This window comes from Branchiibius sp. NY16-3462-2, from assembly GCF_001594145.1.
In the GTDB taxonomy this organism is placed as follows: Bacteria; Actinomycetota; Actinomycetes; order Actinomycetales; family Dermatophilaceae; genus Branchiibius.
The window spans coordinates 346,030-401,452 of sequence record NZ_LVCF01000001.1 but is presented as its reverse complement, the minus strand read 5'-3'; the positions used below and the strand labels follow the sequence as shown (position 1 = coordinate 401,452).

The 55,423-nt window shown below is 67.2% G+C and carries 57 protein-coding genes (2 of these 57 running past the window's edge); 31 read left to right on the top strand and 26 right to left on the bottom strand.

What is annotated here, in order from left to right:
• Positions 1–1,141, bottom strand: partial view of a cytochrome P450 gene (locus AZH51_RS01905; protein WP_291520721.1) — the 5' portion only. 194 nt of this gene lie to the left of the window's left edge; the window shows 1,141 of its 1,335 coding nt (coding positions 1–1,141); it begins with the start codon at positions 1,139–1,141; the stop codon falls past the left edge of the window.
• Between the two features lie 356 nt (positions 1,142–1,497).
• On the opposite strand from AZH51_RS01905, the gene infA reads away from it, so the two are divergent.
• The 7 genes from infA (at position 1,498) to rplQ (ending at position 5,460) form a co-directional block, all read left to right on the top strand.
• On the top strand, positions 1,498–1,719 hold the full coding sequence (gene infA, locus AZH51_RS01900; RefSeq protein ID WP_006946284.1) for a translation initiation factor IF-1: 222 nt from the start codon (positions 1,498–1,500) through the stop codon (positions 1,717–1,719).
• A 104-nt stretch (positions 1,720–1,823) separates the two neighbouring features.
• Positions 1,824–1,937 (top strand): 50S ribosomal protein L36, encoded by a 114-nt coding sequence (rpmJ, locus tag AZH51_RS01895; RefSeq protein WP_020575560.1) that lies wholly within the window; start codon positions 1,824–1,826, stop codon positions 1,935–1,937.
• 246 nt (positions 1,938–2,183) lie between these two features.
• Entirely contained in the window at positions 2,184–2,558 is a 375-nt protein-coding gene (gene rpsM, locus AZH51_RS01890; protein ID WP_291520670.1) for a 30S ribosomal protein S13, read from the top strand.
• A 55-nt stretch (positions 2,559–2,613) separates the two neighbouring features.
• The gene (gene rpsK, locus AZH51_RS01885) at positions 2,614–3,015 is read left to right on the top strand and encodes a 30S ribosomal protein S11 (protein ID WP_291520668.1); all 402 of its coding nucleotides are present in this window, start codon (positions 2,614–2,616) and stop codon (positions 3,013–3,015) included.
• 28 nt (positions 3,016–3,043) lie between these two features.
• Positions 3,044–3,652, top strand: coding sequence for a 30S ribosomal protein S4 (gene rpsD / locus AZH51_RS01880; RefSeq protein WP_109683767.1), 609 nt, complete (start codon positions 3,044–3,046; stop codon positions 3,650–3,652).
• 145 nt (positions 3,653–3,797) lie between these two features.
• Positions 3,798–4,823 carry a DNA-directed RNA polymerase subunit alpha gene (locus tag AZH51_RS01875; protein ID WP_291520665.1) on the top strand — a complete coding sequence of 342 codons (1,026 nt, stop codon included), beginning with the start codon at positions 3,798–3,800 and terminating at the stop codon, positions 4,821–4,823.
• 49 nt (positions 4,824–4,872) lie between these two features.
• The gene (gene rplQ, locus AZH51_RS01870; protein ID WP_291520663.1) at positions 4,873–5,460 is read left to right on the top strand and encodes a 50S ribosomal protein L17; all 588 of its coding nucleotides are present in this window, start codon (positions 4,873–4,875) and stop codon (positions 5,458–5,460) included.
• Between the two features lie 184 nt (positions 5,461–5,644).
• On the opposite strand, the gene AZH51_RS01865 is transcribed toward rplQ, so the two are convergent.
• The gene (locus tag AZH51_RS01865; RefSeq protein ID WP_291520661.1) at positions 5,645–5,998 is read right to left on the bottom strand and encodes a hypothetical protein; all 354 of its coding nucleotides are present in this window, start codon (positions 5,996–5,998) and stop codon (positions 5,645–5,647) included.
• Positions 5,999–6,033: 35 nt separating this feature from the next.
• On the opposite strand from AZH51_RS01865, the gene truA reads away from it, so the two are divergent.
• Positions 6,034–6,861 (top strand): tRNA pseudouridine(38-40) synthase TruA, encoded by an 828-nt coding sequence (truA, locus tag AZH51_RS01860; RefSeq protein WP_291520659.1) that lies wholly within the window; start codon positions 6,034–6,036, stop codon positions 6,859–6,861.
• Here the strand turns inward: truA and AZH51_RS01855 are convergent.
• A complete protein-coding gene (locus AZH51_RS01855; protein WP_291520657.1) occupies positions 6,807–8,366 on the bottom strand; it encodes an MFS transporter in 1,560 nt (519 codons plus the stop codon). The two genes, truA and AZH51_RS01855, sit on opposite strands and share 55 nt — an antisense overlap.
• A gap of 85 nt (positions 8,367–8,451) precedes the next feature.
• Between AZH51_RS01855 and AZH51_RS01850 the strand changes: the two genes are divergently transcribed.
• Together AZH51_RS01850 and AZH51_RS01845 are read left to right on the top strand one after the other, a co-directional pair.
• Positions 8,452–9,057, top strand: coding sequence for a TetR/AcrR family transcriptional regulator (locus tag AZH51_RS01850; protein WP_291520655.1), 606 nt, complete (start codon positions 8,452–8,454; stop codon positions 9,055–9,057).
• Positions 9,058–9,075: 18 nt separating this feature from the next.
• Entirely contained in the window at positions 9,076–9,288 is a 213-nt protein-coding gene (locus AZH51_RS01845) for a PLDc N-terminal domain-containing protein (protein WP_291520653.1), read from the top strand.
• On the opposite strand, the gene AZH51_RS01840 is transcribed toward AZH51_RS01845, so the two are convergent.
• The 5 genes from AZH51_RS01840 to AZH51_RS01820 are packed head-to-tail and all read right to left on the bottom strand — an operon-like array spanning position 9,285 to position 13,798.
• A complete protein-coding gene (locus AZH51_RS01840; protein ID WP_291520651.1) occupies positions 9,285–10,148 on the bottom strand; it encodes a biotin-dependent carboxyltransferase family protein in 864 nt (287 codons plus the stop codon). The genes AZH51_RS01845 and AZH51_RS01840 overlap by 4 nt on opposite strands.
• Positions 10,145–10,741, bottom strand: coding sequence for a carboxyltransferase domain-containing protein (locus AZH51_RS01835; RefSeq protein WP_291520649.1), 597 nt, complete (start codon positions 10,739–10,741; stop codon positions 10,145–10,147). Before AZH51_RS01835 ends, AZH51_RS01840 begins: the two co-directional genes overlap by 4 nt.
• The gene (locus AZH51_RS01830) at positions 10,738–11,529 is read right to left on the bottom strand and encodes a LamB/YcsF family protein (RefSeq protein ID WP_291520647.1); all 792 of its coding nucleotides are present in this window, start codon (positions 11,527–11,529) and stop codon (positions 10,738–10,740) included. The genes AZH51_RS01835 and AZH51_RS01830 overlap by 4 nt, the downstream gene beginning before the upstream one ends.
• Positions 11,486–12,589 carry a crosslink repair DNA glycosylase YcaQ family protein gene (locus AZH51_RS01825; RefSeq protein WP_291520645.1) on the bottom strand — a complete coding sequence of 368 codons (1,104 nt, stop codon included), beginning with the start codon at positions 12,587–12,589 and terminating at the stop codon, positions 11,486–11,488. Before AZH51_RS01825 ends, AZH51_RS01830 begins: the two co-directional genes overlap by 44 nt.
• A gap of 9 nt (positions 12,590–12,598) precedes the next feature.
• Positions 12,599–13,798 (bottom strand): thiolase family protein, encoded by a 1,200-nt coding sequence (locus AZH51_RS01820; protein WP_291520623.1) that lies wholly within the window; start codon positions 13,796–13,798, stop codon positions 12,599–12,601.
• 34 nt (positions 13,799–13,832) lie between these two features.
• On the opposite strand from AZH51_RS01820, the gene mshB reads away from it, so the two are divergent.
• Genes mshB through AZH51_RS01800 form a run of 4 tightly spaced genes read left to right on the top strand, consistent with a single transcriptional unit; the run spans position 13,833 to position 18,317 of the window.
• Positions 13,833–14,780 (top strand): N-acetyl-1-D-myo-inositol-2-amino-2-deoxy-alpha-D-glucopyranoside deacetylase, encoded by a 948-nt coding sequence (gene mshB, locus AZH51_RS01815; protein ID WP_291520622.1) that lies wholly within the window; start codon positions 13,833–13,835, stop codon positions 14,778–14,780.
• Positions 14,781–14,820: 40 nt separating this feature from the next.
• A complete protein-coding gene (locus AZH51_RS01810) occupies positions 14,821–15,585 on the top strand; it encodes a DinB family protein (RefSeq protein WP_291520621.1) in 765 nt (254 codons plus the stop codon).
• Between the two features lie 39 nt (positions 15,586–15,624).
• Complete coding sequence (locus AZH51_RS01805; protein WP_291520619.1) at positions 15,625–17,307, top strand: ABC-F family ATP-binding cassette domain-containing protein; 1,683 nt, start codon at positions 15,625–15,627, stop codon at positions 17,305–17,307.
• A 23-nt stretch (positions 17,308–17,330) separates the two neighbouring features.
• Entirely contained in the window at positions 17,331–18,317 is a 987-nt protein-coding gene (locus tag AZH51_RS01800) for a hypothetical protein (RefSeq protein WP_291520617.1), read from the top strand.
• A gap of 4 nt (positions 18,318–18,321) precedes the next feature.
• On the opposite strand, the gene AZH51_RS01795 is transcribed toward AZH51_RS01800, so the two are convergent.
• Positions 18,322–18,867, bottom strand: coding sequence for a helix-turn-helix domain-containing protein (locus tag AZH51_RS01795; protein WP_291520615.1), 546 nt, complete (start codon positions 18,865–18,867; stop codon positions 18,322–18,324).
• A 219-nt stretch (positions 18,868–19,086) separates the two neighbouring features.
• On the opposite strand from AZH51_RS01795, the gene rplM reads away from it, so the two are divergent.
• From rplM to glmM, 3 genes are all read left to right on the top strand, one after another.
• Complete coding sequence (gene rplM / locus AZH51_RS01790; protein WP_291520613.1) at positions 19,087–19,536, top strand: 50S ribosomal protein L13; 450 nt, start codon at positions 19,087–19,089, stop codon at positions 19,534–19,536.
• Between the two features lie 39 nt (positions 19,537–19,575).
• Positions 19,576–20,079, top strand: a complete 504-nt coding sequence (gene rpsI / locus AZH51_RS01785) for a 30S ribosomal protein S9 (protein WP_291520611.1) — start codon at positions 19,576–19,578, stop codon at positions 20,077–20,079.
• A 211-nt stretch (positions 20,080–20,290) separates the two neighbouring features.
• Positions 20,291–21,637, top strand: a complete 1,347-nt coding sequence (glmM, locus tag AZH51_RS01780; protein WP_291520610.1) for a phosphoglucosamine mutase — start codon at positions 20,291–20,293, stop codon at positions 21,635–21,637.
• Positions 21,638–21,656: 19 nt separating this feature from the next.
• On the opposite strand, the gene AZH51_RS01775 is transcribed toward glmM, so the two are convergent.
• The 4 genes from AZH51_RS01775 to AZH51_RS01760 are packed head-to-tail and all read right to left on the bottom strand — an operon-like array spanning position 21,657 to position 25,973.
• Positions 21,657–22,502, bottom strand: a complete 846-nt coding sequence (locus AZH51_RS01775; RefSeq protein ID WP_291521307.1) for a carbohydrate ABC transporter permease — start codon at positions 22,500–22,502, stop codon at positions 21,657–21,659.
• Positions 22,503–22,510: 8 nt separating this feature from the next.
• Positions 22,511–23,608 carry a carbohydrate ABC transporter permease gene (locus tag AZH51_RS01770; protein WP_291520609.1) on the bottom strand — a complete coding sequence of 366 codons (1,098 nt, stop codon included), beginning with the start codon at positions 23,606–23,608 and terminating at the stop codon, positions 22,511–22,513.
• 44 nt (positions 23,609–23,652) lie between these two features.
• Entirely contained in the window at positions 23,653–24,888 is a 1,236-nt protein-coding gene (locus tag AZH51_RS01765; RefSeq protein ID WP_291520608.1) for an extracellular solute-binding protein, read from the bottom strand.
• 47 nt (positions 24,889–24,935) lie between these two features.
• Entirely contained in the window at positions 24,936–25,973 is a 1,038-nt protein-coding gene (locus tag AZH51_RS01760; RefSeq protein WP_291520606.1) for a LacI family DNA-binding transcriptional regulator, read from the bottom strand.
• A 133-nt stretch (positions 25,974–26,106) separates the two neighbouring features.
• Here AZH51_RS01760 and AZH51_RS01755 point away from each other — a divergent pair, with 133 nt between their 5' ends.
• Positions 26,107–28,203, top strand: a complete 2,097-nt coding sequence (locus AZH51_RS01755) for a glycogen debranching N-terminal domain-containing protein (protein ID WP_291520604.1) — start codon at positions 26,107–26,109, stop codon at positions 28,201–28,203.
• A gap of 17 nt (positions 28,204–28,220) precedes the next feature.
• Here the strand turns inward: AZH51_RS01755 and AZH51_RS01750 are convergent, their stop codons facing one another.
• The 4 genes from AZH51_RS01750 to AZH51_RS01735 form a co-directional block, all read right to left on the bottom strand.
• Complete coding sequence (locus tag AZH51_RS01750; protein ID WP_291520602.1) at positions 28,221–29,024, bottom strand: MOSC domain-containing protein; 804 nt, start codon at positions 29,022–29,024, stop codon at positions 28,221–28,223.
• Between the two features lie 10 nt (positions 29,025–29,034).
• Complete coding sequence (locus AZH51_RS01745; RefSeq protein ID WP_291520600.1) at positions 29,035–30,750, bottom strand: APC family permease; 1,716 nt, start codon at positions 30,748–30,750, stop codon at positions 29,035–29,037.
• Between the two features lie 71 nt (positions 30,751–30,821).
• Complete coding sequence (locus AZH51_RS01740; protein ID WP_291520598.1) at positions 30,822–31,445, bottom strand: carbonic anhydrase; 624 nt, start codon at positions 31,443–31,445, stop codon at positions 30,822–30,824.
• The gene (locus AZH51_RS01735; protein WP_291520596.1) at positions 31,442–33,121 is read right to left on the bottom strand and encodes a fumarate hydratase; all 1,680 of its coding nucleotides are present in this window, start codon (positions 33,119–33,121) and stop codon (positions 31,442–31,444) included. The genes AZH51_RS01740 and AZH51_RS01735 overlap by 4 nt, the downstream gene beginning before the upstream one ends.
• A gap of 75 nt (positions 33,122–33,196) precedes the next feature.
• Between AZH51_RS01735 and AZH51_RS01730 the strand changes: the two genes are divergently transcribed.
• The 5 genes from AZH51_RS01730 to AZH51_RS01710 are packed head-to-tail and all read left to right on the top strand — an operon-like array spanning position 33,197 to position 38,288.
• The gene (locus AZH51_RS01730; protein WP_291520594.1) at positions 33,197–34,498 is read left to right on the top strand and encodes an extracellular solute-binding protein; all 1,302 of its coding nucleotides are present in this window, start codon (positions 33,197–33,199) and stop codon (positions 34,496–34,498) included.
• Between the two features lie 5 nt (positions 34,499–34,503).
• Positions 34,504–35,448 carry a carbohydrate ABC transporter permease gene (locus AZH51_RS01725; protein WP_291521305.1) on the top strand — a complete coding sequence of 315 codons (945 nt, stop codon included), beginning with the start codon at positions 34,504–34,506 and terminating at the stop codon, positions 35,446–35,448.
• Positions 35,449–35,451: 3 nt separating this feature from the next.
• The gene (locus AZH51_RS01720) at positions 35,452–36,312 is read left to right on the top strand and encodes a carbohydrate ABC transporter permease (RefSeq protein WP_291520592.1); all 861 of its coding nucleotides are present in this window, start codon (positions 35,452–35,454) and stop codon (positions 36,310–36,312) included.
• Positions 36,313–36,341: 29 nt separating this feature from the next.
• Complete coding sequence (locus AZH51_RS01715; protein WP_291520590.1) at positions 36,342–37,592, top strand: ABC transporter ATP-binding protein; 1,251 nt, start codon at positions 36,342–36,344, stop codon at positions 37,590–37,592.
• Positions 37,593–37,601: 9 nt separating this feature from the next.
• On the top strand, positions 37,602–38,288 hold the full coding sequence (locus AZH51_RS01710) for an SDR family oxidoreductase (protein WP_291520588.1): 687 nt from the start codon (positions 37,602–37,604) through the stop codon (positions 38,286–38,288).
• A 3-nt stretch (positions 38,289–38,291) separates the two neighbouring features.
• Here AZH51_RS01710 and AZH51_RS01705 read toward each other — a convergent pair whose 3' ends face one another.
• The 3 genes from AZH51_RS01705 to glpX are packed head-to-tail and all read right to left on the bottom strand — an operon-like array spanning position 38,292 to position 42,402.
• Positions 38,292–40,487: a glycoside hydrolase family 3 C-terminal domain-containing protein gene (locus tag AZH51_RS01705; protein WP_291520587.1), complete on the bottom strand. Its 2,196-nt coding sequence runs from the start codon at positions 40,485–40,487 to the stop codon at positions 38,292–38,294.
• On the bottom strand, positions 40,484–41,404 hold the full coding sequence (locus AZH51_RS01700) for a carbohydrate kinase (protein ID WP_291520585.1): 921 nt from the start codon (positions 41,402–41,404) through the stop codon (positions 40,484–40,486). The genes AZH51_RS01705 and AZH51_RS01700 overlap by 4 nt, the downstream gene beginning before the upstream one ends.
• A gap of 5 nt (positions 41,405–41,409) precedes the next feature.
• Positions 41,410–42,402 (bottom strand): class II fructose-bisphosphatase, encoded by a 993-nt coding sequence (glpX, locus tag AZH51_RS01695; RefSeq protein ID WP_291520583.1) that lies wholly within the window; start codon positions 42,400–42,402, stop codon positions 41,410–41,412.
• A 77-nt stretch (positions 42,403–42,479) separates the two neighbouring features.
• Here glpX and AZH51_RS01690 point away from each other — a divergent pair, with 77 nt between their 5' ends.
• Positions 42,480–43,076, top strand: coding sequence for a DUF4245 family protein (locus tag AZH51_RS01690; protein ID WP_291520581.1), 597 nt, complete (start codon positions 42,480–42,482; stop codon positions 43,074–43,076).
• Here AZH51_RS01690 and AZH51_RS01685 read toward each other — a convergent pair.
• Both AZH51_RS01685 and AZH51_RS01680 read right to left on the bottom strand, forming a co-directional pair.
• A complete protein-coding gene (locus AZH51_RS01685) occupies positions 43,046–44,209 on the bottom strand; it encodes a cytochrome P450 (protein ID WP_291520579.1) in 1,164 nt (387 codons plus the stop codon). The two genes, AZH51_RS01690 and AZH51_RS01685, sit on opposite strands and share 31 nt — an antisense overlap.
• Before the next feature lie 2 nt (positions 44,210–44,211).
• On the bottom strand, positions 44,212–44,436 hold the full coding sequence (locus AZH51_RS01680; RefSeq protein WP_291520576.1) for an exodeoxyribonuclease VII small subunit: 225 nt from the start codon (positions 44,434–44,436) through the stop codon (positions 44,212–44,214).
• Positions 44,437–44,583: 147 nt separating this feature from the next.
• On the opposite strand from AZH51_RS01680, the gene AZH51_RS01675 reads away from it, so the two are divergent.
• The 3 genes from AZH51_RS01675 to AZH51_RS01665 all read left to right on the top strand — a co-directional run bounded on the left by AZH51_RS01675 (position 44,584) and on the right by AZH51_RS01665 (position 47,571).
• Positions 44,584–45,657 carry a glycosyl hydrolase family 18 protein gene (locus AZH51_RS01675; protein WP_291520574.1) on the top strand — a complete coding sequence of 358 codons (1,074 nt, stop codon included), beginning with the start codon at positions 44,584–44,586 and terminating at the stop codon, positions 45,655–45,657.
• Positions 45,658–45,730: 73 nt separating this feature from the next.
• A complete protein-coding gene (locus tag AZH51_RS01670; protein ID WP_291520572.1) occupies positions 45,731–46,330 on the top strand; it encodes a helix-turn-helix domain-containing protein in 600 nt (199 codons plus the stop codon).
• Positions 46,330–47,571: an MFS transporter gene (locus AZH51_RS01665; protein WP_291520570.1), complete on the top strand. Its 1,242-nt coding sequence runs from the start codon at positions 46,330–46,332 to the stop codon at positions 47,569–47,571. Before AZH51_RS01670 ends, AZH51_RS01665 begins: the two co-directional genes overlap by 1 nt.
• 5 nt (positions 47,572–47,576) lie before the next feature.
• Here AZH51_RS01665 and xseA read toward each other — a convergent pair whose 3' ends face one another.
• A complete protein-coding gene (gene xseA / locus AZH51_RS01660) occupies positions 47,577–48,803 on the bottom strand; it encodes an exodeoxyribonuclease VII large subunit (RefSeq protein ID WP_291520568.1) in 1,227 nt (408 codons plus the stop codon).
• Between the two features lie 5 nt (positions 48,804–48,808).
• On the bottom strand, positions 48,809–50,416 hold the full coding sequence (locus tag AZH51_RS01655; RefSeq protein ID WP_291520566.1) for an ABC-F family ATP-binding cassette domain-containing protein: 1,608 nt from the start codon (positions 50,414–50,416) through the stop codon (positions 48,809–48,811).
• A 145-nt stretch (positions 50,417–50,561) separates the two neighbouring features.
• On the opposite strand from AZH51_RS01655, the gene AZH51_RS01650 reads away from it, so the two are divergent.
• The gene (locus AZH51_RS01650; RefSeq protein WP_291520564.1) at positions 50,562–51,560 is read left to right on the top strand and encodes a 4-hydroxy-3-methylbut-2-enyl diphosphate reductase; all 999 of its coding nucleotides are present in this window, start codon (positions 50,562–50,564) and stop codon (positions 51,558–51,560) included.
• A gap of 5 nt (positions 51,561–51,565) precedes the next feature.
• Entirely contained in the window at positions 51,566–52,207 is a 642-nt protein-coding gene (locus tag AZH51_RS01645) for a pentapeptide repeat-containing protein (protein WP_291520562.1), read from the top strand.
• Between the two features lie 94 nt (positions 52,208–52,301).
• On the opposite strand, the gene AZH51_RS01640 is transcribed toward AZH51_RS01645, so the two are convergent.
• Positions 52,302–53,210, bottom strand: a complete 909-nt coding sequence (locus AZH51_RS01640) for an AraC family transcriptional regulator (RefSeq protein WP_291520560.1) — start codon at positions 53,208–53,210, stop codon at positions 52,302–52,304.
• A gap of 129 nt (positions 53,211–53,339) precedes the next feature.
• Here AZH51_RS01640 and AZH51_RS01635 point away from each other — a divergent pair, with 129 nt between their 5' ends.
• Together AZH51_RS01635 and AZH51_RS01630 are read left to right on the top strand one after the other, a co-directional pair.
• On the top strand, positions 53,340–54,266 hold the full coding sequence (locus AZH51_RS01635; protein WP_291520558.1) for an NADP-dependent oxidoreductase: 927 nt from the start codon (positions 53,340–53,342) through the stop codon (positions 54,264–54,266).
• Between the two features lie 33 nt (positions 54,267–54,299).
• Entirely contained in the window at positions 54,300–55,055 is a 756-nt protein-coding gene (locus tag AZH51_RS01630; RefSeq protein ID WP_291520556.1) for a hypothetical protein, read from the top strand.
• Here AZH51_RS01630 and AZH51_RS01625 read toward each other — a convergent pair whose 3' ends face one another.
• On the bottom strand, positions 55,056–55,423 hold the 3' end of the coding sequence (locus AZH51_RS01625; protein ID WP_291520554.1) for a DNA recombination protein RmuC. Its footprint extends 820 nt past the window's final position; 368 of the gene's 1,188 nt are visible here — the last part of the coding sequence; its start codon lies beyond the right edge, outside the window; it ends in the stop codon at positions 55,056–55,058. It abuts the gene before it with no gap.

Genomic DNA, 55,423 nt, shown 5'->3' with positions numbered 1-55,423 from the left:
TGGCCCGGGTGACGTCGAAGCGGGTCGGGTCCTCGAACACCTTGGGGTCGCGGTTGGCGCCGGCGAGGAGTACGACGACCTGCAGTCCCGCCGAAATGTGCTGACCCTCAAGGGTTGTCGGCTCGGGAGCGAACCGCGCGGTCAGCAGCACGGGGGGATCGATGCGCAGGACTTCTTCGACCGCGTTGGACCACAGGCTCGGGTCCTGCTCGAGTTTGGCGAGCTCGCCTGGGTGGTCGTGCAGCAGTTTGATGCCGTTGCCGAGCAGGTTGACGGTGGTCTCGAACCCGGCCGCCAGCACCAGACCCGCCGTGGCTTTGAGCTCGGCCATGTTGAGGGTGCCGTCCTCGTCCTGCACCTGGACCAGTTGGCTCAGCAGGTCATCGCCGGGGTTCTTGCGCAGTGCCTCGATGTGCGTCTCGAGCCACGCGTCGAAGCGGCGCAGCCCGGCGTCGACGTCGCGGTACTCCGGCCAGGACAGCCCAAAGTCGAGGCTGGCGGCGATGTCGCTGCCCATCGCGAGCACCTCGCGGCGTTCGGAGGTCGGGATGCCGAGGATCTGGGAGATGAGGGTGACCGGCAGCAGACTGCAGTATTGCTCGACCAGATCGGTGCGGCCGTCGAGCTCATCGAGCAATTCGGTCGCCACGCTCTCAGCGCGGTCGCGCAACTTCTCCACCGCACGCATCGTGAAGACCCGGGTCACCAGCTTGCGGTAGCGGGTGTGGTCCGGCGGCTCGGTCACCAGCAGCGACGGCTCGACCAACGGGTGCATGGTGGCCGGCCGCAGCCGGGCGCTCGCGCTGGCCAGGAAGCCGAGCCGGTCCAGCGGGTTGCCGGTGCGGAACGCCTTGGAGGTCAGCACTTCGCTGACGACCGCGTGGTCGGCGGTGATGAAGGTGACCCGGCCCCTGACGAGCGTGCCCTGGGCGCGGACCTGGTCGATGATGTCCCAGATCTCATCCCCACTGCCGGCCTGGGTAAGCAGGCCCTGCAGGTCGCCCTTGCGCGCGGCCATCTTCACCACGACGTTCGGGAGACCCTGGGACAAGCCCCAATGCAACATCGACTGCGCCTTATGACGTACGCCGACTGCTTGGCTGGCGGGGCGATGCAGGCTGGGCAGGTGGGTCAGGCTCATGGTCGTGCTGCTCCCAGTGGTTTACGACAGCTGTAGTGACCCAGGTTACATACCGATGGCTACGCGGCGGTAGGTGCGCGCTGCGGATGGCGATCCGCGCGGGTTATCGACAGATGCGCGACTTATAATCCGCGCGTCTGTCGACAACCCGCGCATCTGCTGCGACCGGAGGGCGCCAGCGACCACCTGAACTGGCGATTTGGGCGGTATCGCGCGGGCAGGTAGGCTAGTACGTCGGGTCAGGAATGTCTGTTCAAGGCGTCCCGTTGTTACGGACGCCGACCACAGATCCTTGGTCCGCACTCATCGCAGTCAGACAATTCTGGAGGTTAACCCGCGAAGGCGGGGGCAGATTTATGGCCAAAAAGGACGGTGTCATCGAGATCGAGGGCACGATCGTGGAAGCTCTCCCGAACGCCATGTTCCGGGTGGAGTTGACCAACGGTCACAAGGTTCTCGCTCACATCTCGGGCAAGATGCGCCAGCACTACATCCGGATCCTCCCTGAGGACCGCGTGGTGGTGGAGCTCAGCCCGTACGACCTGACCCGCGGCCGGATCGTCTTCCGGTACCGCTGACCGCGATACCAGCAACACCCCGCGTCCATCCGGACGCACCCACCCACACGTCAACCGCCGCGACTCCATGAGGACAAGCGGCCCGACTTCGAGACGGTAGGCAGATGAAGGTCCAGCCGAGCGTCAAGAAGATCTGCGACAAGTGCAAGGTGATCCGCCGTCACGGCCGGGTCATGGTGATCTGCGAGAACCCGCGCCACAAGCAGCGCCAGGGCTGATCGCAGGGCCACCGCCCCGCACGACCCGCCGGTCTTCAAGACCAGCAAGAAGAAACATCCACAACTGAAAACACCCGCAACGCCCAGCCCCTGCGCATCGCGTAGGACGCCACCTTCGGCCGCGGAGGCCGAAGACCCGCAAGAACCACTCCGGTTCGAGCCGGTTCTCATACCGAGAGCCGTCGACCAACGGGACCGACGTTGCACCAGACCTCCGCAGCATCAATCAACAGGAGAACAGCCGCCATGGCACGTTTGATCGGTGTCGACCTGCCGCGCGAGAAGCGCGTCGAGGTCGGCCTTACCTACATCTTCGGCGTGGGCAAGACCCGCGCCCAGGAAACGCTGGCAGCGACCGGCATCAACCCGGACACCCGTGTCCGTGACCTCAGCGACGACGAGCTGGTTCAGCTCCGCGACTACCTCGAGGGCAACTACCGCCTCGAAGGTGACCTGCGCCGCGAGGTGGCCGCCGACATCCGCCGCAAGGTGGAGATCGGCTCCTACCAGGGCCTGCGCCACCGTCGTGGCCTGCCCGTCCACGGTCAGCGCACGAAGACCAACGCGCGCACCCGTAAGGGCCCGAAGAAGACCGTGGCCGGTAAGAAGAAGGCCAAGTAATCCGCTTCTAAGCGGACACTTCCTCGCTGAGAACTGACACAGGAGTTAGAAAAGAATGCCTCCCAAGAGCCGTGTAGCGGGCGCCAAGAAGGTGCGCCGCAAGGAGAAGAAGAACGTTGCCGCTGGCAACGCCTACATCCGCAGCACGTTCAACAACACCATCGTTTCCATCACCGACCCGTCCGGTGCGGTGATTTCGTGGGCCTCCGCCGGCCAGGTCGGCTTCAAGGGCTCGCGTAAGTCCACGCCGTACGCCGCGCAGATGGCCGCCGAGGCCGCCGCCCGCCGCGCCATGGAGCACGGCATGCGCAAGGTCGACGTTTTCGTCAAGGGTCCGGGCTCCGGCCGCGAGACCGCCATCCGTTCGCTGGCCGCCGCGGGCCTCGAGGTCGGCGCTATCGCCGACGTCACCCCGCAGCCGCACAACGGTGTCCGCCAGCCCAAGCGCCGCAGCTGACGCGACGGACCAGAAGGAGATCTGAATCATGGCCCGTTACACCGGACCCATCACCAAGAAGTCCCGTCGCCTCAAGGTCGACCTCGTCGGCGGCGACAAGAGCTTCGAGCAGCGCCCCTTCCCGCCCGGCCAGCACGGCCGCGGTCGCATCCAGGAGAAGGAGTACCTGAACCAGCTGCAGGAGAAGCAGAAGGCTCGCTTCACCTACGGCGTCATGGAGAAGCAGTTCGTGCGCTACTACAAGGAAGCGGCTCGTCGCCCCGGTAAGACCGGTGCGAACCTGCTGACCATCCTGGAGTCGCGCCTGGACAACGTGATCTACCGCGCCGGCCTGGCCCGTACCCGTCGGGCCGCCCGCCAGCTGGTCACCCACGGCCACTTCGAGGTCAACGGCGTCCGCGTCGACGTCCCGTCCTACCGCGTCGAGCAGTACGACATCATCACGGTCCGCGAGAAGTCCCGGGAAGCCTTCCCGATCCAGCTCGCCCGCGAGACCTTCGGTGAGCGTCCGGTCCCGGCCTGGCTGCACGTGTCCGAGGGCACCCTGCAGGTCCTGGTCCACCAGCTGCCGACCCGTGAGCAGATCGACGTGCCGCTGTCTGAGCAGCTGATCGTCGAGCTCTACTCGAAGAACTGATCCACTCCGGTACGCCGAGTGCCCGCCTGCGTCGTTACAGGCGATGGTGAGCACCCGGCGTACCGAATCCCGCCGGTTCGGACAGATGGCCCGGCGGTCTTGCACGAGGCGTCATATAGCGGTCGCCCGTGGGAAGGAATGAAAAGTGCTTATCGCACAGCGCCCCACCCTCAGCGAGGAGTTCGTCTCCGACAACCGTTCGCGGTTCGTCATCGAGCCGCTGGAGCCCGGTTTCGGCTACACGCTCGGCAACTCCCTGCGTCGCACCCTGCTGTCGTCCATCCCGGGCGCCGCGGTCACGAGCCTGCGCATCGACGGTGTGCAGCACGAGTTCTCCACGATCCCCGGGGTCAAGGAGGACGTCACCGAGATCATCCTGAACGTCAAGGGCCTGGTCGTCTCCTCCGAGCACGACGAGCCCGTCGTGATGTACCTGCGCAAGCAGGGCCCCGGTGAGGTCACCGCTGCGGACATCGCGCCGCCGGCCGGTGTCGAGGTGCACAACCCGCACCTGCACATCGCGACCCTGAACGACAAGGGCAAGATCGAGGTCGAGCTGACCGTCGAGCGTGGTCGTGGCTACGTCTCTGCCGCGCAGAACAAGTCCGCTGACCAGGAGATCGGCCGCATCCCGGTCGACTCGATCTACTCGCCGGTGCTGGCCGTGACCTACAAGGTCGAGGCCACCCGTGTCGAGCAGCGCACCGACTTCGACAAGCTGATCGTCGACGTGGAGACCAAGAACGCGATCGCCCCGCGCGACGCGATGGCCTCCGCCGGTAAGACGCTGGTCGAGCTGTTCGGTCTGGCCCGTGAGCTCAACGTCGAGGCCGAGGGCATCGACATGGGCCCCTCGCCGACCGACGCCGCGCTGGCCGCCGACCTGGCCCTGCCGATCGAGGACCTGGACCTGACGGTCCGCTCCTACAACTGCCTCAAGCGCGAGGCCATCCACACCGTGGGTGAACTCGTCGCGCGCAGCGAGGCCGACCTGCTGGACATCCGTAACTTCGGTGCGAAGTCCATCGACGAGGTCAAGGAGAAGTTGCAGGAGATGGGTCTGCAGCTCAAGGACAGCCCGCCCGGGTTCGACGCGAGCGCCATCGCCGACCGCTACGAGGACGACGTCGACGATGACGACGCCGCCTTCGCCGAGGACGAGCAGTACTGAGCCGCAAGGGATTTGGCGTTAGCCGAACCCAGAACTACTAGGAGAACCAATGCCTACCCCTACTAAGGGCCCCCGCGTCGGTGGCGGACCCGCGCACGAGCGGCTCATCCTCGCCAACCTGGCGACCAGCCTGTTCGAGTACGACCGCATCACCACCACCGAGGCCAAGGCCAAGCGGTTGCGTCCGCTGGCCGAGCGTCTGGTCACCTTCGCCAAGCGCGGTGACCTGCACTCGCGCCGTCGGGTGCTGACCGTGGTGCGCGACAAGGGTGTCGTGCACCGCCTCTTCACCGAGATCGCGCCCGACATGGACGGTCGCGACGGTGGCTACACCCGCATCACCAAGATCGGTCCCCGCAAGGGCGACAACGCGCCGATGGCCGTCATCGAACTCGTCCGCGAGCCGGTGAACGCCAAGCCGAAGCGCGCCGTCGTGGCCGAGGCCGAGGGTGCGACCAAGAAGGCCGCTGCTTCGACCGAGGAGCCGGCTCCCGCCGAGGAGATCGTCGAAGCTGACGCTCCCGTCGACGAGCCGACCGTGCAGGAGGAAGCGGATGCCGTCGCCGACGACGCTGCCGAGACCGCAGATGACGCTGTGACTGAGGACGACGCGACGCAGGACGACGCGAAGGCCTGATCGCCGCATCGAAGGTCCCGCCCGGGTTACCGGGCGGGACCTTTGCGTTTTGTTGTGCCATCGCCAGGCGACCGGCCCCACGGATTCAGGAGACATCGAGGTTGTGGGAGCCGTTTGGTCAGGCAACTGCCTCCCAAAACCTGAATAGCTCCTAAATCCTCGGAGGGGGCGCCCCGCCATCGTTCTACCGGGCGGGACCTTTGCGTCTGGTGAGTTGCTTGACCAGTGCTTGCGGGTCAGCGACGTCGACGATCACCCGGTCGAAGCGTTCGTCGAGCAGCGTGACGTCGATGGCGGGCCGACCCGTGCGGTGGAAGATGAAGTATCGCAATCCGTCGCCGCGGAACCGCCCTGCGCGAAACACCCCGGGGAAGTGGACCCCGACCCGCCACCACGGCAGGTGCTGGCCCTCTTCGAAGACCTTCGCGCTGGCGATCGCGGACAGCGGCACCTCGAACGTCGAAGTGAGTGTCATCAGGTGCTCGCGGTGGTTGAGCGTGACCTGCAACTGGTCGTCGTCGACGGTGACCTCCGGCATCTGCCCAGCCTAGGGCGACTGGCTAGGCTGGAGCAGTGCGTCTGCGGGTGGATTTCGGGTACGACGGGGCCGGATTCGCCGGCTGGGCCGCGCAGCCCGGGTTGCGGACGGTGGAGTCCGAACTCACCGCAGCGTGGGCGACCGTCCTACGGACGCCGGCGCCGAAGCTGACGACCGCCGGGCGCACGGACGCGGGAGTCCACGCCCGCGGAGCCGTCGTCCACCTGGACGTGGACCCATCGGCGTACGACGATCTGCCGGGCCGCTCGGACCGCACCCCGGACGTGGCGGCAGTCACGCGCCTCAACGGGGTGCTGCCGCAGGACATCAGGGTGCGCGCGGTGAGCGTTGCGCCGGAGGGCTTTGACGCACGGTTCTCGGCGTCGTGGCGGCGCTACAGCTACCGGCTGGCCGACGGTTGGGCCGATCCGATCCGCCGCGGCGACACCGTGTCGTGGCGCAAACCGCTGGACGTCGAGGCGATGCATGAGGCCGCCAATGCGCTGGTGGGGCTCAACGACTTCGCCGCCTTCTGCAAGCGCCGCGAGGGGGCGACGACCGTGCGCACGCTGCTGCGTTACGACTGGTCGCGTGACGATGACGGTGTCCTGGTGGCCACCGTCATCGCCGACGCGTTCTGTCATTCGATGGTGCGGTCCCTGGTGGGATCAGTCGTGCCGGTCGGTGAAGGGCGAGTTCCGAGGTCCTGGCCGGGGGAGAAACTCGCTGCGCGGCAACGGGATTCAGCGATCCTGGTGATGCCACCACACGGCTTGTGCCTCGAAGAGGTGAGGTACCCCCGCGACGATCAACTCGGCGTACGGGCCAGGGAGTCGCGCTCGGTGCGCACGCTGGAGGACTGAACCGGACGGCGCTGCGCCAGCAGCACCAAGCAGACCACGGCACCGACGACGGCGACGGCAGCGCCCACCCACAAGATGGTGTGGATCGCTTCAGCGGTCGCGGCCCGCGCGATGTGCGCAACGCTCTCCTGCTGCGCCGGTGGCACGGCGGTGGCCACTCGCACGCCGGCTCCCGAGGACACCGCGTCAGCCATCGCGCTGACCTGGGCGGGCGGAGCGGAGCCGTCCAGCGAGGTGTGCACGTGCGAGCTCGCGGTCGCCGTGAACAGCGCCCCGCAGATCGCCACTCCGGTCGCGGTGCCGACCTGGCGCAGTGTGTTGACCAGACCGGTCGCCATGCCCGCGCGGTCCGGCTCGACGGTCGCCAGCGCGGCGGCCGAGAGCACGGCGCTCGATGCGCCCAGGCCGATCCCGGCGAGGACGAAACCGGGCGCGGTCGCGGTCCAGTCCGAACTCGCATCGACGTGCGAAGCCCACCACATGCCGACGCCGACGAAGCCGAGCGAGACCGGCACCGACACCTGCAACGGGATCCGGTGCATCAACTGAGCCATGAGGGGAGCGGTGATGAAGGACGCGAGGGTCAGGGTCAGGAAGCGCAGACCGGCCTGGAACGGCGAGTAGCCGAGGGTGTTCACGAAATAGAGGCCGACGTAGTTGGTGGCGGCGACGATCGTGCCGGCGATCAGCAGCGCGGCCAGCCCCACACCCACGAAGCGGCGCTGCGTGAACAGATGCAGGTCCACCAGCGGCGCCGGGGTCGTCGCCATGCGGGCGACGAAGGCGGCGAGGGCGACGGCCGCGAGCACGAAGGCGCCGACGATCACCGCCGAACCCCAACCCTCGGCCTGCCCGCGGATGATCGCGAAGACCAGCGCCGTGAGCGCCACGGTCAGAGCGAGGGTGCCCCACCAGTCGGCCGGCCGCGGCGTGCTGGCGCGCGATTCGGCCATCCAACGCCACGCACCCACGAACGCCAGGATTCCCACCGGCACGTTGATCGCGAAGATCCACGCCCAGCCGATGTTGTCGACGATCGCGCCGCCGAGCAGCGGGCCGACCGCGGTGGCCGAGGCCAGGGTTGCACCGAAAGCGCCGATCGCCTTGGCGCGGTCCTTGGGATCAGGGAAGGCGTGCCCGAGGATCGGCATCGCGACCCCGAACAACATGGCGGCGCCGACCCCCTGGAACGCGCGGGAAAGATTGAGCGCCAGGGCATTCACCGCCAACGCGCAGGCAAGCGAGCCGAGCGTGAAGACCGCCATCCCGACCAGGAACACCCGGCGCCGGCCGATCCGGTCGCCCATGGTGGCGGCCGTGAGCAGCAGGGCGGCCAGCGGCAGCGTGTAGGCATCGATCACCCACTGCAGATCGGACAGGCCGGCGTGCAGCGACTCCTGGATGTCCGGTAGCGCGACCGCGACGATCGTCAGGTCGAGCATCAGCATGAACATCGCGGTGCAGATCAGCAGGAGGGTGCGGCCGGGGGTGCGGCTGGCAGTCATGGGATGCTCCGTCGTCGATTGGGTGAACGCCCGTAGCCTAACGCGCGTTAGGCTACGGGTGTCAACCCATCGATAGGATGGCGGTGTGAGCAGTGACACCGCGCGACGCCGGCCCGCCGTCCGAGGCGAGGGTGCCCGGCTGCGCGAGGAGATCATCGAAGCCGCCATGCGGCTGACCGAGCAGGCCGAGGACCCGTGGGCCCTGTCGCTTCGAGCGGTCGCCCGCGAGGTGGGAGTGGCCACCACCTCGATCTATCTGCACTTCGACTCGCTGGATGAGTTGCTGATGGCGATGAAGACCGCGTTCTACGAACGCTTCGGTGCCGCCCTGCTCGAGGCGGCTGCGCAGGCGGGCCCCACGCCGTACGACCAGATCAGGGCGTACGGCGATGGCTACCTGGCCTTCGCCCGCACCTATCCGGGCGCCTACAAGGCGCTGTTCACCACGACTCTTGGCGTGACGCAGTTGGTGGGGGAGCAGTACCCGGGGCGCGACCAGTTCGAGATGACCGTGAAGGTGCTGCGGCAGGTACCGCTGCCGGCGGACGAGGCACGCCAGCGCGGCGTGCTGCTGTGGTGCGCGATCCACGGTCTGGTCAGCCTGACCGACGCGGTGCGCCGCTTCCCCTGGCCGGACGAGAGCGAGCTGCTGGACGGGATCGCGCGACAGGCGACGAGACCGCAGGCGTAGCCGGGTTACGGTTCCTTCATGGCGAAGAAGAAGTGGTCGGAACTGTCCACGGGTCAGCAGGCCGCTGTTGTCGCGGCCGGTGCCGCCGAGGTGGTCCTCACCGCGTACGTGCTGACTGATCTGGTCCGACGACCGGCCTCCGGAGTGCGTGGTCCGAAGGCGTTGTGGGCAGCGGGCAGCCTGGTCCAGCCGTTCGGCCCGTTAACCTATCTGGCAGCCGGGCGCCGCTAGATTTCGTTGGCCCGCAGGGTGATTCGCACCGTTTCACCCGGTCGTGCCTGGCCGAGTCCTGGTAGGTCCTCGCGCCGGACGCAGGCCACGATCGGGTAGCCGCCGGTGGTCGGGTGGTCATTGAGGAAGACGATGGGCTGCCCGGATGGCGGCACCTGGATCGCGCCGGCGAGGATGGGTGCGCTGGATAGTTCACCGGTGTGGTTGAGTGCCAGCGGAGGCCCGTCCAGTCGTACGCCGATCCGGTCGGTGTGATTCGAAACGCGCCAAACGCTCTGTGTGAGTTGCGTTTTCGCTGACTTGGTCAACAAGTCGTCGCGCGGTCCGAGGTAGGCTGTCAGGTGCACGGGTCCGCTCAGCAGGGGCGGTATGGGGTCACCGTTGACGGGCTCGCTGGGCGCCGGACCGATCACTAACCGGTCGCCGGGCTGCACTGGCGTGGGGCCCAGACCGCTGGAGGTGTCAGTGCTGCGTGAACCCAGTGTCTCGGTCACCTCGATCCCGCCTCGGACGGCGAGGTAGCTGCGCAGGCCGCTGGTGGGTCGGCCGATGGTCAGGGTGGACTCCGCGCCTAGGGTCAGCGGTTCACCGAAGGGGGCCGGGTTGCCGTCGACCGTGACGGGTGCGGGGGCTCCGGTCACCACCACCACGACCGGTGAATCAGCTTGCAGCTCAACCCCGCCCAGCAGGATCTCGACACCCGCGGCCGATTCAGGATTGCCGAGGACGCGATTGGCTGCCCGCAGGCTCGGGCCGTCGATGGCGCCGCTGGGCGCCACGCCGATCCCGAGATGGCCGGTGCGGCCGAGGTCCTCGATCAGCGCCTGCGGACCGACGGCGATGACCCGCAATGCGTTCATGCCGACGTGAACCGGACAGTGTCCCCGGGGTGCAACAGGACCGGATCGGCAGCCGTGGGGTCGAAGAGAGTGACGTCGGTGCGACCGATCAACTGCCAACCGCCCGGTGTCGCCTGCGGATAGATGCCGCAATAGTGCGCGGCCAGGGCGACTGAACCGGGCGGAATGCGGGTGCGGGGCGATTCGCGGCGCGGCATCTGCGGGAGGGCCTCGTCGGTGACCAGGTAGCCGAAACCCGGTGTGAAACCGAGGAATTCGACCGTCCAGGAGATAGCTGCGTGCCGATCGGCGACGCCGTCGGGAGAGCACGACCAGATGTCCGCGACGACTGCGAGGTCGTCGCCGTCGTACGTGACCGGGATGGTGTGCTCTGTGGTCGCGCTGGCTGCGACCGGCCGGCTGAGGTCCAGTGCTCGCAACTCGTCGGCGACCGTCGCTCGTCGGCCGGGCGGCGCGATGACCAGCACCGACTGTTCCCCGGCCACGACCTCCAGATCCGCCCGGCCGTCCAGGGCCTGCAGGAGCGCTCGCCGCCCCGCGCGGGAGGGGAGATCGACGAGAAGGCCGCGATCGGCGTACGGGCGGATGATCATTGAGCGGTCACTCGAACGCCAGCGGCCTGCAACGCATCCCGCACGGAGTGCGCCAGCCCCGCCGCACCCGCGGTGTCGCCGTGCAGGCAGAGGGAGTCGGCCTCGATCGGCACCATCTCGCCGGTGATGGCCCGCACGCGCTGGTCCACAGCGATGGACGTTGCGCGATCGCACACTTCGAGCACGTTGGTGATGACGGCGCCGTCGACCGAGCGAGGCACGAGGGTGCCGTCGGCGGCGTACGCACGATCGATGAACGCCTCTGCGTAGCAGGCCAATCCGGCCGCTCCAGCAAACGACAGCAGTCGTGACCCGGGCAACCCCATGACAGGCAATCCACCCGCCGCGATGGCCGCGTCCACGACGGCCCGGGCGTGCGTCTCGTGGTGCACCGCGGTGTTGTAGAGCGCGCCGTGCGGTTTGACGTAAGCGACGCGGCCGCCCTGGCTGCGGGCGATGCCGTCCAGCGCCCCGATCTGATAGAGCACGTCGGCAAAGAGTTCCTCGTAGGACGCGTCCACGAAGCGCCGACCGAAGCCCGCAAGATCCCGGTAGGCGACCTGCGCGCCGATCCTGATGCCGTGCTCGACGGCCATCGAACAGGTCCGCACCAAGGTGGCAGGGTCGCCCGCGTGGAAGCCGCAGGCGACGTTGGCCGAGCTGAGGAAGGGCAGCAGGCCGGCGTCGTCGCCCAACTGCCAGCGCCCGAAGGACTCGCCGAGGTCGGCGTTGAGGTCGACGTGATCAGTCATCGCTGCGCCGGACGCCGAGCCACGTTGCCAGGTCATCGATCTGCTCGTCCACGGCATCCATCATGGCCCGGCTCGGCTTCCGGTCCCAGTGCAGGGCGTGCACGCGCAACCGGCCGGCGTCCCGGTCGGTCTGCGCATCGAGCTTGCCGACCAGTTGGTCACCGAAGAGCACCGGCAGTGCCCAATATCCCCACTGGCGCTTGACTTTCGGCGTGTACATCTCGAGTTTGTAGTCGTATTCGAAGATCTCGGCGGCCCGTTTGCGGTCGAAGACCAGTCGGTCCAACGGGGACAGCAGCGCCGCGCGTGGTTCGAAGTCGTCGTCGTCGAGATAGGCCGGGTCTACCCGCCACAGCCCGCGCACGCCCTCGACCCGAGCCGCGACGCCGGCGTCGGCAATGGTCAACGGTTCCCGCGGATCCTGTTGGCCACCGGTGCGGGCGATGCCCATGGCGCGCAGGAGCTGTGCGGCCCGCTGCGGCCGGGACTCCTCCAACGGCGGCAGCGGTTCGTCCGGGTAGACCCGCTCCGCGAGGTCGTAGAGCACATCCTGGCCCTCCCGGCCGGCGACCGCGACCTCGCCGCGGCGCACCATCATCGACAGAACGGCCTGGACGTTGCGGCCGCCCGTCCAGCCCGAGGAGCGCCACGGCACCACCGTGAGATCGGGGAACGATGCCGCCGGCGATGGCCCGTCCAGTCGCAGGCGGGCCAGGATGTCGCGGCGGCACTCGTCGTTGGCCGCCAGCCACTCGACGCCGTCCTCCTGCCACTCCCGCAACGGCGGATCACCGGGCCAGTTGGCCATCTCCGCCCGGTAGGCCGCGACGTCCGCGGCCGGTATGAGCCGCATCAGGATCTCGACCAGGTCACCGCCCGCCACGGCGTCGTCCAGGTCCTCGGGCCGGTAGCCCGACCCCAGCCGGCTCCAGGCCACGATGTGGGCGGTGGGCGCGACGTACGCCGTGTGCTCGATCTGCAGGCTGCCCAGGTGAGCCACGAGCGGCAACAGACCCGCCGGTCGCCGGGCGGTGAGCAACTGTGCTCGTACGGCGATCCGCCGGGCCTGCTGCCGGCTGAGAGTCACGGGGTGCATGGCCGAGTGTCAGGTGCCCTCGGGATTTTCGAGTACGACCGCCAGCCCCTGGCCGACTCCGATGCAGATGGCGGCGACGCCCCAGCGGCTGCCGCTGACACGCAGGTCTTTAGCCAGAGTCGCCAGGATGCGACCGCCTGATGCTCCCAACGGGTGGCCGATCGCGATCGCACCACCGTGGCGGTTGACGATCTGCGGGTCGATGTCCCAGGCGTCCAGGCAGGCCAGGGACTGCGCTGCGAAGGCCTCGTTGAGTTCGACGGCACCCACATCGGACCAAGTGATCCCCGCCTTGCGCAGGGCACGCTCGGCCGCTTCGACCGGGGCGTACCCGAAATACTGCGGGTCGTTGGCCGCCGCGCCACGCCCGGCGATCCGGGCCAGCGGTGGGCGCCCAAGACGGTCGCCGGCCGATTCGGAACCGATCAACACCGCCGATGCCCCGTCGTTGAGTGGCGACGCGTTGCCGGCGGTCACCGTGCCGTCGGTCTTGCGGAAGGAGGTGCGCAGGCCAGCGAGCGTCTCCGGGGTGGTTTCCGGGCGGATCGACTCATCGCGGGCAAGACCGGTCCCATCGACATCGACCACGAGGTCGTCATAGAAACCGTCCCGCCACGCCTGGTCGGCCAACAGGTGGGAGCGTGCAGCGAATTCGTCCTGGCGCTCGCGGCTGATGTCGTACTTCTCGCGCAGCAACTCGGTCGCCTCACCGAGCGAGACGGTCCACTCCGCGGGCATCGCCGGATTGACCAATCGCCAGCCTAGCGTTGTTGACGTGAGCTGGAGATTCCCTGCGGGATAGGGCTTTTCGGTCTTCGGGAGAACCCACGGCGCACGGGTCATCGACTCGACTCCACCGACGAGTATCACCTCCGCGTCGCCGGTCTCGATCTGCCGGGAGGCGATGATCGCGGCATCAAGGCTGGACCCGCACAGCCGGTTCACCGTGGTGCCGGGCAGGCTGGTCGGCAGTCCCGCGAGGAGGGTGGCCATCCGGGCGACGTTGCGGTTCTCTTCCCCGGCGCCGTTGGCATTGCCGAGGATCACCTCGTCGATCAGAGCGGGATCCGCGCTCACCGCGGGTGTCCGGTCAACGATGGACCGGACCACGACGGCGGCCAGGTCATCGGGCCGCACCCCGGCGAGGGCACCTCCGAACCGGCCGAACGGCGTACGCACCCCGTCGTAGACAAACGCAGACTGACTCATGAAATGACCGTAGTCCTGACCTACGGTGGTGCGGGTGAGTGAACAGCCGCCTGCCCGCCGCCTGATGCTGGTGCACGCCCACCCGGACGACGAGAGCAGTTCGACCGGGGCAACCATGGCGACGTACGCCGATCAAGGGGCTGGCGTCACCCTCGTCACCTGCACGCTGGGCGAGCGGGGTGACATCGTGCTCCCAGAGCTCGCGCACCTGTCACACGACCAGGAGAACGCGCTGGCAGAAGTCCGCATCACCGAACTCACCGAGGCGATGGCGGCGCTGGGCGTCACGGATTTCGTTCGGTTGGGCGGCGACGGCCGGTGGCATGACACCGGGATGGTGTTCGGTCCGGACGGGATGGCCGCACCACCGCCGGATGCAGACGAGGCGTCGTTCTGGCGCGCTGATCTGCTCGAAGCGGCCAACGCCCTCGTCCCGCTGATCCGGGACCGCCGGCCCCAGGTGCTGATCACCTACGACGAGTTCGGCTTCTACGGTCACCCGGACCACATCCAGGCGCACCGGGTCGCGACCTACGCGATGGCGCTGGCTGCAGTCCCGAGCTACCGACCGGATCTGGGCGAGCCATGGCAGGTGCAGCGGGTGCTGTGGCCGGCGTTCTCCGAGAGTCAGATGCGGGCCATGATCGCGGGTGCCCAGGCGCAGCGGCAGGCGGCGATCGAGGCCGGTGAGGACCCGGGCGAGGACTTCTTCGCGAACTTCGACCTCGACTCCGGTCAGAAGCCGCCGATGTGCGTTGCCGACGATGATGTGGCGGTCCGGATCGACGGCTATCCCGTTGCTGCACAACGGTTTGCGGCATTGCGCGCGCACCGCAGCCAGATCAAGCCGGACGAGTTCTTCTTTGCTCTGGAGGGCGCTCCGCCGGGGATCTTGTGGGACGAGTGCTATCGCCTGGCCGGTGGCGTGCCAGCTCCCGCGGGAGCGACAGACATCTTCGCTGGACTGGACTCCGCGGAGTAACCGGCAACGATCCGTCCGCAAACGCCCCTAGCGTGAGCTCATGGCCGATTTCGAGAACGAAGACCTGAGCAGCTCGACCTTCTCGCGGGTGCGCTTGGCGGGCAGCGACTTCAGTCGGGTGGAGTTCACGAACGCGCACTTCTGGGAGGTGGATCTGTCCGGGAGCCGCTTCGACAGCGTCGGTCTGCAGGGGGTGCAGGTATGGGGTGAGATCGACGGGTTGAGCATCAACGGGGTGTCCGTCGCGCCGCTCGTCGATGCCGAGCTCACGCGGCTCTACCCGGAGTACGCCGGGCTGAAACCAGTTGATGCACAGGGGTACCGGGATTCCTGGGAGCGGCTGCAACAGGTCTGGGCGACCACCCTTGCGCGAGCCGAAACACTGGATCCTGCGCTGCTGACGGCCCACGTCGGCGCGGAGTGGTCCTTCATCCAGACCGTGCGACACCTCAGTTTCGCGATCACCAGCTGGCTGGACGGCGCTATCGGGGGCGACCCGTCGCCGTGGGAACCACTGGATCTGCCGTGGGACCAGATGCCGCCGCATCCCGATGTGCCGTGGGACAAGACCACCGACGTCGACCTGGCGCAGGCCCGCGAACTGTACGACGCGTCGGCAGCCCGGCTCACGGCGTACCTCGGGCAACTCACCGACGACCAACTAGACCGGCCCGCCAAGGGTTCGCCGAATCCCAACTGGCCGGACGAGCGGCCGGAGGTCGCCGAGGCCCTGCAGGTCATCTTCAACGAAGCCTTCTGGTACCACCGTTTTGCCGTGCGCGATCTGGACCAACTCGATAACTGAGGTGCATCCACCGCCCCGCGTCAGTCATGCTTGACGATCGTGGGTCACGTCGATGTCAACACCGTGGAGTACTACCTGCCGGACGGGCGGCCGCTGCTGGGCGGCGTCAGCCTGCGCGTGGGGGAGGGCGCGAAGGTGGCGCTCGTCGGCCCCAACGGCACCGGCAAGACCACGCTGCTACGGATCATCTCCGGTGAGATCGACGCCCACGAGGGAGCGATTACCCGCTCCGGGGGACTGGGGGTCATGGACCAGTTCGTCGGGAAACAGGGCCAGGAGCAGACCGTCCGCGACCTGTTGGTGAGTGTTGCACCGGAGCCGATCGCCAAGGCCGCGCGCGCCGTCGACGCCGCCGAATTGGCGATCATGGAGCACGACGACGAGCCCGCCCAGATGGCCTACGCGCAGGCGCTCGCGGACTGGGCTGAAGTCGGCGGCTATGAGTACGAGACGTTGTGGGACGTCTGCACCGTGGCTGCCCTCGGAATCCCTTACGACAGAGCGCAGTTCCGTGATCTGCACACTCTCTCCGGCGGTGAACAGAAGCGCCTGGTCCTGGAGGCGCTGCTGCGCGGCCCGGAGGAAGTGCTGCTGCTCGACGAGCCGGACAACTACCTGGACGTGCCCACCAAGCGCTGGCTCGAGCAGGCCCTGCAGGACTCACCCAAGACCGTCCTGCTGATCAGCCACGACCGCGAGTTGCTGGAGCAGGTCGCGACCCGCATCGTCACCCTCGAACCCCAGGCGTCCGGGGCCATCGCCTGGACCCACCCGGGCCGCTTCTCGACGTACCACCAGGCTCGTATCGACCGCAACGCCCGCCTTGAGGAGTTGCGCCGCCGCTGGGACGAGGAGCACGCCAAGCTCAAGGCTCTCGTCCTGCGGCTGAAGGTCAAGGCGGAGTACAACGACGGGATGGCGCCGCGCTACCACGCCGCCCAGACGCGGCTGCGCAAGTTCGAGGAGGCCGGGCCGCCGCAAGCGGTTCCGTTCGAGCAGAAGGTGACCATGCGCCTCAAGGGCGGCCGGACCGCCAAGCGCGCCGTGGTCGCCGAGGGTCTCGAACTCACCGGATTGATGAAGCCGTTCGACCTGGAGATCTGGTACGGCGAGCGCGTGGCTGTGCTCGGATCGAACGGTTCGGGCAAGAGCCACTTCCTGCGCCTGCTGGCCGCGGGCGGTTCGGATCCCGATATCGAGCATCAGCCGGTGGGCGATGTGGCGCCGGATCCCGTTGCGCACGAAGGGAAAGTGCGGCTCGGCTCGCGGGTCCGGCCGGGCTGGTTCGCCCAGACGCATGCGCACCCCGAACTAGTGAAGCGCACCCTGCTGGAGATCCTGCACCGCGGCGACGAACACCGCGCGGGGATGGCCCGGGAGCAGGCATCACGCGTGCTGGATCGCTACGAGCTGGCGCACGCCGCGGAGCAGACGTTCGGATCGCTGTCCGGTGGGCAGCAGGCCCGCTTCCAGATCCTGCTGCTGGAGTTGTCCGGGGCAACCTTGTTGCTGCTGGACGAACCCACTGACAACCTCGACCTGCAATCGGCCGAGGCGTTGGAGGATGGCCTGGAGCAGTTCGAGGGGACGGTGGTCGCGGTTACCCACGACCGTTGGTTCGCAAGGGGATTCGACCGCTACCTGGTCTTCGGTGCCGACGGTCGGGTGTATGAATCCAACGAACCGGTGTGGGACGAGACGCGCGTGCAGCGGGCTCGCTGAGCAACGCGGGTTACAGTTCGCGCATGAATCGCCGCACGGGGGCCGCGGCGCTCACCGCGGCCGTGATGTCGCTGACCGCCTGTGGCGCGGCAATCACCCTGCCCGCGATTCCGTCCGCGCCGGTCACGACGACCAACACCGCGGCGCCGTCGACGGGTTCCGTCACCCCATCGGCTTCGGCGAAGTCCACCGACGGTTCGATGCGACAGGGTCTGCCCGACGAGGTGGTCGACCGGCTGACCCTCAGCCGCGCCTTCGTCCAGGTCGCCGAGGTGAAGGGTCTGCACTACCGGATCAGTTCGCGGGTCGTGGCGGTCGGCAACACCACCGACACGGTTCTGCAGAAGGTGACCGACACCGCCGATGAGTCGGTACCGCGCATCGAGGCGCTGACCGGTCAACACGCCAAGGACAAGTACCTGGTCCTGGCCGCCGCGGACGACAGCACGGCGCAGAAGTGGACCGGGGACTCGAACGTCGCGGACGCCGACGGCATCACGATGCCCTACGGCAAGGCGGCCTGGATCGTGATCCCCACGGGCCACCACTTCACCGACGGCATGCGGATCATCGACGATGACGACTACTTCACCCACGTGATGGATCACGAGGTGTTCCACGCCGACACCCTCCCGGTCGATTTCGACGACCCGTCGGTCCCGGAGTGGATGGTCGAGGGATACGCGGAATGGGCTGCCAATCAAGAGGTTTCGACCGGTCCGGAGAAGGAACCGCCAGCGCGGCTGCCTTCTGACAAGGAAGTGGTGGACGACACCGACGACGGCTACTTCCGCGCCGGTATGTTCGTGCAGTACGTCGCCGACCGCTTCGGGACCAGCAAGGCGCTCGCGTTCTACCGCGCCATGCTCGTGGCAACTCACGACTCGTTGGCCGTCGAGTTCCAGCGGGCGACGGGTGCTGACTACAAGGCGACGGTGACTGCCTGGCAGCACCAGTTCAAGGAGCAGTTCAGGTCGTTCGACCCCGACTGGCAATGGGTTTCGGACTGAGTCCTCAGCGAGAGGGCGGCGGGTCGATCGGCAACAAGGCGGTGTACCCCGCCACCCGGCGTGCCCCCGGCGTACCTGCACCCGCTCGTCGGTAACGCTCGAACACCTCACCCAACTCCGCGGCCAACGCGGTCAACTGTTCCTCCGTGACCAGCACCGCGTGGTCCGTCAGTCCGCAGTCGGCCCGCCACGCGGGCGGCCAGTCGTCCTGGGCCTCGATCCAGGCCCCGGCCCGTTGCCCGAAGTGCTCGACATAGTCGTGTTGCAGCCACCGGGCGGCCGCCTCGTCGTCCTCGTCCAAGGGAGCGTCCTGGTCGATGGGTTCGCGTACGGCGCCCCACACCCGCCGCTTCCCGTCACCGTGCCCGGTGTCGAAGACAAGTCCCGCGGCTTCCAGTCGTCGCAGGTGATAGGAGGTCGCTCCGGTGTGCGTGCCCAGGGCCGCTGCCAACGAGGTCGCCGTCGCCTCACCGTGGACGCGCAGATGAGCCAGGATGCGCGAGCGCAACGGATGCGCCAGGGTGCGCAGGGGGGAGTCGGGAGCAGCCACAGATTGCACAATACCTGTGCATAATCTCTGTGCAAAGACCGACGCGGACACGCGAACGCCCCGGCATTCCGCGGGATTCCACCGATTTGGGGCGCTGCGGAACCCTCCGTAGAATGGTGAGTCGGGCAGCCATCTGACCCGCAGACTTGTGCGCGAGCGCTCCGAGCAGCAGCACGCGGCACGTTTCACCAGTAAGCACCAACGGAAAAGGTAACGACAGTGCGTACCTACACGCCCAAGCCGGCGGACCTGCAGGACAACGTCCAGTGGCACGTCATCGACGCCACCGACGTCGTGCTCGGCCGTCTGGCCAGCCAGGCCGCGATCCTCCTGCGCGGCAAGCACAAGCCGATCTTCGCCCCCAACGCCGACACCGGCGACTTCGTCATCATCATCAACGCCGACAAGGTGGCGCTGACCGGTGCGAAGCTGGAGAAGAAGAAGGCCTACCGCCACTCCGGTTTCCCGGGCGGTCTGAAGACCACCTCCTACACCGAGCTGATGGCCAAGGACCCGGCCGGTGCCGTGGAGAAGGCCATCAAGGGGATGCTGCCGCACAACTCCCTCGGTCGCGCCCAGCTCAAGAAGCTGAAGGTCTACGCCGGCCCGGAGCACCCGCACGCCGCGCAGCAGCCGGCCAAGTTCGAGATCACCCAGGTCGCGCAGTAAGCCGCGCCCCCTCTACACACTTTGAATTGAAGGAGAATCGTGGCTGACTACACCGAGGTCGACGTCCTGGAGGACGACGAGCCGCAGCTGACCGAATACACCACCGAGAGTGGCGCCGACGTCGTCGACGAGAACCGCCCCCGCCCGACCGCCTCTGCCCCCGGCGCCGCCACCGGCCGCCGCAAGCAGGCCATCGCCCGCGTCCGCATCGTGCCGGGCACCGGTGAGTGGAAGGTCAACGGCCGCACCCTGGAGGAGTACTTCCCCAACAAGGTGCACCAGCAGCTGGTCAACGAGCCGCTGAAGGTCCTGGAGCTGGATGGCGCGTACGACGTGCTGGTCCGCGTGCACGGCGGTGGCCCCTCCGGCCAGGCCGGTGCCGTTCGTCTGGGCGTCGCGCGTTCGCTCAACGGCGTCGACCCCGAGCTGAACCGTCCCGCGCTGAAGAAGGCCGGTCTGCTGACCCGTGACGCTCGCGTCCCGGAGCGCAAGAAGGCTGGTCTGAAGAAGGCCCGTAAGGCGCCGCAGTACAGCAAGCGCTGATCGCTGCTCGCAGCATCCAAGCCCGGACTCCCTCGTGGGGGTCCGGGCTTCGCTGTCTGCGACTCCCGGCGGCCGATGATTCTGGAGGTATTCACCTTCTGCAGGACGGACGGCGTTGGAACGACCTGCAGAACCTCGATCGCTCCAAAATCGGTGGGCGCACGGCTGCACGTTTCGTCCCTACTGGGTCGCGTCGGCTAGCTTTGGTCCAATGAGCAGATTGTTCGGGACGGACGGTGTCCGGGGTCTCGCGAACCGGGACATCACCGCGGAACTCGCGCTCGACCTGGCCGTTGCTGCTGCACGGGTGCTGGGCGAGAAGGGCGAGTTCGCTGGTCACCGACCCTCTGCCGTGGTGGGTCGCGACCCTCGCGCCTCCGGTGAATTCCTGGCTGCAGCCACCGTCGCGGGGCTGGCGTCCGCCGGCGTCGACGTCTACGACGCCGGGGTGCTTCCGACACCCGCCATCGCCTACCTCACGGCCGATCTGAACGTCGATCTGGGCGTCATGATCTCCGCCTCGCACAACCCGATGCCCGATAACGGCATCAAGTTCTTCTCCCGGGGCGGTTTCAAACTGCCCGATGCCACCGAGGACGCCATCGCCGGCAGCCTGCGCGCTGACTGGCAGCGCCCGACAGGGGCTGCGGTGGGAAGGGCCAAGACCCTGCCCGGCGGAGGGGAGAGGTACGTCGAGCACCTGCTGGGCGCCGTACCTGCACCCTTGGACGGGCTGCACGTGGTCCTCGATGCTGCACACGGCGCGGCCAGCGAGGTGGGCCCGGAGGTCTTCCGCCGTGCAGGCGCGCGCGTCACTGTGATCGGCGCCGAGCCGGACGGTCTGAACATCAACGACGGGTACGGCTCGACGCACCTTGGTCACCTGCGGGTCATGGTCGCCCAGGTCGGCGCCGACATGGGACTGGCCTTCGACGGGGACGCTGACCGATGCCTGGCGGTCGACGCCAGCGGTCAGGTCGTCGACGGGGATCAGATCATGGCCATCCTGGCGCTGGACCTGAAGGAGCGCGGCGTGCTGCGCGGGGACACCCTCGTGGCCACGGTGATGAGCAACCTGGGCATGTTGCAGGCGATGGAGCGCGAAGGTGTCAACGTCCTGCAGACGTCGGTCGGCGACCGGTACGTGCTGGAGGAGATGAAGTCCGGCGACTTCTCCCTGGGTGGGGAGCAGTCCGGGCACGTCATCATGCTCGACCACGCGACCACCGGTGACGGCGTCCTGACCGGCCTCACCCTCGCCGCGCGCGTCGCCAGTACGGGCAAGTCGCTGGCCGACCTCGCCGCCTGTATGACCCGGTTGCCGCAGTTCCTGCTCAACGTCGACGGTGTCGACAAGAACGCCGTCGACAGCAACGAGACCGTCCAGGCGGCCGTCGTGACCGTCGAGCAGGAGTTGGCCGGCACCGGCCGGATCCTGCTGCGCAAGTCCGGCACCGAGCCGGTCGTGCGGGTGATGGTCGAAGCCGCGACCGCGCAGCACGCCGAGGACGTCGCGCACCGCCTGGCCGCAGTCGTCCGCACCGAACTCGCGCTCTGAGCGGTGCGGGCCCGCCGCGCTAGCCTTTCTCGGCGCCTTCGTTAGCGCCGCGGACGAAGTAGCGCTGGAAGTAGAAGAACAAGAACGCCACCGGAATGGTGGTCAGCAGTGCCGCGCCGAGTTTCAGCGGGTACTGGGTACCCGCACCCAACTGCCCGCTGGTCAGGCTGGCCAGGCCGGTCACCAGCGTCTGATGGGCCGGAGTTCCGTCTGTCACGACCAGGAAGTGGGTGAACTCGTTCCACGAACCCTGGAACGACAGAATCGTCAGGGTGATCAGAGCGGGACGGGCCATCGGCAGAATGACCGACCAATAGGTGCGGAAGATCCCCGCACCGTCCATGCGGGCCGCCTCTTCGATCGAAACGGATACAGAGTCGAAGAACTGCTTCATGATGAAGATCCCGGCTGCATCGACCAGCAGCGGGATGATCATCGCCGCGTAGGTGTTGTAGATGCCCAGATAGGTCACCATCAGGAACTTCGGGATCAGCAGGGCCACGCCGGGAACGGCCATCACGGCGACCACGACCCAGAACATGAAACCTCTGCCTCGAAAGTGCAACCGGGACAGCGCATAGCCCGCGAGGCTGTCGAAGAAGACCCGGCCGACAGTCACCAACGTCGCGACCAGGACCGAGTTCAGTGCCCAGGTTGTCATCGGGACGTGCGCCGCGCTGTTGGGGTCGAACATCGACCGCCACGCCTGGAGGCTGAACGGGTTGGGGATCAGTGACAACGGCGACGCTGCGGCATCGGCGTCGGTCTTGAACGAGGTGGCGATCTGGATGAAGAAGGGATAGATGAACAGCAGGGCGAAGGCGATCAGCGCCAGGTAGACCAGGATCTGGCCGATAGGACCCATCCGCCGGTTCACGATGTCACCCCCTCGGTGCTCTTGCGTTGACGGGCGGCCGCTCTGCGCGCCCGACGGGATGTATCGCGGTCGCGCAGCGCATAGCGCTGCAGCAACGTGCAGATGATGATGATCAGGAACACCACGAAGGACATGGCCGCGCCCAGCCCGTACTGGGTGTTGGAGAAACCGGTCTGATACGCGAGGTACGCCGGGGTGAGAGTGGTTCCGTCGGGGGCGCCTTTACCCATGACGTAGATCTGGTCGAACACCTGCCACGAGCCGATGAGTCCCAGGGTCAGCACCATGAACAGCGTCGGCTTGATGAGGGGCAGAATCACCGAACGCAGCCGACGCCATCCGGTGGCGCCGTCCAGGGCCGCGGCCTCTTCCAGTTCGACCGGGACGTCCTGCAGCGCGGCCAGGAACATCAGCATGAACGTCCCCGAGGTCGTCCAGATCACCAGGATGATGACGACCGACATGGCTACCGACGGGCCGGACAGCCACGCCCACACCGTCTGACCAAGGATCTCGTGCTGACCCCAGGAACTGCTGGACCCGTCGATGCCGATCTTCTGCAGCAGCATGTGCAGCAAGCCGTTGCTGTCGTTGAACCACTGGGGTCCATCGATTCCGAAGAATTTCAGGAAGGCGTTCACTGCGCCGCTGTTACTGAACAGGAAGATGAACACGGTCGAGATGGCGACAGCGCTCGTGACCGATGGGAAATAGAAGGCAGTGCGGAAGAACCCCTTGCCGCGTAGTCCGCGCGCATTGACCAGCAGAGCCAGGCCGAGAGCGAGCACCGTCTGGATGGGCACCACGAGCAGCACGTAGTAGAAGTTGTTGCTGAGGGACTGCATGAAGGTGGACTGGGTCAGGCCGCTCCTGGTGAACAGCCGCAGGTAGTTGTCTGCACCCACGAACTGCGCGTACTGACCCCCGACGAAGGGGCTGCCGTTGCCGTTCCAGTTGGTCATGCTGACCCACAGGGCCATCACGATCGGGATGAACAAGAACAACCCGAGGATGATGATCATGGGTGCGGTGAACAACCACCCATAGATGCCCTCGGGGCCCCGCAGGTGGGACCGGCGCCTGCGCACTGCCATCGAACCGTCTCCTGGGTAGAACTCGAAATGGTTGGGCCGGTGGGTCACTGGCCGGCGGCGGTCCCGTTCTTCTGGAAGGTCTCCAGGAGGGCCTTGACGTCAGTCGACGGAGTCATCGAGCCGAGCGCGGAGTCGAAGCTGGCTATCGCCTGGGTCAGCCCGGGCAGGTTGACCGGGCCCTTGGAGTAGGCCGCCGCCTTCACGAAGGCCGCCTGGTTGGGGTACTTCGACTCGAACTGAGTCAGTCCCTCCTTGGTCGACGGCATGACACCGAACGCGTCGGCGAACGCCATCTGCTGGGACGGGGTGATCAGGTCTTTGATGAGAGCGACCGCGGCGGCGTGGTTCTTGGATTTGGCCGCGATTCCCCAGCAGTTGCTGAAGAGCAACGACCCCTTGCCCGCCGGACCAGCGGGCAGTTCGACCGTCGTGTATTTGACGTTCGGGTAATCCTTCATTCCCCCGACCAGCCAGTTGCCCTCGATCGTCATGGCAGCAATCTGCTTGCCGAACGCCTCGCCGCCCCATCCGGTGGAGGGATTGGTCTGGGTGTTGTACTTCAACACCCCGTCCTTCATCAGCTTCTGGACCTCCTGCAGGCCGGTCACATTGCCCGGGTCCGTGGCGGTCAACTTGTCCCCTGTCTGCAGCCAACCACCGGCTTGCACCATGAAGGCGCCGCTGCGGTTGTGGTCGTTGCCGATGACGAGCCCGGTCACGTTGCCCTTGGTCAGCTTCTTGGCAACGGTCTCCAACTGGTCCCAGTTCTTCGGGTAGTCCGCGGACGTGAGACCGGCGGCCTGCCACATCTGGTTGTTGATCTGAAGCGCCAGCGTCGAGGAGTCCTTCGGCGCGCAATACAGGGTCCCGCTATAGGTGAACGCCGTGACCAGCGACGGCTCGAACTGCGACGGGTCGACTTTGTCGCCGTACGCGTACAAGTACCCGGCCTTGGCGTAGGTGCCGATCAGTGATGCGTCCACGTAGAACACGTCGGGTGGGTTCGGGCTGGCAAACCCCTGACCCAGCTGTTGCTGCAGATTCGACGCGGCGACCACCTTCACCGAGTTGCCGCTCTTCTTGCCCCATGCGGTGGTCGCCTGCTGGACGGCGGTGGTCTCTGCCGGTCCGGAGCTACCGATCATCATGGTCAGCTGCACGGGTCCGGAGCCGGTGGCCTGGGACGCGGTCGTGCTGGAGAAGCCACCGCCACCGCAGGCAGCCAGACACAGGCTGCCCACCGCGGCGGCCGCGACAGACAGGGACTTGGTAGTTTTCATGAGCGCCTCCTGGAGCGATTGGGATCGGAAAACACGAACGAAGGGTTTTACAGCGGATCTGCCGGGTCGCGCATGGTGCTGGAGCGAATGACCAGGTCGGGTCGCAGGAGGACTCCGGCGTCCGGATCCTGCGGCTCGTCGAGTATCTGGAGGATGTGCGTAGCGACCAGTTCAAGGGGCTGACGCACCGTGGTCAGCCCGAGTGCTTGGGCCGCGTCGGTGTCATCGAAGCCGACGACACCGAAGTCGACGCCTGGTCGCCAGCCCAGCGAGTTCACCGCACGCCACACACCCACAGCCATGGCGTCGGAGACGCAGGCGACCGCACCGCCCTTTCCGATGGCCGCCACCAATGGAAGCGCCGCGGCCGCTGCGGAATCGAAGCCCTGTTCGGCGGCGGCCTCCCAGCGGTCGCGATCTTCGGAACCGGTGTGGCCCATGGCCATCGCCCAGCCCGACCGGCGGTCGTCACCGACCGGAGATCCGGCCGGCCAGCCTAGGAACCCGATGCGCTCGAACCCTTGCGCCTGGAGATGTTCGGTGGCCGCGGTCACGCCTGCGCGGCCGTCGACATCGACCCACCGGGTCAAACCCGGCGATCCCCACATGCGCCCGAAGGAGGCGAAGGTCTGTCGGTGCGTCACCAGCCACCCGGGTCGCGGATCGTCCAGCCGGGTGTTGGTGAGAACGAAGCCGTCCGCCAGCCGGCTGGCGACGAGTTCCTGGTAGGCAGCCATCGGCCGCAGATGATCAGACGCGACGAACGGAACGATGTGGGTGTCGTGGTCCTGCGACAGCCAGGTCAGCTCCACGAGAAACGAGTCGAGGATAGATCCGAGGCGGCCGGAGCCGTGCGAATCCAGCTGCAGCCCCCACGCGCCGGCCCGCTCCTGCTTGAGCGTTCGGGCCGCCCGGCTGGGCCGGAAGCCCAGGCGCTCAATGTGGACCTGAACCTGCTCCAGGGTCTCGGGCGCTACGCGGTCGGGCTGGTTGACGACGTTGCTGACCGTTTGTCGCGAAACATTCGCGGCCCGGGCGACGTCGTTGATCGTCACCCGCCGCGAGTTCTGCGATGTGGTCCCCATTGACCGATCCTCACCAGTTGTGTGAACGTTCATACGATGATTTGAACGTTCAAAACGTCTTTCGATGGTGGCGCTCCGCTTCCGGTCTGTCAAGGATGGGCCGGTGGCACACCAGAAAGTGAGGGAGCAGGCGATGGATCAGGCCGATGGCACCTCGGGTGAGCAACCCTGGCTGCACCAACTGGTCGTGGTTGTCGACGGCCCCGCGACGGCGCTGAGCCCGATCAGCGGCCAGTTCGAGGTGATGGGCACCCAGGGGTTCTTTGTCGACGACGAGCGCGCGGTCAGCATCCTGACCCGTCGCCTCGGCAGCGACCCACTGACCCCCATCTCCGCCAGTGCGAGGGGCGCCGACGCCGAGTTCTATTCGGCAGCAAGGACTTTGGGTGACCAGGGTCCAGACCCGACCGTCGAGTTGGAGCACCGCCGGTCGGTTGACGGGGCGTCGATGACGGAGACGTTCCTCGTGCACAACCGGTCGGGCGTTCGAATGGACCAGCCGTTGGTGATCTCCTGCGCCGGCGATGGTGCCGACATCTCCATAGTGAAGGCAGGGGCCGCGCCGCAGTCAGTCCTGCCCGTTGACCTCGATCCCGGCGGGGTCGTGTCGTGGCGTACTGCAACCCAACAGGTGCAGGTGGTGTGCGACCCGGAACCTTCGTCGACCGACGCCGCCCCGGGCGGCGAAGCGCTCCTTCGGTTCGACCTCGATATCGCACCGGGTGCCAGCGCGACGGTCACCGTTCGGATCACCACTCGGCGGACAGCTACGTCGCTGTTCGATAGCGATGCGGGCTCGCGCTCCGTCGGTTGGGCGGGAGGCATCCAGGTGCGGGCCGGCGACCCCCGCCTGGAGCGGCTGGCCGCCACTGGCGTCCTGGACCTGCAGCACCTACTGCTCAGGGATCCTCTGGCTCCTGCGGACGTCTTCGCGGCGGCCGGCACCCCTTGGTATCTCACGTTGTTCGGCCGGGATGCGCTGTGGACCGCCCGACTCGCCCTCCCCCTGGGGACCACGCTCGCAGCGGGCACACTGCGGGCGCTGGCTCGTCGCCAAGGCACCCGAACGGATCGGTCGACCGCCGAGCAACCGGGCAAGATCGCGCACGAGGTGCGCCGCAGCGCCGCCGGTGGCCTTCCGCCGTTGTACTACGGGACGGTCGATGCCACTGCGCTGTGGATCCTGCTCCTGGCCGATGCCCGCCGATGGGGCTTGCCGGACGACGACGCGCAGGAACTCTTGCCTACCCTGCGGGCAGCAACGGGTTGGTTGCTGGATCAGGCTGCGGCCAACGAGGACGGCCTGATCCGGTACGTCGACGAGTCCGGTGGCGGCCTCGTCAATCAGGGGTGGAAGGACTCCAGTGATGCGATCCGGTTCCGGAACGGCACGCTCGGCGAACCGCCGATCGCGCTGCTGGAAGTCCAGGCGTACGCCGTCGAGGCCGGTCGCGCGGCGGCGAGCCTGCTCGAGGAGTTGTCACCCGCCGATGCGCCGCTGGCAGGCCGTGCGCGTACGGCGGCCGACGGCTGGGAGGCCGCCGTGCGGGATCGCTTCTGGACGGCAGGGGAGGATCCCTATCTGGGCATCGCCATCGACGGCGACGGAGCATTGGTCGACGGGATCGCCTCCAATATGGGTCATGCCCTGGGAACCAGTGCGCTAACCGCTCGCGAGGCTGCGTTGGTGTCCGATCGTCTCATGGCCCCGAACATGTTGGGGCAGTTCGGTGTTCGGACGTTGGCGGCCGACAATGGTGGTTTCAATCCGATCGGGTACCACACCGGATCGGTCTGGACACACGACACTGCGATCTGCGCCCTCGGGCTGATGAAGGAGGGCCACCGCGAGGCCGCTGCCGAGCTGGCGGCCCGGTTGGTGGCTGCCGCGGCGGCCTTCAACTATCGCAGTCCTGAACTTCACGGTGATGCGACGCCGCTGGGCCGGCCGTTACCGTACCCCGCGGCGTGCCGGCCCCAGGCGTGGGCGGCCGCGAGCGCTGTGACGGTCCTCCAACTGGCCATCGGGCTGCAGGTCGACGTTCCGAACCGCCGCGTTGATCTCAACCCGCCCCGCTCGATGCCATTCGGTCCACTGCGCATCGAGGGATTGCAGATCGGCGGTTACGCCGTCAGTGTCGAGGTGTTCGCAGACGGCAGTTGCGCTCTCCAAGGACTGCCGTCGGATTTCGAAATCCTGACCATCGGCGCCGAGGGCGATCACCTGTAGGCGGTCGTCAGTGCGCGTCATTGAGCAACTACCTCGTCGCCGACGTGGATCTCACCTTCAGCGTCGGGGATCAGATGGATCGCGAACCACGTTTTGCCGTCCCACTTGCGGTGCTTGGCCAGCGTCGCGATCGGCTCCTTCGAGCGGTGAAGACTCACCGGGTCGATCGTCGTCATCACGCAGCGATCGACGGCTTTGGCAACCCGGAACGGTACGTCGCCGATCCGCACCGAGGTCCAGTGGTCCTCAGCGAAGGCTTCGTCGCCGTCGATGACCACATTGGCTCGGAACCGTTGCACCGCAAGGTCGTTGCCCGCCCATTGGCTCAGCAACGACGCTGAGGTCGTGCTGGCCAACGTCACCGGGTAGCCGTCCTGGAACACCGCGTGATCTTCCGGCCGGGAGAACTCCGGGTTCAGCGATCGCTGCGACGGATCCTCGCACCAGACCAGGTGCAGATCGTCGCGCCCGAGCACGCGCGCGAGCCACGCGTCGGCGTGCGGTCCGGCGAACCGCACCTGGGTGTGCGGCCGGGTGAACAGCCGCGCGGGAGCCAGCCGCCCGGCGTACGGGAAAGAGATCTCGATCGGCTCGTGGCCCTCGGCGCTCAGCCGCAGATCCGCGGTGCCCCCGGTCTGCGGGGTGTCGGCGACGATCGTGAAGAGCTGGTTGAGTTCGCGGGCAGAGACCATGTCACCGGCGTCGTCGACGATCATCCACTCCCGGTCCCCGCGCAGGCCGGCCAGGCCGACGTACGCCGAGTCAACCCTTCGGATGGCCGTGGACTTCACGGGGTGCAGGTTGAGCGCTGTGACGTGCACGCGCCCCAGGCTAGTCGTCGAGGTCTTCGCGCCGGACGGCCCGTTGGCCGGGCGGCAGGTTGGACAGGTCCTCGCTGATCAGGATGTCCGGAAGGCCGGCATCGGGCAGGCGTACCTCGGAAGGTCCGGCAGGATCGTAAGGCACACCGGCGAGCACGAGTTCGTGAGCTGCTTTGCGCGGCAGCGTCTTCTGCCGGAAGAAGTCCGACTTGACCGTCCACCACGCGATCATCAGGATGACGCCGAGTAGGAGGGCGACGAGGCCGACAACGGCGACCGCACCCTGCCCGAAGATGGTGATGTTCTTGCCCGCGTCGTCGGTGAGCCAGTCCGGTGCCCAGTAGGAGCGGACCGCATAGATGAACGCGCCGACCAGGATCGCGCCCCCGAGGAACGGGAACAGCCCTTGCATGATGAAGTTTCGAGGTGAACTCAACAGGTTGCGCCGGTAGAACCACACGCACGCGAATCCGGTCAGGCCGTAGTAGAACGCGATCATCAGACCGATCGAACCGATCAGCGCCGACAGCAGGTTCTGGCTGATCAGGGTGAAGATGAGGTAGAAGACGATCGAGATCAGGCCCATACCGATCGTCGACCAGGTCGGGGTCAGGTACTTGGGGTGGATCCGGGCAAATCGCTCCGGGATGGCTTTGTAGACGGCCATCGACAGCGCGGTGCGTGCGGTCGGCAGGATCGTGGTCTGCGTGGACGCCGACGCGGAGGTCAGGATCGAGGCCGCCAGCAGCAACTGGCCCACGTGGCCCAGGCCGCTGTCGCCGAAGAGGGCCGGCGAGATCGCGCTGAAGACGTCCTCGGAGTTGGCCTGGTTGCCCAGGCCGATGCCTTCGGTGCCGGTGCCGGCGAATGCGACGGCGGCGACGGTCACGATGGCGTAGGTGAACAGCAGGATCAGGGTGGACAGGACAGCGGCCCGGCCGGGGGTGGTCGCCGGATCGTCGGTCTCCTCGTTGATCGAGACCGCTGAGTCCCAGCCCCAGTAGATGAAGACCGCCGTCAGCAACGCGGGGGCGATCACATCGCTGAACGAGAGCCCGCCCGGCCACAGCCAGGACCATTGCGGATGAAGGGAATACGACTCCGCGTGTCCGGAGTAGACCTTGATCAACGCGACCGCTGCGAACAGGAACAGCACGAGCACCTCGATGGTCAGCAGCCCGTATTGGATCCGGGCGCTGAGCTCGATTCCCCGGTAGCAGATGTAGGTCATCACTGCGATCCAGATGATGCCGGCGACCGTCGACCAGAAGATGCTGGAGGACAACGAGTTGTGCAGCCCGAGGGTGTCGGCGAAGGAGAACGAGTAGGAGCCGGCGATCTGGGCCAGGTTGGCCATCACGATGACGTCGGCCGCGATGATGCCCCACCCGGTCATCCACCCGACGACCGGCCCGAAGGCGCGCGAGGCCCAGGTGAACGACGTACCGCAGTCCGGTTCGGCCTTGTTCAACTCCTGGTAGGCGACGGCGATGAAGTACATCGGGATGAAGGCCAGCAGGATGATGGCTGGCGCCTTCACCCCGGCCAGCAGGGCGCCCCCGCTGGCGACCACGAAGCCGAGGCTGGCGGCCAAGGAGTAGGCCGGGGCGGTGGAAGCCACCCCGACGACGATCGTGGACAGCAGCCCGACCGCACCGGACTTCAGACCTTTGTCACCGGAGGTCTCAGGGAAGCCGATGGGTGCAGCGTCAGGCGTAGTGGTCACGTGTCGACGGTAAATCCCCGCTGGGGCGGGGGCGAGTGGTTACGGCAAACTCCCAGCCCACGTTCAGGCTGTCAGGTGGTGGTCACCGCTCCTACGGTGGTGGCAACGGTGGCCCTGCCGTCGCCCAGGTCGTACGTCGCGCCGACGATCGCCAACTTACCGGCCGCGATGGCTTCGTGCACCACAACCGACCGCTCATTCAGCAACTGCGTGGTGTTGCGCACGTGTTCGGCTTCCAACTCCTCCAGGGTGGTCGCGCCGTCCTTGCGAGCCGTCATCACGCTGGGGGTGATGCGTTCGACGATGTCGCGCAGATAACCGGGCGGCACGTCACCGGTGAGTACGGCGTCCATGGTGGCTTTGAGCGCACCACACGAGTCGTGGCCGAGGACCACGATCAGCGGCACACCCAGCACCGACACCGCGAACTCCACGGAGCCCAGCACGGCGTTGTCGACAACGTGGCCGGCAGTCCGGACCACGAACAGGTCACCCAGGCCCTGGTCGAAGATGATCTCGGCGGCCACCCGGGAGTCCGCGCAGCCGAAGAAGATCGCCGACGGGGTCTGCCCGGCTTCCAGGATGTGTCGGCGCTGCGCGTCCTGGTTGGGGTGCTTCGGGCTGTTCGCGACGAACCGCGCGTTGCCAGCGGCCAGTTCGTCCCACGCCCACTGCGGCGTGAGCGGGTGGCTCACAAGCCGGGCCTGGTCGAAATGGAGAAGGCGACCGGCTTGGCCACCGAGGCGAAGAAGTCCTCGCCCTTGTCGTCGACGACGATGAAGGCCGGGAAGTCCTCGACCTCGATCTTCCAGATTGCTTCCATGCCCAACTCCGGATACTCGATGACGTCGACGTGCTTGATGCAGTCCTTGGCCAAGCGGGCTGCCGGGCCGCCGATCGAGCCGAGGTAGAAACCGCCGTGCGCGGCGCACGCGTCGATCACCTGTTTGCTCCGGTTGCCCTTGGCCAACATCACCATCGAACCACCTGCGGCCTGGAACTGGTCCACATAGGAGTCCATCCGGCCGGCCGTCGTCGGGCCGAAGGATCCCGACGCGTACCCCTCAGGGGTTTTGGCCGGCCCGGCGTAGTAGACGGGGTGGTCCTTGAGGTACTGCGGCATCGGCTCGCCCGCGTCGAGTCGTTCCTTGATCTTGGCGTGCGCGATGTCGCGGGCCACGATCAGCGGTCCGGTCAACGAAAGCCGTGTCTTCACAGGGTATTTCGACAGTTCAGCCAGGATCGCCGGCATCGGCTGGTTGAGGTCGATGTGCACGACGTCACCGGCCTCCTCCAGGTCCTCGTGCGTCGTGTCCGGCAGGAACCGGGCCGGGTCGCGCTCGAGTTCCTCGATGAAGACACCCTCGGCGGTGATCTTGCCCAGGCACTGGCGGTCCGCCGAGCAACTGACGGCGATCGCCACCGGCAGGGAGGCACCGTGCCGGGGCAGACGCACGACCCGCACGTCGTGGCAGAAGTACTTGCCGCCGAACTGCGCGCCGATCCCGAAGTTGCGCGTCAACTCCAGGACCTGCTGCTCCAACTCGGTGTCCCGGAAACCGTGCGCGGTCATGTCGCCGGACGTCGGCAGGTTGTCGAGGTACTTCGCGCTCGCGTATTTGGCTGTCTTCAAAGCGAACTCAGCGCTGGTACCGCCGATGACGATCGCCAGGTGGTACGGCGGGCAGGCGGCGGTCCCGATCGCGCGCAGCTTCTCGTCCAGGAAGCGCATCATCGAGTCCGGGTTCAGGATCGCCTTGGTCTCCTGGTAGAGGTAGGACTTGTTCGCCGAGCCACCGCCCTTGGCCATGAACAGGAACTTGTACGTCGTCTCGTGACCGGCGGCGGTGTCGGCGTACAACTCGATCTGCGCGGGCAGGTTGGAGCCGGTGTTTCTCTCCTCCCACGTCGTGATCGGCGCCATCTGCGAGTAGCGCAGGTTCAACCGGGTGTAGGCGTCGAAGACGCCATGGGCGATGGCCTCCTCATCGGGACGCCGGCCCTCGACGAGAACGTGAGATCCCTTCTTACCCATCACGATCGCCGTACCGGTGTCCTGGCACATCGGCAGGACGCCGGCGGCGGCGATGTTGGCGTTCTTCAGCAGGTCGGTGGCCACGAACTTGTCGTTGGCGCTGGCCTGCGGATCGTCCAGGATCGAGCGCAACTGGGCCAGGTGGGCGGGGCGCAGGTAGTGCGCGATGTCGTGCATCGCGGTGTCGGTCAGCAGGGTCAGGACGGCCGGATCGACCTCCAGGAAAGTGCGGCCGCCCGGCCCCTCGACCGTGCGTACGCCTTCCGTGGTCAGGAGCCGGTACGACGTGTCGTCGGCTCCAGCGGGCAGCAGGTCCTCGTAGGCGAATTCGGCCATACCTCCAGATTATCGACACCCCTGCGGGTGACCTGATAGTGGCTCCGACGCCTGGGATCGGTTAGGCACGTAGGTATGCGTCGGACGATCAAGCAGCAAGCCGCAGCCGTCGTAGTTGCCTTGGTCGGATCTGCCGGAATCGCCGCCTGCTCCTCCGCCAGCGGGGGTACGCCGAACCTCACCTGGTACATCAACCCCGACGGTGGCGGTTCGGACCCGACCAAGGGCGGCCAGGCGCAGTTGGCCAAGGAATGCACCGCCGCTTCGGGCGGTAAGTACACGATCACGATCCAGCAACTGCCCAACAGCGCGAGCGACCAGCGCATCCAGCTGCTGCGGCGGCTGGCCGCCGGCGACGCCTCGATGGACCTGATGAGCATGGACCCGGTCTTCGTGGCCGAATTCGCCGAGGCCGGTTATCTCGCCCCGGTGCCGGAGTCGATGCAGGCCGAATTCACTCAGGACAGAGTGCAATCGGCCATCGATGCCTCCAAGTGGCAGGGCAAGCTGGTGGCCGTCCCGTTCTGGGCGAACACCCAGTTGCTTTGGTACCGCAAGAGTGTTGCCGCCAAAGCCGGGCTGGACATGAGCAAGCCGGTGACCTGGGACCAGCTCATCTCCGCGGCCCAGAAGACCAACACCAAGATCGGTGTCCAGTCCTCGCTGTATGAGGGCTACATGGTCTGGATCAACGCGTTGATCTCAGGTGCCGGCGGCAAGATCGTGGAGAACCCCGGCGCACGGTACGACGAGTTGAAGCTTGGTCTGGACAGCCAGGCAGGGCGGGACGCGGCCAAGATCATCCAGCAGGTGGCCTCGACCGGGGTCGGTGGTCCGGCGATGGGTTCCTCCACCGAGACCGAAGCGCTCAACCTGTTCCAGAACACGACCACGAGCGGGTTCCTGGTCAACTGGCCCTACACCTACGCAGCGCTGACCAGCGCCAAGGTCCCGTTCTTGAACGACATCGGTTGGGCGATGTATCCCCAGACCGTCGCCGGTGAGCAGTCCCGGCCGCCGTTCGGAGGTATCGAGCTCGGCGTCGGTGCGAAGAGTTCACATCAGGATCTGGCCTACCAGGCAGCGGCCTGCATCAGCAACGAGAAGAACCAGACGACGTACATGCTCGGCACCGGTAACCCCGCCAGCCGCAAGGCGGTCTTCGAGGAGGCAAATGTGAAGAAGGCGTTCCCGATGGCCAATCTGATCCAGGAGTCGCTGCAACAGGCGGCCCCACGCCCGCAGTCGCAGTACTACGGCGACATCTCCTCCGGGATCCAGCAACAGTTCAGCCCGCCGAGTTCGGTGAACCAGCAGACACCCGCTAAGGCGCAGGAATTCATTGTGAAGGTGCTGAACGGAAAGGCACTTCTGTGACGGCCGTGGAGGCTCCGGAGAGCCGGAGCGAGGCGCGCGAGGACAAGCCCCGGCTGTCGGACCGGGCGAAGGCAGAACGGTCCCTGGGCTGGAAACTGGCCGGTCCCGCGTTCGTGGTGATGGTGCTGGTCACGATGTACCCGATCGCCTACGCGGTCTACCTGTCACTGTTCAACTACCGACTGACCGATCCGGCCGGTCGCAAGTTCGTCTTCCTGCAGAACTACGTCACCGCGTTCACCGACTCGCTGTTCTGGAAGTCATTCGGCGTCACCGTCGTGATCACCATCATCACGCTCTTCTTCGAGCTGATCTTCGGCTTCCTGATCGCGCTGGTGATGAACAAAGTCATCATCCCGCGGCGGACACTGCGCACGATCGTGCTGATCCCGTATGCGATCATCACCGTGGTCTCCGCCTTCAGCTGGAAGTACGCCGCGCAGGTGGACACCGGGTTCATCAACCACTGGCTGCACACGCTGACGTTCGGGGCGTGGGACCTGAACTACGACTGGTTCGGCGGGACCTGGTCCTCGATCTTCATCATCTGTCTGTCGGAGATCTGGAAGACCACACCGTTCGTGTCGCTGCTTTTACTGGCCGGCCTGGCCAACGTGGACTCCTCCTTGGAGGAGGCCGCCGAGGTCGATGGCGCAACGTGGTGGCAGCGGATGACCCGGGTGGTGCTGCCGAACATGAAGGCCGCGATCCTGGTCGCCGCGTTGTTCCGGACCTTGGATGCGTTCCGGATCTATGACAACCCGTTCATCATGACCGGTGGTGCGAACAACACCACGACGCTTTCCATCCTGGTGGCCCGGGAGACGATCGACCGGGTCGAGATCGGGATGGGATCGGCGCTGGCCGTGATCCTGTTCATCTTCGTGCTGATCATCGCTGCGATCTTCATCAAGGGGTTCAAGGTGGATCTGACGGCGGGGAGGAGCTGAGCCATGGCAGCCACACGAGCAGAACGCACCAAATGGGGGCTCTTCGCGGTCTCCATCCCGATCATGCTGTGGACCGTCATCCCGCTGATCTGGATCTTCGCGACGTCGCTGAAGTCAACTGCCGCACTAGGTGATCCGACCCAGAACTCGTTCGGCAACTTCTGGCCGAAGGACCCCACGTGGGACAACTACTCGTTGATCTTCACCGGTGGCGCGAAGGACCTGTTCGTCCCGGCGCTGTGGCACTCGATCATCGTCTGTGTCGTCTCGACGCTGATCGCGGTGGTGCTGGCGACGTTCTGTGCCTACGCGATCGCGCGGCTGGACTTCCCGGGCAAGAAGCTGATCTTGGGCACGGCGCTCGCGGTGTCGTTCTTCCCGGTGATCGCCATGGTGACGCCGTTGTTCAACCTGTGGCGGCAGATCGGCCTCTTCGACACCATCCCCGGTCTGATCATCCCCTACCTGGCGCTGACGCTGCCGTTGGCGATCTGGACGTTGACTGCGTTCTTCCAGCAGATCCCGTGGGAGATGGAGCAGGCCGCGCAGGTCGACGGCGCGACCAGTTGGCAGGCGTTCCGCAAGGTCATCGTTCCGCTGGCCGCACCCGGCGTCTTCACGACGGCCATCATCTCCTTCTTCACCGCGTGGAACGACTTCGTCTTCTCCTCCAACCTCACCTCATCCAACGCCCGCACCGTCCCGGCGGCGCTGGCCTTCTTCACCGGCGCCAGCCAATTCGAACAACCGACGGGCGCGATCTGCGCGGCCGCCGTCGTCGTCACCATTCCCGTTGTCATCCTGGTGTTGGTGTTCCAGCGCCGTATCGTGACCGGACTGACGTCCGGTGCGGTCAAGGGCTGAAGCGACCATCCCGACCCCGAGGAGCGCCCATGGCACACATCGAACTCAAGCACCTGGTCAAGAAGTACGGCGATGGGTTCCCCGCCGTCAACGACGTCTCGCTGGACATTGCCGACGGTGAGTTCGTCATCCTGGTCGGACCCTCCGGCTGCGGCAAGTCGACCCTGCTGCGGATGATCGTCGGATTGGAGGACATCACCTCCGGGGAACTGGACATCAACGACAAGAGGGTCAACGATCTGGCCCCGCGCGACCGCAACCTGGCGATGGTCTTCCAGAACTACGCGCTCTATCCGCACCTGACCGTGCGCGAGAACATCGCCTTCCCGCTGCGACTGGCCAAAGGCCAGCACTCCGAGGAGGAGATCCAGGCCAAGGTTGACCGGGCCGCCGAGATGCTCGAACTGACCGAGCACCTCGAACGCAAACCGGCGAACCTGTCCGGTGGTCAACGCCAGCGGGTCGCGATGGGCCGGGCCATCGTGCGCGACGCCGACGCGTTCCTCTTCGACGAACCGCTGTCGAACCTCGACGCCAAACTGCGTGGCCAGATGCGCACCGAGATCGCCCGCATGCAGCGGCGGCTCGGCATCACGACGATCTACGTCACCCACGACCAGGTCGAGGCCATGACGCTGGGGGACCGGGTCGCGGTGCTCTCCAAAGGCGTTCTGCAACAGGTCGCTTCGCCGCGCGAGCTCTACGAACAGCCCGTCAACCTGTTTGTGGCCGGCTTCATCGGCTCGCCCCCGATGAACTTCCTGCCCGCGCAGGTCAACGGCAACGAGTTGAAACTGCCGTTCGTCGATGTGCCGATCCCCGACGATCTGGCGGAGAAGGTCTCCGGCCACGACGTGGTGATCGTCGGATTGCGGCCCGAGGAGATCAAGCACGCCGAGGTCAACCCCATCGACGGTGGTGCGTCATTCGACGCGGTCGTCGATGTCACCGAGTGGCTGGGCAACGAGCAGTACGCCTACGTGCCCTTCGACGCCGACCCCAAGGTCGCTCAGGCGCTGGCGGATCTCGACCGGGACCTGGACGGGGAGAGTATGCGGACCCAGCTGGTGGTCAACCTGGATTCGCGGTCCCGGATCCTGGAGGGGGACGACGTGACCTTCATCTTCGCCCCCGAGACCATGCACGTGTTCGACCCGGAGTCCGGTGAGAACCTCACCAGGGACGACGAGAAGGCCGCGCAGATCGCCAAGGAGTCCGAGGAGGCTCGCAAGGCGGCTCTGGCCCGGGCGAAGGCGCGTGAGGAGAAGGTCGCTTCGTAAGCTGTGGGTGTGGATCTTCCTGTCGTTCTGATCACCGGCGGTACTCGAGGGATCGGTGCCGCCGTCGCGGAGTCGCTTGCCGCCGATCACCACCTGCTGATCGGCGGCCGGTCGGCGGAATCGGTGGCCTCCGCGGTCGCGTCGTACCCGTCGGCGTCGGGATTTGTCGCCGATCTGGCGTCGCCGTCGGAGGTTTCGGCGGCGGTGGCCGACATCGACCGGCTGGATGCCGTCGTGCACTCCGCGGGCATTCTCGGCTCCGGCGCCGTGGCGGACCTGTCGCGCGACGACTGGCGAAAGACCCTGGAGCTCAACGTAGTTGCGGTCGCGGACCTGAGCCGGGAGCTGCTGCCGCTGTTGCGCGCGTCGCGGGGGACCGTGGTCACGATCAACTCCGGCAGCGGGTTGCGGTCCGGCGCGAACGGTGGTCTCTACTCCGCGTCGAAGTTCGCTCTGCGGGCGTTCACGGACGCGCTGCGCGAGGAGGAGCGGCCACACGGCGTACGGGTATCAGGCATCCACCCGGGGCGGGTCGCCACGGACATGCAACGCGAACTCAAGCAGATCGAGGGGGAGGAGTACGACGAGTCGCTCTACCTCAGGCCCGAATCCGTCGCTGCGGCAGTCCGATTGGCCATCACCGTCGGTCGCGACGCGTGCATCGAGGAGCTCTCGATCCGACCCGGACCGCGCTAGGGCTCAGTTGTCCCCGTTGGCAACCGCGATCAGCTGCTCGATCATCTCCTGGGTGACCGGAACGCCGGGGAACCGGGTGAGCCGGCCGATCGGCAGTGAGCCCATCAGGGTCAGGGTGTCCTGGTCGACCGGCGCCGCTTCGCGGACGATGGGCCCGGCCACCGGGTGGGCGAGCAGTTCCTCGAGCGAGGAGTTCATCGTCAGCGGAACGCGGTCCGCGTCGCCCTCGATGGTCACGACGCTCGAACCGCGCAGGTCGCGACTGGAGGACCCGACCGCGATCTCGTAGTCTCCGCCTTCCACGACGAAGCGGTCCAGACGGACGTCCCAGTAGGCCAGGTCGTCGCGGGGGATAGTGATGTGGACCGGTGCGGACTCGCCCGGCTGCAGCTGCGCCGATGCGAAGCCCTTCAGCTCCCGCGGTGCCCGTTCAACCGCTGAATTCGCAAGGGACACATAGGCTTGCACGACTTCGCGACCGGCGGTCGAGCCGGTGTTGCGGATCTGCACGGTGACCACGACGGCACCATCGGTGTCCAACTCGACGGTGGGTTCGCCGTACTCGAAGGTGGTGTAGGACAACCCATGACCGAACGGATAGGCGACCGGCAGATCGCGGTGGTCGTAGCCGCGGTAGCCGACGAAGATGCCCTCGCCGTAGCGCACGTGACCGCCGGAGCCGGGGAAGTTGTCGTACGACGGGTTGTCGGCCAGGCGCAGCGGGATCGTCTCGGTGAGCTTGCCGGAAGGGTTGATGTCACCGACCAGAACATCGGCGATCGCACTGCCACCACCCTGGCCGAGTAGCCAGCCCTCGATGATCGCCGGCACCTTGTCGTCGAACGGCAGCGCCACGACGCCACCGTTGGACAGCACCACCACGGTGTCGGGATTTGCGGCGACAACGGCGTCCAGAAGTTCGAGTTGGTCGGCCGGTAGGTCGATATGGGTGCGGTCGAAACCCTCGGACTCCTCTTCGGCGGGCAGCCCGAGGAAGACCACCGCAACGTCGGCGTCGGCCGCCGTGCTGACCGCCTCGGCCCGCAGGGCCTCGGCGTCCGCTTCCTGCTTCAGATCGAATCCGGCTGCGTAACTAACGTGTTCGAACTCGCGGTGTTGGAGCTGGTCCAGGGCGTTGTCCAGGCGCGTCGGATTGATCAACGACGATCCAGCGCCCTGGTAGCGCGGTTGCTGCGCGAACGCCCCGATCACCGCGACACGCCTGGTGCGGTCGAGCGGCAGCAGGTCGTTGTCGTTCTTCAGCAGCACGATCGACCGGGCCGCTGCTTCGCGCGCCAACGCGTGATGCTCATCGACATCCAGCGGGCCGGCTGCCGCAGGGCGCGCCCCGGCCTTGCGGACCAGGTCAAGCACGCGTCCGGCGGCGGTGTCCACCGCTGTCTCCGCCAGGGTTCCCGCCTCCACGGCGGCCACCAGGCGAGCAGCGGATTGCCCACCGCTGGAGGGCATTTCGAGGTCAAGTCCGGCGGGAAGGCCAGCCACGCGGTCGTTGACCGCACCCCAGTCCGACATCACCAGGCCGTCAAAACCCCATTGATCCCGCAGGAGGGTCGTGAGCAGCCACTCGTTCTCGGAGGAGTAGGTCCCGTTGATCCGGTTGTAGGAACACATCAGGGTCCAGGGTTTGGCCTGCGTCACCACCCGGTGGAAGCCACGCAGGTAGATCTCGTGCAGTGGTCGTGGATCGACGTCGGCGCTGACCCGCATCCGGTCGGTCTCCTGGTTGTTGACCGCGAAGTGTTTCAGCGATGCGCCAACGCCCTGGGACTGGATGCCCTCCACCAGGGCCGCACCCATGACCCCGGCGACCAGCGGATCCTCTGAGTAGTACTCGAAGTTGCGACCGCCCAACGGGGACCGTTTGATGTTGATGCCGGGGCCGAGGATGACCGCGACGTCCTCGATCGCGGACTCCACGCCGAGCGCGACTCCGACCCGTCGGGCCAGGTCGGGGTCGTAGGAGCAGCCCAGCCCGACCGCCGGCGGGAAGCAGGTGGCCGGGACGCTGTCGGCCAGGCCGGCGACACTGCTGTCCCCGCGCTGTTTGCGCAGCCCGTGCGGTCCGTCAGTGAGCATCAACGCCGGGATGCCGGCCCGCTCGATCGCGGTGGTGTGCCACAGGTCGGAGCCGCTGGTCAGGTCGGCCTTCTCCTGCAGGGTCAGTTCGATGTCGTTCACGAGGGCAGTTCCTCTCGGTGTGGTGGATTCGCTCCGGCGCGGGAGACGGTGATCGCGGAGCAGGCGACCGCTCGCGCGGCAGCGGGCAGAACGTCGGTCAGGGACGCGCCGCGCAGGGCCGCACGCGAGTCCGGTCCGCCGAGCAGGCCAGCGTCCAGCAGCCCCGAGACAAGGCCGGACTGGAACGAATCACCAGCGCCGACGGTGTCCACGACGTCGACGGAAGCGCCTAGTACGTCAGCGAACTCGCCGGTGCGGGCGAGGTGCACCCGAGCGCCATCCGGCCCGCGGGTAGCGACCGTCAGGGACGGCCCGAGCCGGGCCCACAGGGCCAACACCGCATCGAGCGAGGCCTGCTGTCCGTAGAGCCACTCGATGTCCTCGTCACTGGCCTTCACAACGTCGGACAGTCCGATCAACTGCTCGATCTGCGCGCGCGCATCGTGCGGGTCGCCCATCAGCGAGGGTCGCGCGTTGGGATCGAAGGAGATCGTGGCGTGCTCGCGTGCGGCCCGGATCGCTTGCTCGACCTGGATCGCGCCCGGCTGCAGGACCGCGGCGATCGAACCGGTGTGGAAGTGGCCGAAGTCGGGTGAGAGCTGCTGCTCGAACCGCCAGTCGATATCGAATTCGTAACTGGCCGAGCCGTCTTCAGCCAAAGTGGCCTGCGCGGTGCTGGTCCGGGTCGCGGTGTCCGAACCCGGGACGAGCTGGACTCCGTCCTCGCCGAGACGACCGACGATGAGCGCCCCGTAGGGGTCACCGGCGATATGTGTGGCCAGTTCGGTGTCGTGGCCGAGACGGGCCAGGCCGACGGCGACGTTCAGCGGGCTCCCGCCGACGTGAGCTTCGACCGAACCGTCGACGCGGCGTACGACGTCGATCAGGGCCTCCCCGGCGACCAGCACCCGGGCCATCGCGCCTACTTCACACCCGGTGCGTAGGTGCGCAGCTTGTCGAGGCGGTGCTCGGCCTCGATCGTGCGGATGGTGCCGCTCTTGGAGCGCATCACCAGCGAGTACGTCGTGGCGCCGCCGGCGTAGTAGCGGATGCCCTTGAGCAGCGAACCGGTCGTGATGCCGGTGGCTACGAAGAAACAGTTGTCGCCGGTGACCAACTCGTCGGTGGACAGCACGCGGTCCAGGTCGTGCCCGGCGTCGATGGCCTTCTGCTTCTCGTCGTCGTCCTTGGGCCACAGGCGCCCCTGGATGGTGCCGCCCAGGCACTTCATCGCGCAGGCGCTGATGATGCCCTCCGGGGTGCCGCCGATGCCGAGCAGCAGGTCAATACCGGTGCCGGGGCGGGCGGCGCTGATCGAGCCGGCGACGTCGCCGTCGGAGATGTAGCGGATGCGGGCGCCGACCTCGCGGATCTCCTCGGCGATCTGGGCGTGCCGCGGGCGGTCCAGCAGCACCACGGTGACGTCGGAGACGCTGCTGCCCTTGGCCTTGGCGACCCGCTTGACGTTCTCCTTCACCGGCAGGCGGATATCGACGACATCGGCGGCCTCGGGACCGACAGCCAACTTGTCCATGTAGAACACGGCGCTGGGGTCGAACATCGAGTGGCGTTCGCTGACCGCCATCACCGACACCGCGTTGTTCATGCCCTTGGCGGTGAGGGTGGTGCCGTCGACCGGGTCCACGGCCACGTCGACCTCCGGGCCGGTGCCGTCGCCCACGAGCTCGCCGTTGTAGAGCATCGGCGCCTCGTCCTTCTCGCCCTCGCCGATGACGACGGTTCCGCGCATGGAGACCGAGGAGATGAGCTTGCGCATGGCCTCGACCGCGGCACCGTCGGCAGCGTTCTTGTCACCTCGTCCCACCCAGCGGCCACTGGCCATCGCGGCGGCCTCGGTGACCCGCACCAGTTCCAGCGCGAGGTTACGGTCGGGGATGTCGCTGATGTCAGGCATGGTGCTCCTTTGCTCCCGATCGCCCGGTGGCGTCGGCCGATCCGAGCCTATCGGGCCGGATAAGGGAAGATGGACCGGTGAGCGAGACCGCGACCCAGGAACAGGCCCCCGCGCCAGCACCACGCCGTCTGCGCGGTGGCGTGCGCAGCATGGTGATCTCGATGGTCGTGTTGCTGGCCGCTGTGGCGGTCTGGGTGGCGATGGTGCCGCGCGTGAGTTCGGTGAGTACGCCGATCGCCGACCCCCAGGGCATCGCGCGTGAGGTCGGTGCCCAGCAGAAGTGGGATATCGCCATTCCGGTCGGCCTGCCGGACGGTTGGGCCGCGCAGAACGTCACGTTGCTCACCTTCGACAAGCAGCCCGCCACCTGGCAGGCCGGCTACGACGCACCGAACGGTGGTTATGTCGCGGTCTTCCAGACCAAGGACGGTGACGCGACCTGGGTCCAGCAGCAGACCTACTCCGGGCAGCCGGCGGGTCCCGTCACGATCGACGGTGTCACCTGGACCAAGTACGACCGGGCCAGCAAGGACCAGAAGTCCCTTGTGCGCAGTACGCCGCTGTCCGGGTTGTCGACCGTGGTCACCGGCCTGGGCAGCTGGGAGCAGCTGCAGCAGTTCGCCGGGGCCCTGCAGCCGATCAGTCAGGCGCTCAAGACCTCGACGGCCTCGTAGCCGCGAAGGACCCAGGTCGGCCGGCGAGTGGTGGCGCTGAGCGCCAGAGCCGGGAATCGGCGTACGACGGTCGCGATCGAGGCCTGCAACTCCACCCGGGCGAGCGGGGCACCCACGCAGAAGTGCCGGCCCAGCCCGAACCCGACATGCGGGTTCGGGTCGCGGGCCAGGTCGAACTGGTCTGCGGTATCACCGAATACGGCCGCATCGCGGTTGGCCGAACCCATCAGGCAGGCGATCTTCTGACCCTCGGCGATGGGCACGCCCGCGATGTGGGTGTCGGTGACAGCGGTCCGTTCGAACAGTTGCAGTGGCGCGTCGAACCGCAGCCACTCCTCGGCGGCGGTCTCGATCGGGACGGTGCCCTCGACGAGTCGCTGCCACTGGTCCGGGTGCTGCAACGCGGCCACCAGACCGTTGCCGAAGGCGTTGACACTGGCCTCGTGACCGGCGTTGAGCAGCAGCACCACGGTCGCGACGAGTTCGTCCTCGCTGAGCCGGTCACCTTCGGCGCGCTCAGCCAATAGACCCGTGATCAGGTCATCACCGGGGTGCTGCTCGCGGAAGGCGACCACATCACGCACGTAGGCGGAGAACTCATCGGCCGCTTGTGCTGCAGCGGATTTCGTCGCGTCGGTGATGCCGGGTTCGTAGAGGTGCACGATGGCTTGCGACCAGCGGCGTAGGTCCGCGTGATCGGTCCGGGGGACGCCCAGCAGGTCGGCGATGACGAAGACAGGCAACGGCTCGGCGTACTGGGCAATGATGTCGCCGCCATCGAAGTCCTCGATGAGCTCTTCGGCCAGGGCGGTCACGCGCGGCCGCATCCGCTCGACGTGACCACGCCCGAAGGCACCGGCGACCAGCCGCCGTAGCCGGGTGTGCGCCGGCGGCTCGTTCTCCATCAACTGGTTGCGATGCAGCGAATTGACCTGTGCCATCTGGTCTTCGGGCTCGAAGTCAGACCAGATGCGGCCGAAGTCGCGGCTCTTCAGGGTCTCGGTGACCGCGGCGTGCGTGGTGGCCAGGAACATGCCCCAGCCGTCGTGCCACAGCACGGGTCCCTGCGCCCGCAATGCGGCCAGCGCCGGGTAGGGATCGTCGATAAACCCGGGGTCGGTGGTGTCGAGCACGGTCACTCTTCGTGCAGGTCCTGGATCTGCTCGGCGGTCATCGACTCGATGCGCTTCTCGGCCTGGTCGAGCCACTGCTGACAGTGCTGGGCCAGCGCCTCGCCGCGCTCCCACAGCGACATGCTCTCCTCCAGGCTCTGGTTGCCCGCCTCGAGTGTCGCGACGATGGCCGTGAGTTCGTCACGGGCGTCCTCGTAGGACAGGTCGGCAATCTGCGGCTCGGTCATGCGCCCCAGCCTAGGTGCAGAGCGTGGTCGGTGCAGACGGCTGGCGGCCGCCGGAATCGGTCGGAGCGCGCGGCGCCATGGCCGGCGTCACTGCAATAGCGTGGTCGATGGCGGGATTAGTTAACACTCCTTACTAAAGAGGTCCTCATGAAGCAGATTCGTTTTGCCGCCGCCGTGGCCGCAGGCCTGGCCATGGTCGCGACGGGAATGGGCAGCGCCACAGCCAGTGCCCACTCGGCGGCGACGCACGACTCCAGATGGAACCGGCCGCCATCCCTCACGTCCGGCTTGCCCTCGCGGGTGGCCGCGCCGTACGTCGATGTCACGGGGGTCAGCGACCTGGCGAAAGTGTCTCAGCAGTCGGGTTCGAAGTACCTCACCTTGGCTTTCTTGCAGACTGCTGCTGCTGGCTCCTGTGATCTGACCTGGGCAGGCGACGCAACCAAACCGATCTCCGCTGCCGTCTACGGCGACCAGATCCGCGATATCCAACGGCGCGGCGGCAATGTGATCCCTTCGTTGGGTGGTTTCACTGCTGACACCACAGGCACTGAACTGGGCGATAGTTGTAGCGATCCGGACAAGATCGCCGTTTCGCTGATCAAGCTCTTCACCACCTACCGCGTGCATCGGGTGGACCTGGACATCGAGGCCGACTCCATCAACAACGCTGCGGGCGTCGATCGCCGCAACCAGGCGATCGCAAAGGTGCAGGAATGGGGCAAGCGGCACCACTACCCGGTGTCCTTCTCGTACACATTGCCGTCCACGCCCCAGGGTCTTGCTCCCAGTGGACTGGCGGTGCTGGCGTCCGCGGCACGGTTCCACGCCAAGATCGACGTCGTCAACATCATGACCTTCGATTATTGGGACGGCGCCCAGCACGACATGCTCGCCGACGCGAAGACGGCTGCAACGGGGCTGACCGCCCAGCTGAAGTCGACGATCCTGCCGCACGCATCGACCGCGCATCTATGGCGCAGCGTGGGGATCACCCAGATGATCGGGATCGATGACTTTGGCCCGACCGAGACCTACAGCGTGGACCAGGCGAAGGCATTGGTGTCCTGGGCCCGGCAGAAGGGCGTCTCCTCGATGAGCTTCTGGGCCTTGCAACGGGACAACGGAACGTGCCCCGGGAAGGTCGGCCAGAACGACTGCTCCGGCATCGCGCAGTCGCAATGGGAGTTCAGTAAGGCGTACGCCCGCTTCACGTCCTAGGTAGCGACGTCCACAAAGGACCGTTTGCAAAGAAATCTTTGCAAACGGTCCTTTGCAATGCCAGACTGGCACCATGCCTGATTCAGTCAGCCCGTCCCCGCATCAGTTGCGCGCCCTGGCCCACCCGGCCCGGCTGCGCATGTTGGGTCTGTTGCGCGCCCACGGTCCGCAGACGGCCAGTTCCCTGGCGCAGCAGCTGGGTCTGAACACCGGCGCCACCTCCTACCACCTGCGGCAGTTGGCCCAGCACGGCTTCATCGAGGACGATCCGGGGCGGGGCAACGGCCGGGAGCGGTGGTGGCGCGCCAAGCACACCTCGACCACGGTCGATGCTGAGGAGGTCAGCACTCCGCAGGAGCGCGACCAGGTCGAGGCCTACCTGCAGACCGTGGTGACGATCTACCAGCAGCAACTACAACGCGCGGTCGAGGAACGGCCCCTCCTGCCGGCGCCGTGGCGACGAGCGTCGACCTTCAGCGACTTCCATCACCGACTGACGCCCGAGCACGCCGAGCAGCTGACCGCCAAGCTGGAGGAATGGTTGTCCGGATTGCCGGAGGACGACGACCCTTCCGCGGCTCGGTTCGTGGTGCAGATCAGCGCCTTCCCCTACCCCGGCGCCGTCCCGCCGCGGGATGACCTGCCCGAGGACGACCTGCCCGAGGACAACTGATGCGAGCGCTGGTCGGAACCCTTGTCTCCGATGCGATCTCGCTGCTGGGCACCCGGATCACGATGATCGCCATCCCGTTGTATGTGCTCGCGACGACTGGGAGCGCGGCCAAGACGGGGGTGGTGGCCTTTGCCGAGGCACTCCCGTTGGTTATCGGCAAGGTGTTGGTGGGTCCGGTGATCGACCGCTTCGGTGCCCGCCCGGTGGCGATCGGCTGCGACCTCGGCTCGGCGGTCGTGGTGGGTGCGATTCCGTTGTTGCACGACACCGGCCGGTTGCCGTTCCCCGCGTTCGTGGCCCTGGTGGCTGCTGCCGGGGCGCTGCGCGGGCCCGGCGATGCCGCGAAGAGCGCGATCATCCCGTCCGTTGTGCGCCACGCTGGTGTCCCGATGGAACGAGCGACCGGCCTCTTCGGCACGATCGAACGCACCGCCACGATGATCGGTGCGGCGCTCGGCGGCTTGCTCATCGCCACGGCCGGCGCGGCGAACGCCCTGATCGTCGATGCGGCCAGTTTCGCGGTGTCGGCCGCTGTATTCGCCTGGGCCACAACGGCGTTGCGGACCTCCCCGGAGCTATCAGCAGAGCCGCACTCGTCCTACCTCCGCTCGCTGCGCGAAGGGTTCGCCTTCCTGCGTACTGACCGCGTGCTGGTGGGCATCACGGTGATGGTGGCTCTGACCAACCTGCTGGACGCGGCGTGGAGCACCGTGCTCGTGCCGGTGTGGGCGGTGGACAGCGGTGGGGGCGCGCGGATCGTGGGTCTGCTCTTCGCCACGTTTGGCGCGGCGGCCGCACTCGGCGCGTTGATCGCGTCGATCTGGGCGCAGCGGCTCCCGCGCTACGTGGTGTACGTCGTGGCCTTCCTCTTCGCCGGTGCGCCGCGGTTCATCGCCATGGCTCTCGACGTGCCCCTGGTCGCGTTGCTCGTGGTTGCCGTCGGTGCCGGGTTCGCATCCGGTTTCATCAACCCGGTGTTGGGCGCAGTCATCTTCGAGCGCATCCCCGAGCCGCTGATGGGCCGTGTGTCGTCGTTGACGACGGCCATCTGCTGGTCGTTGATGCCGTTGGGCGGTCTGCTCGGTGGGCTCCTCGCGAGCCGATGGGGGATCTCGTGGGCGCTCGCGGCCGTCGGCGCGGCCTACTTCCTGGTCACGATGCTGCCGGCGCTGGACCCGCGGTGGCGGGAAATGGACGACCGCCGTCGCGGCGCCGAAAAGGCCGAGGTAGCGGCCGTCTGACGAACTCAGTCGGTGCGGGTCGCGCGGAACCGGCCGTCGGCGACGGTGACCGTCAGCGCGTCACCCTTGGCGACCTGTTCTTCAGCGGTCACGACGGTGCCGCCGGCCAGGCGCACCACGGCATACCCGCGTTGCAGCGTCTGCAGCGGCGACAGGGCCCGCAGATGGGTGCGTTGGTGGGTGATCGCGGTGCGTTCGCGATCCAGCCGCCGGGTGGTCGCCCGCCGGGCGCGCTCGTGCAAGTCCTCGATCGCCGTACGCCGAGTGGTCACCATGGTGCGCGGCTGCGCCATGATCGGTCGGCTGGTGAGCGCTCGTAACTGGCGGCGCTCGCCGGCGACACGGGATCGCAACAGGTGACCCGAGCGGCCGCGCAACGCGGCCAGCAACGCAGTCTGCTCCGCCAACGACGGCACGATCAGCGCAGCCGCATCGGTCGGGGTCGAGGCGCGTACGTCGGCGACGTAGTCCAGCAACGGGGTGTCCACGTCGTGACCGATGGCGGACACGACGGGAGTGCGGGCGCCGGCCACCGCACGCAGCAGGGCCTCGTTGCTGAACGGCAACAGGTCCTCGAAAGAGCCACCCCCGCGGGCGATCACGATCACGTCGACCTCGGGCTCGGCGTCCAGTTCCGCAAGCGCAGCACTGACCTGCTCCATGGTCCCGACGCCTTGCACCGCGACCGTCCGGATCTCGAATCGCGTTGCGGGCCAACGACGTAGGGCGTTCTCGACGACGTCCTTCTCCGCCGCACTACTGCGCCCGCAGATCAGCCCGACCCGGCGCGGCAGGAAGGGCAACGGCTTTTTGCGAGAAGCGTCGAAGAGTCCTTCGGAGCGCAGCAGTTGCTTCAGATGCTCCAACCGCGCGAGCAGCTCACCGACCCCGACGTGCCGCATCGTGCGCACGTCCAGGTGCAGCGTCCCGCGCTTGGTCCAGAAGGTCGGCTTGGCATGCACGACGACGCGGGTGCCCTCGGCGATGTTCGGGCCCATCGCCGCCAGCGTGTTGGTGTGCACGGTCGCCGACAACGACATGTCGACCTCGGGGTCACGCAGCGTGACGTAGCAGGTGGGCGAACCCGGCCGCCGGGTCAGTTGCACGATCTGCCCCTCGACCCACAGCGGCGACATCTTCGCGACGTACTCCTCGATCTTCATCGAGAGCACGCGCACCGGCCAGGGCTGCTCGGCGCTGGTGTCCAACGCACGATCGGGCAGGGAGGGCATAGGCCCTACCGTAAAGCCAGGGTCGGACCAGCCCAGCGGCGTGTGAGCCAGCGGTCGTGCGTAGCCACCAGCACGGTTCCCGGAGATCGGCCGAGGGCATCCTCGAGTTCACCGGCCAGTTGAAGCGACAGGTGGTTGGTCGGTTCGTCCAGCAACAACAGGTCCGGGCTCTGTGCGATCAGCACGGCCAGGGCCAGGCGCCGCCGTTGCCCGGCGCTGAGTGCTCCGACGGGGCGGTGCTCGTCCCGGGGCAGCAACAGGCCGAGTTCGCGCAGCGTCACGGGCTGGCCCTCGCCGAACAGGTCGGACGGCGTCTGGTGCGGATCGGCGTACGTCACGTCCTGCGGCAGCAGACCGATCCGCCGGGCGGTCACCCGCACCGACCCCTCATCCGCGCTCAGCCCCCCGGCGATCACGTTGAGGAGGGTCGATTTCCCCGAGCCGTTGGGACCGGTCACCAGCAGGTGCTCGCCGGCGGTGACGTCCAGCCGGGGCAACTGCAAGCGGTCGTGCACCAGCAGGTCACGAACGTGAACGACCTCCCCGGTGGCCTTGGCACCCGCGGTCAGCGGGGTGTCAAAACTCAACCGCCGCGGTGGTTTTCGCAGTTGCGACCGCTCGGCTTCTGCCAGTCGCTGCTCGGCCTGGGCCACCCGTCGAGCCACGGTTTTCTGGACCCGCGCACCCTTGAAGTTGTAGATGAACTTGTCGCCGTCGCGCGGCGGCCGGTTATGGGCCACGGCCTCCGTCCCGATCTTCGTCTCGGCGCGCAACCGGCGGATGTCCTGCTGTTGCTCGTGGTGGGTCTGCGCCCAGCGCGCCAGGGCCGCGTCCCGATGATCGACGTACGCCGACCAGCCACCTCCGAAGAGCCGCCCACCTTCGCCGTCGGTCCCCAGGGCGTTCGGATCCAGGTCCAGCAGGTGGGTCGGCACGCGGTCCAGGAAGGTGCGGTCGTGGCTGGCGAACACGAGTACGCCTGGCAGCGTTGGCAGTTCGCGCTCCAGCAGTTCGACCCCGGGGGGATCGAGATGGTTGGTCGGTTCGTCCAGGATCAGGACCGCGGGCCGGCGAACCAGAGCCGCCGCCAGGCTCAGGCGCGTGCGTTGGCCGCCGGACAGACTGCTGACCGGACGGTCCCCGTCGAGTGCGGCGACCCCTAGCGCATCGGCGGTGGCGGCAACCCGCTCGTCGACGGACCACGCGTCGTGGATGCTCGCCCAGGCCAGCAGCCGGTCGTACACCGCGACGTCCGCCGCGTCGGCGCTGTCCAGGTGTTCACTGAGGCGTTCGAGGGTGCGCACCGCCTCCCGCAGCGGCCGAAGGGCGGTGTCGAGCAGGTCCGTCACAGTTCCGGCGACCGGATCGGGATCCTGGGGGACGTACACGAGATCAGTAGGGCGGCGTACCTGCCCGGCGTCGGGACGGTCGACTCCGGCGAGGATCCGCAACAGGGTCGTCTTGCCGGCGCCGTTCTCGCCGACGACGGCCAGGCGGGTGCCGGGGGCGGCGGTGAAACTGAGGTTGTCCAGAACGGTTCGGCCGTCGAACGCGCGGGTGATGCCGTCGGCGATGACGGGACCCGGGGGATCAAAAAGGTAGGTGTCTGACATGGGGCTCCGAGGGGACGCGAGAGGTCCCGCGGGGTGATCCGCGACGCGGGACGGGGCTCGGTCAGTTCTCCATGATGGCTCCAGCGTAGGCCGGGGCAGCGGCGGCTGGCCAATCACTTTCCGGTCGCCGCCTACGATGGAACCCATGACGTCCTCAGCGAAGCGGGTCCTGCTCGCGGCTCCCCGCGGCTACTGCGCCGGCGTGGACCGCGCCGTGGTGACGGTCGAGAAGGCGCTCGACCTCTACGGGCCGCCGGTCTACGTGCGCAAGGAGATCGTGCACAACAAACACGTGGTGACCACGCTGGAGAAGCGCGGCGCGATCTTCGTGGACGAGACCGATGAGGTGCCCGAGGGCGCCACGGTGATCTTCTCGGCGCACGGCGTGGCGCCGATCGTGCACGAGGAGGCGCGCGCGCTCAGCCTGAAGACGATCGATGCGACCTGCCCGCTGGTCACCAAGGTGCACCGCGAGGCCAAGCGCTTCGCCAGCGACGACTTCGACATCCTGTTGATCGGTCACGAGGGCCACGAGGAAGTCGTCGGTACCTCGGGGGAGGCGCCGGACAACATCATCCTGGTGCAGTCGCCCGATCACGTCGACCAGGTCGAGGTGCGCGACCCGTCCAAGGTGGTGTGGCTCTCGCAGACCACGCTGTCGGTGGACGAGACGATGGAGACGGTGCGCCGGCTGCGGGAGAAGTTCCCCGCGTTGCAGGATCCGCCGTCGGATGACATCTGTTACGCCACGCAGAACCGGCAGCTCGCGGTCAAGCAGATGGCGCCCGAGACCGACCTGATGATCGTGGTGGGTTCACGTAACTCCTCCAACTCCGTGCGGTTGGTCGAGGTGGCGTTGGAGCATGGCGCTCGCGACGGGCACCTGGTCGATTACGCCGACGAGATCGACGAGGCGTGGCTGTCGGGTGTCACCACCGTGGGCGTGACCTCGGGTGCCTCAGTCCCGGAGGTGCTGGTGCGGGACGTGCTGACGTTCCTGTCCGACCGCGGCTACGACGACGTGCAGCCCGTGACCGCTGCCGAGGAGTCCCTGCTCTTCGCGCTGCCGAACGAGTTGCGCCGGGATCTGAAGGCCGCTGGTCAGGGCACCAAGGTCCGGCACGACGCAGGTTCGCTGCACTAACGGCGATGGTCGCCCCGCCCCGCCTGTTGGCTCCCTCGGTCGCCGATGTGGTGGCCGCGTCGCTGCCGCCGCGGGCGGAGGACGACGCCGAGGGCATGGCGTACGCCGATCTGTCCGGTGATCTGGACCTGGACCGGGCCGAGTTCTTCGAGTGCTCCTTCTCCTCACTCGTGCTGGACGAATTGGTTTCTGCACGAACGACGTTCGTCGACGTGGCGTTTTCCTCCGTGCAGGCGGTCGCCTGGCCAGCGGCCGGCTCGATCTGGCGCAACTGCTCGGTCCGGACCGGGCGCGTCGGGTCGTGGGATCTATCCGCGGCGACGTTGCGCGGTGTGCTGGTGCGAGGGGTCCGGTTCGGTTATGTGAATCTGCGGGACGCCCGCCTGACCGACGTGCTCTTCGAGGATTGTGTCTTCGAATCGGTCGACATGCCGGGGGCGTCCTCCGAGCGGGTGTCGTTCGTGGACTGCCGCTGCGAGGAGATCGATCTGCGGGGCTGCACCAACGTCGACCTCGACCTGCAGGGGCTGGATTTCGCTGCGCTGCGGTCGATCTCGGGTGCCCGGGGCGCCACGATCAGTGAGCTGCAGTTGTCCCTGGTGGCGCCGCTGTTGGCTGCCGAGGCCGGCCTGCTGGTGGAGGACTGATCAGCCGGTTGCGAGCCACTTTTGGATCGGGATTCACGCAGATGCGCAGATTTCCCGTGGATCGCGATCCAAAACTCGGGTAGGGCCCAGCCGGTCAGGCCGCCGCGGCCTGTGCGGAGCGCCACCGTCCCGGTGCCTGCCCGGTGTGCCGCTTGAACGCTGCGGCAAACGCGTACTCCGAGGCGTAGCCGACCGACCCCGCGATCGTGGCAACGCTGTCGACGGTGTCCCGCAGGGCCTCCTTGGCCACCGACATGCGCCAGTCGGCGAGGTACTGCAACGGAGGTACGCCGATCGTGTCCGTGAACCGGCGGGCGAATCCGGACCGCGACTGATGGGTCAGCCCGGCAAGCGTGGCGACCGTCCACGCGCGTTCTGGTTCGGTGTGCATGGCATGCAGTGCGGGTGCCAGCGCTGGGTCGTCCAGTGCGAAGATCCACCGCGGTGCGGACCCCGACGTGGCGAACCACTCTCTGAGGGCGAGCACCAGGACGGCGTCGAGTAACCGGTCCAGCAGCACCTGCTGCCCAGCGTCACCGATGTCGACCTGGGCGATGAGCAGATCCAGGGCACTGCGCAGGGCACTTCCGCCACGCGGCCGGATGCGGGCGATGGGCGGCAGGGTGTCCAGCAGGGACTTGGACAGATCGCCCTCGAAAACGTATGCGCCGCAGAAGAACTGAGCTTCCCGACCTGCCTCGGGGTTTCCAGCGGACGCCGATCGCGAGGTCTCCGAGCGGGGAAGCGGCTGCGGGGTAGCGGCAGGGTCCGAAGCCATCAGGTGCGGGGCGGCCCGAACCAGGACCACGTCGCCGCCGACCACCCGGACGGGGGCATCTGGCCCATCGACGGTCCACGCCTGCAGGTCACCGTCGATGATCGAGTGGATGGCCAGCGTGCCGCCGACGGGGAACTGGACGCACCACTCGCCGTACATGGTGGTGCGCGAGAACGCGGCACCGCGCGCTCGCGAGCGTTGCAGCAGGTCGCTCAAGGCATCCATGGAAGTAGACGATCGCACAAGAAATCGGGACATTCAAGCATGGAGAGTCCAGATGAGATGCGGTGGACTGGCTTCAGCGGATAACCGCAGTAGCAGCCAGCGCAACATCACGATCCACGAGGAGTTCTCATGAAGGCAGTGCGTTTCAACCAGTTCGGCGGTCCCGAGGTCCTGGAGATCGTCGAGACCGACATCCCCGTTCCCGCAGCTGACGAGGTCGTCGTGCAGGTCCGGGCCGCCGGCATCAACCCCGGCGAGGCCTCCATCCGGGCGGGGCTGCTGGAAGCGGTCTACCCGACGACCCTGCCCAGCGGCGAAGGCAGTGACCTCGCGGGGGTGATCACCGCCGTCGGTGCAGACGTCGATGGCTGGAGCGTCGGCGATGAGGTCGTCGGGTGGGTGGATACGCGGTCCAGCCACGCGCAGTACGTCGCGGTGCCGACCGCACATCTGGTCGCCAAGCCGGAGGCACTGTCGTGGGAGGTGGCGGGCGCGGCGTTCGTGGTTGGCGCCACGGCGTGGGGGGCGACCGGCGCCGTGCAACCGTCGCCCGGCGATGTGGTCGCAGTCTCGGCCGCCGCTGGCGGCGTCGGCAGCCTGGTGTCGCAGTTGCTCGTGGAGCGAGGCGCGACGGTGCTCGGTATCGCATCAGCTGAAAACGCCGAGTGGTTGCGCAGCAAGGGAGTGACGCCGATCGATCGGACCGGTGGCCCGGAGGCGATTGCCGACCGCCTCCGAGAAGCCGCGCCGGACGGTGTGGACGCGTTCATCGACCTGTTCGGCGGCGGTTACGTGCGGCTGGCCCTGGATCTCGGTGTGGCCGGTGAGCGGATCGACACGATCATCGATTTCGAGCAGGTCGGCAAGAACGGCGTTCTGGGTGCTGCCAGCACCGAGGGATCGAGCGCAGCGGTGCTCGAGGAGATTGTGACCCGACTCGCGGATGGTCGTCTGGAACTGCCGATCGAGGCGAGGTACCCGTTGGACAAGGTGCAGGACGCCTTCACCCAACTGCAGCAACGGCGGACCCGCGGAAAGATCGTTCTTCTCCCGTAGCCACTGCCTCGTGCGATCTGCCACGATGCGTCCATGACCAACGTGCTGCCGGCCGGTGCCGAGCTAGGGGTACCGGCCGGCAGCACGCCCCAACGGTGGGCGTGGTGGCGTGACTCCCGGCATGTGATCGGCGCCCTCCTGCTTGCGCTGTGGATCCCGCTCTTCGCGATCACCCTCTGGGCCTTTCCCCGGCCCGCCACCGGATCGGAGCTCGGCGAGGCAGTTGCCTCTGGTTCGGTCACCGGTTGGGCGCTGGTCGGGGCATCAACCGTAGAGCCGGCGATGGGATCTTCGGCATGGAATCTGGGCGCGGATCGGCGTGACAACGTGGATCCGTCTGCTGCCGCCTACGTGCTATGGCGCAGTACCGACCAGCGTCGGCACCTGACCGACGTCGACGCAGTGCCTGTCCCCGAAGCGTCCGGCAGTGACAAGGGCACTGCCGTGCAGACGTGGCTGACCGACCAACTGGTCCGGCATCAGGCGCAGTACGGGTCGCATGACCCGCGGGAGCCAGGCACCGGCGAGAACCTGCTGCGAGGCGGGTTGCTCCTGACCGCCCTGGCGGGCGTGCTTGGCGGGGTTCAGCCACGCTTCGGCACACGGTGGTTCTGGTTCTGGTTGATCGGTCTGAGCGGTGGGCTCGGTGTCGCGGCGTACGCCGTCATAGAAGGCGTGCGCGCCGGTGCCCCGACGTCGAGACGGAAGCCACTCAGGGGCTGGGCAGGTCTGGCCGTCTTGGTTGTCGGGTCGTACCTGGTATCGGGACTGGTTGGTTTCTTCGGCTGATCAGCCCACCGCCCGATCCGTTTCGGACGCAGCCGGCGCGACCCGGAAGTCCAGCTGCGGCCGATCGACATCCGGCAGCGCCTCCACCAGTTCCGGTGCGGACAGACTGCGCGGCGCTGCTTCCAGCGGTTGCGTCTGTGCGAGCGCCTCATCCGCCACGCCCAACTCGTGCATCTTGCGCGCCGTGACCAGCACCCGCGACTCCAGACTTCCGACCAACTGGTTGTACGCCGAGACGGACCTCTCCAGCGACCTGCCCAACGTTGCGGTGTGGGTGCCGAGGGTCGCGAGCCGCTCGTAGAGATCGCGACCCAGCTTCAGCAGGTCCCGTGCATTGTCGGTGAGCGAATCCTGTTGCCAGGCAAGTG

Excerpts from the sequence above, each read along its gene's own strand:
- infA (WP_006946284.1), top strand. The coding sequence starts at position 1,498 with ATGGCCAAAAAGGACGGTGTCATCGAGATCGAGGGCACGATCGTGGAA.
- rpmJ (WP_020575560.1), top strand. The coding sequence starts at position 1,824 with ATGAAGGTCCAGCCGAGCGTCAAGAAGATCTGCGACAAGTGCAAGGTG.
- rpsM (WP_291520670.1), top strand. The coding sequence starts at position 2,184 with ATGGCACGTTTGATCGGTGTCGACCTGCCGCGCGAGAAGCGCGTCGAG.
- rpsK (WP_291520668.1), top strand. The coding sequence starts at position 2,614 with ATGCCTCCCAAGAGCCGTGTAGCGGGCGCCAAGAAGGTGCGCCGCAAG.
- rpsD (WP_109683767.1), top strand. The coding sequence starts at position 3,044 with ATGGCCCGTTACACCGGACCCATCACCAAGAAGTCCCGTCGCCTCAAG.
- rplQ (WP_291520663.1), top strand. The coding sequence starts at position 4,873 with ATGCCTACCCCTACTAAGGGCCCCCGCGTCGGTGGCGGACCCGCGCAC.
- AZH51_RS01865 (WP_291520661.1), bottom strand. The coding sequence starts at position 5,998 with ATGCCGGAGGTCACCGTCGACGACGACCAGTTGCAGGTCACGCTCAAC.
- AZH51_RS01855 (WP_291520657.1), bottom strand. The coding sequence starts at position 8,366 with ATGACTGCCAGCCGCACCCCCGGCCGCACCCTCCTGCTGATCTGCACC.
- AZH51_RS01845 (WP_291520653.1), top strand. The coding sequence starts at position 9,076 with ATGGCGAAGAAGAAGTGGTCGGAACTGTCCACGGGTCAGCAGGCCGCT.
- AZH51_RS01840 (WP_291520651.1), bottom strand. The coding sequence starts at position 10,148 with ATGAACGCATTGCGGGTCATCGCCGTCGGTCCGCAGGCGCTGATCGAG.
- AZH51_RS01835 (WP_291520649.1), bottom strand. The coding sequence starts at position 10,741 with ATGATCATCCGCCCGTACGCCGATCGCGGCCTTCTCGTCGATCTCCCC.
- AZH51_RS01830 (WP_291520647.1), bottom strand. The coding sequence starts at position 11,529 with ATGACCTGGCAACGTGGCTCGGCGTCCGGCGCAGCGATGACTGATCAC.
- AZH51_RS01825 (WP_291520645.1), bottom strand. The coding sequence starts at position 12,589 with ATGCACCCCGTGACTCTCAGCCGGCAGCAGGCCCGGCGGATCGCCGTA.
- AZH51_RS01820 (WP_291520623.1), bottom strand. The coding sequence starts at position 13,798 with ATGAGTCAGTCTGCGTTTGTCTACGACGGGGTGCGTACGCCGTTCGGC.
- AZH51_RS01810 (WP_291520621.1), top strand. The coding sequence starts at position 14,821 with ATGGCCGATTTCGAGAACGAAGACCTGAGCAGCTCGACCTTCTCGCGG.
- AZH51_RS01800 (WP_291520617.1), top strand. The coding sequence starts at position 17,331 with ATGAATCGCCGCACGGGGGCCGCGGCGCTCACCGCGGCCGTGATGTCG.
- glmM (WP_291520610.1), top strand. The coding sequence starts at position 20,291 with ATGAGCAGATTGTTCGGGACGGACGGTGTCCGGGGTCTCGCGAACCGG.
- AZH51_RS01775 (WP_291521307.1), bottom strand. The coding sequence starts at position 22,502 with ATGGGTCCTATCGGCCAGATCCTGGTCTACCTGGCGCTGATCGCCTTC.
- AZH51_RS01770 (WP_291520609.1), bottom strand. The coding sequence starts at position 23,608 with ATGGCAGTGCGCAGGCGCCGGTCCCACCTGCGGGGCCCCGAGGGCATC.
- AZH51_RS01765 (WP_291520608.1), bottom strand. The coding sequence starts at position 24,888 with ATGAAAACTACCAAGTCCCTGTCTGTCGCGGCCGCCGCGGTGGGCAGC.
- AZH51_RS01760 (WP_291520606.1), bottom strand. The coding sequence starts at position 25,973 with ATGGGGACCACATCGCAGAACTCGCGGCGGGTGACGATCAACGACGTC.
- AZH51_RS01755 (WP_291520604.1), top strand. The coding sequence starts at position 26,107 with ATGGATCAGGCCGATGGCACCTCGGGTGAGCAACCCTGGCTGCACCAA.
- AZH51_RS01735 (WP_291520596.1), bottom strand. The coding sequence starts at position 33,121 with ATGGCCGAATTCGCCTACGAGGACCTGCTGCCCGCTGGAGCCGACGAC.
- AZH51_RS01730 (WP_291520594.1), top strand. The coding sequence starts at position 33,197 with ATGCGTCGGACGATCAAGCAGCAAGCCGCAGCCGTCGTAGTTGCCTTG.
- AZH51_RS01720 (WP_291520592.1), top strand. The coding sequence starts at position 35,452 with ATGGCAGCCACACGAGCAGAACGCACCAAATGGGGGCTCTTCGCGGTC.
- AZH51_RS01715 (WP_291520590.1), top strand. The coding sequence starts at position 36,342 with ATGGCACACATCGAACTCAAGCACCTGGTCAAGAAGTACGGCGATGGG.
- AZH51_RS01700 (WP_291520585.1), bottom strand. The coding sequence starts at position 41,404 with ATGGCCCGGGTGCTGGTCGCCGGGGAGGCCCTGATCGACGTCGTACGC.
- glpX (WP_291520583.1), bottom strand. The coding sequence starts at position 42,402 with ATGCCTGACATCAGCGACATCCCCGACCGTAACCTCGCGCTGGAACTG.
- AZH51_RS01680 (WP_291520576.1), bottom strand. The coding sequence starts at position 44,436 with ATGACCGAGCCGCAGATTGCCGACCTGTCCTACGAGGACGCCCGTGAC.
- AZH51_RS01675 (WP_291520574.1), top strand. The coding sequence starts at position 44,584 with ATGAAGCAGATTCGTTTTGCCGCCGCCGTGGCCGCAGGCCTGGCCATG.
- AZH51_RS01670 (WP_291520572.1), top strand. The coding sequence starts at position 45,731 with ATGCCTGATTCAGTCAGCCCGTCCCCGCATCAGTTGCGCGCCCTGGCC.
- AZH51_RS01665 (WP_291520570.1), top strand. The coding sequence starts at position 46,330 with ATGCGAGCGCTGGTCGGAACCCTTGTCTCCGATGCGATCTCGCTGCTG.
- xseA (WP_291520568.1), bottom strand. The coding sequence starts at position 48,803 with ATGCCCTCCCTGCCCGATCGTGCGTTGGACACCAGCGCCGAGCAGCCC.
- AZH51_RS01655 (WP_291520566.1), bottom strand. The coding sequence starts at position 50,416 with ATGTCAGACACCTACCTTTTTGATCCCCCGGGTCCCGTCATCGCCGAC.
- AZH51_RS01650 (WP_291520564.1), top strand. The coding sequence starts at position 50,562 with ATGACGTCCTCAGCGAAGCGGGTCCTGCTCGCGGCTCCCCGCGGCTAC.
- AZH51_RS01645 (WP_291520562.1), top strand. The coding sequence starts at position 51,566 with ATGGTCGCCCCGCCCCGCCTGTTGGCTCCCTCGGTCGCCGATGTGGTG.
- AZH51_RS01640 (WP_291520560.1), bottom strand. The coding sequence starts at position 53,210 with ATGGATGCCTTGAGCGACCTGCTGCAACGCTCGCGAGCGCGCGGTGCC.
- AZH51_RS01635 (WP_291520558.1), top strand. The coding sequence starts at position 53,340 with ATGAAGGCAGTGCGTTTCAACCAGTTCGGCGGTCCCGAGGTCCTGGAG.
- AZH51_RS01630 (WP_291520556.1), top strand. The coding sequence starts at position 54,300 with ATGACCAACGTGCTGCCGGCCGGTGCCGAGCTAGGGGTACCGGCCGGC.